Origin of the sequence: Dongia deserti (genome assembly GCF_003574735.1) — a bacterium.
Lineage (GTDB): Bacteria > Pseudomonadota > Alphaproteobacteria > Dongiales > Dongiaceae > Dongia_A > Dongia_A deserti.
Genome location: NZ_QORW01000030.1, coordinates 1 through 51,123 on the forward strand (window position 1 = coordinate 1; position 51,123 = coordinate 51,123).

Annotated in this window: 72 protein-coding genes and 1 tRNA gene; 20 read left to right on the top strand and 53 right to left on the bottom strand. The window is 65.7% G+C overall.

From position 1 onward, the window contains the following. From DTX69_RS28315 to DTX69_RS28360, 11 genes are all read right to left on the bottom strand, one after another. A partial coding sequence (locus DTX69_RS28315) for a phage tail length tape measure family protein (protein ID WP_284736128.1) occupies nt 1-1,497 on the bottom strand: 1,497 nt, incomplete at its 3' end. A gap of 3 nt (nt 1,498-1,500) precedes the next feature. Further along, a complete protein-coding gene (locus DTX69_RS30870; protein ID WP_119304954.1) occupies nt 1,501-1,899 on the bottom strand; it encodes a DUF1799 domain-containing protein in 399 nt (132 codons plus the stop codon). Next, on the bottom strand, nt 1,809-2,186 hold the full coding sequence (locus DTX69_RS28325) for a hypothetical protein (RefSeq protein WP_119304955.1): 378 nt from the start codon (nt 2,184-2,186) through the stop codon (nt 1,809-1,811). Before DTX69_RS28325 ends, DTX69_RS30870 begins: the two co-directional genes overlap by 91 nt. Before the next feature lie 79 nt (nt 2,187-2,265). Then, a complete protein-coding gene (locus tag DTX69_RS28330) occupies nt 2,266-3,195 on the bottom strand; it encodes a hypothetical protein (RefSeq protein ID WP_119304956.1) in 930 nt (309 codons plus the stop codon). Nucleotides 3,196-3,201: 6 nt separating this feature from the next. Next, a complete protein-coding gene (locus tag DTX69_RS30465) occupies nt 3,202-3,354 on the bottom strand; it encodes a hypothetical protein (RefSeq protein ID WP_162917647.1) in 153 nt (50 codons plus the stop codon). A gap of 2 nt (nt 3,355-3,356) precedes the next feature. Next, a complete protein-coding gene (locus DTX69_RS28335; protein WP_119304957.1) occupies nt 3,357-3,824 on the bottom strand; it encodes a hypothetical protein in 468 nt (155 codons plus the stop codon). Beyond that, entirely contained in the window at nt 3,821-4,330 is a 510-nt protein-coding gene (locus tag DTX69_RS28340; protein ID WP_119304958.1) for a hypothetical protein, read from the bottom strand. Before DTX69_RS28340 ends, DTX69_RS28335 begins: the two co-directional genes overlap by 4 nt. Beyond that, on the bottom strand, nt 4,327-4,998 hold the full coding sequence (locus tag DTX69_RS28345) for a hypothetical protein (RefSeq protein ID WP_119304959.1): 672 nt from the start codon (nt 4,996-4,998) through the stop codon (nt 4,327-4,329). The genes DTX69_RS28340 and DTX69_RS28345 overlap by 4 nt, the downstream gene beginning before the upstream one ends. A 91-nt stretch (nt 4,999-5,089) precedes the next feature. Further along, nucleotides 5,090-5,542: a hypothetical protein gene (locus DTX69_RS28350; RefSeq protein ID WP_119304960.1), complete on the bottom strand. Its 453-nt coding sequence runs from the start codon at nt 5,540-5,542 to the stop codon at nt 5,090-5,092. 88 nt (nt 5,543-5,630) lie between these two features. Beyond that, nucleotides 5,631-7,961 carry a phage major capsid protein gene (locus DTX69_RS28355; protein ID WP_284736129.1) on the bottom strand — a complete coding sequence of 777 codons (2,331 nt, stop codon included), beginning with the start codon at nt 7,959-7,961 and terminating at the stop codon, nt 5,631-5,633. Continuing rightward, nucleotides 7,958-8,194: a hypothetical protein gene (locus tag DTX69_RS28360; protein ID WP_119304961.1), complete on the bottom strand. Its 237-nt coding sequence runs from the start codon at nt 8,192-8,194 to the stop codon at nt 7,958-7,960. The genes DTX69_RS28355 and DTX69_RS28360 overlap by 4 nt, the downstream gene beginning before the upstream one ends. Before the next feature lie 370 nt (nt 8,195-8,564). Between DTX69_RS28360 and DTX69_RS28365 the strand changes: the two genes are divergently transcribed. Further along, nucleotides 8,565-9,395, top strand: a complete 831-nt coding sequence (locus DTX69_RS28365; RefSeq protein ID WP_162917648.1) for a DUF4145 domain-containing protein — start codon at nt 8,565-8,567, stop codon at nt 9,393-9,395. Nucleotides 9,396-9,448: 53 nt separating this feature from the next. After that, nucleotides 9,449-10,096, top strand: coding sequence for an MltR family transcriptional regulator (locus DTX69_RS28370; RefSeq protein WP_119304963.1), 648 nt, complete (start codon nt 9,449-9,451; stop codon nt 10,094-10,096). Here the strand turns inward: DTX69_RS28370 and DTX69_RS28375 are convergent. From DTX69_RS28375 to DTX69_RS28545, 35 genes are all read right to left on the bottom strand, one after another. Further along, nucleotides 10,068-10,898, bottom strand: a complete 831-nt coding sequence (locus DTX69_RS28375) for a phage minor head protein (RefSeq protein ID WP_119304964.1) — start codon at nt 10,896-10,898, stop codon at nt 10,068-10,070. The two genes, DTX69_RS28370 and DTX69_RS28375, sit on opposite strands and share 29 nt — an antisense overlap. Next, nucleotides 10,891-11,133 (bottom strand): hypothetical protein, encoded by a 243-nt coding sequence (locus DTX69_RS28380; protein WP_119304965.1) that lies wholly within the window; start codon nt 11,131-11,133, stop codon nt 10,891-10,893. The genes DTX69_RS28375 and DTX69_RS28380 overlap by 8 nt, the downstream gene beginning before the upstream one ends. Further along, entirely contained in the window at nt 11,133-12,656 is a 1,524-nt protein-coding gene (locus DTX69_RS28385) for a hypothetical protein (RefSeq protein ID WP_119304966.1), read from the bottom strand. Before DTX69_RS28385 ends, DTX69_RS28380 begins: the two co-directional genes overlap by 1 nt. Beyond that, nucleotides 12,656-14,065 carry a phage terminase large subunit family protein gene (locus DTX69_RS28390; protein ID WP_119304967.1) on the bottom strand — a complete coding sequence of 470 codons (1,410 nt, stop codon included), beginning with the start codon at nt 14,063-14,065 and terminating at the stop codon, nt 12,656-12,658. The genes DTX69_RS28385 and DTX69_RS28390 overlap by 1 nt, the downstream gene beginning before the upstream one ends. Continuing rightward, on the bottom strand, nt 14,062-14,616 hold the full coding sequence (locus DTX69_RS28395; protein WP_162917649.1) for a DUF3486 family protein: 555 nt from the start codon (nt 14,614-14,616) through the stop codon (nt 14,062-14,064). The genes DTX69_RS28390 and DTX69_RS28395 overlap by 4 nt, the downstream gene beginning before the upstream one ends. Before the next feature lie 10 nt (nt 14,617-14,626). Continuing rightward, complete coding sequence (locus DTX69_RS28400; RefSeq protein WP_119304969.1) at nt 14,627-14,935, bottom strand: VpaChn25_0724 family phage protein; 309 nt, start codon at nt 14,933-14,935, stop codon at nt 14,627-14,629. Continuing rightward, nucleotides 14,932-15,282, bottom strand: coding sequence for a DUF2730 family protein (locus tag DTX69_RS28405; RefSeq protein ID WP_119304970.1), 351 nt, complete (start codon nt 15,280-15,282; stop codon nt 14,932-14,934). The genes DTX69_RS28400 and DTX69_RS28405 overlap by 4 nt, the downstream gene beginning before the upstream one ends. A gap of 17 nt (nt 15,283-15,299) precedes the next feature. Continuing rightward, nucleotides 15,300-16,262 carry a hypothetical protein gene (locus tag DTX69_RS28410; protein WP_119304971.1) on the bottom strand — a complete coding sequence of 321 codons (963 nt, stop codon included), beginning with the start codon at nt 16,260-16,262 and terminating at the stop codon, nt 15,300-15,302. 11 nt (nt 16,263-16,273) lie between these two features. Next, nucleotides 16,274-16,684 (bottom strand): structural protein P5, encoded by a 411-nt coding sequence (locus tag DTX69_RS28415; protein ID WP_119304972.1) that lies wholly within the window; start codon nt 16,682-16,684, stop codon nt 16,274-16,276. 83 nt (nt 16,685-16,767) lie between these two features. After that, nucleotides 16,768-17,031: a hypothetical protein gene (locus DTX69_RS28420; RefSeq protein WP_119304973.1), complete on the bottom strand. Its 264-nt coding sequence runs from the start codon at nt 17,029-17,031 to the stop codon at nt 16,768-16,770. 3 nt (nt 17,032-17,034) lie between these two features. Continuing rightward, entirely contained in the window at nt 17,035-17,433 is a 399-nt protein-coding gene (locus tag DTX69_RS28425; RefSeq protein ID WP_119304974.1) for a helix-turn-helix domain-containing protein, read from the bottom strand. Further along, nucleotides 17,430-18,173, bottom strand: a complete 744-nt coding sequence (locus tag DTX69_RS28430) for a gp16 family protein (protein ID WP_119304975.1) — start codon at nt 18,171-18,173, stop codon at nt 17,430-17,432. The genes DTX69_RS28425 and DTX69_RS28430 overlap by 4 nt, the downstream gene beginning before the upstream one ends. Continuing rightward, nucleotides 18,170-18,370 (bottom strand): hypothetical protein, encoded by a 201-nt coding sequence (locus tag DTX69_RS28435; protein ID WP_119304976.1) that lies wholly within the window; start codon nt 18,368-18,370, stop codon nt 18,170-18,172. The genes DTX69_RS28430 and DTX69_RS28435 overlap by 4 nt, the downstream gene beginning before the upstream one ends. Next, nucleotides 18,367-18,651: a hypothetical protein gene (locus DTX69_RS28440; protein ID WP_162917650.1), complete on the bottom strand. Its 285-nt coding sequence runs from the start codon at nt 18,649-18,651 to the stop codon at nt 18,367-18,369. Before DTX69_RS28440 ends, DTX69_RS28435 begins: the two co-directional genes overlap by 4 nt. Beyond that, on the bottom strand, nt 18,638-19,003 hold the full coding sequence (locus DTX69_RS28445; protein WP_284736130.1) for an HNH endonuclease: 366 nt from the start codon (nt 19,001-19,003) through the stop codon (nt 18,638-18,640). Before DTX69_RS28445 ends, DTX69_RS28440 begins: the two co-directional genes overlap by 14 nt. Further along, nucleotides 19,000-19,242 (bottom strand): hypothetical protein, encoded by a 243-nt coding sequence (locus DTX69_RS28450; RefSeq protein ID WP_119304979.1) that lies wholly within the window; start codon nt 19,240-19,242, stop codon nt 19,000-19,002. The genes DTX69_RS28445 and DTX69_RS28450 overlap by 4 nt, the downstream gene beginning before the upstream one ends. Beyond that, complete coding sequence (locus tag DTX69_RS28455; RefSeq protein WP_119304980.1) at nt 19,239-19,580, bottom strand: hypothetical protein; 342 nt, start codon at nt 19,578-19,580, stop codon at nt 19,239-19,241. Before DTX69_RS28455 ends, DTX69_RS28450 begins: the two co-directional genes overlap by 4 nt. Beyond that, nucleotides 19,577-19,849: a hypothetical protein gene (locus tag DTX69_RS28460; protein ID WP_119304981.1), complete on the bottom strand. Its 273-nt coding sequence runs from the start codon at nt 19,847-19,849 to the stop codon at nt 19,577-19,579. The genes DTX69_RS28455 and DTX69_RS28460 overlap by 4 nt, the downstream gene beginning before the upstream one ends. Next, nucleotides 19,846-20,025 carry a hypothetical protein gene (locus DTX69_RS28465; protein ID WP_119304982.1) on the bottom strand — a complete coding sequence of 60 codons (180 nt, stop codon included), beginning with the start codon at nt 20,023-20,025 and terminating at the stop codon, nt 19,846-19,848. The genes DTX69_RS28460 and DTX69_RS28465 overlap by 4 nt, the downstream gene beginning before the upstream one ends. Next, nucleotides 20,022-21,335, bottom strand: a complete 1,314-nt coding sequence (locus DTX69_RS28470; RefSeq protein WP_119304983.1) for a DUF6551 family protein — start codon at nt 21,333-21,335, stop codon at nt 20,022-20,024. The genes DTX69_RS28465 and DTX69_RS28470 overlap by 4 nt, the downstream gene beginning before the upstream one ends. Continuing rightward, nucleotides 21,323-21,874: a GcrA family cell cycle regulator gene (locus tag DTX69_RS28475; RefSeq protein ID WP_119304984.1), complete on the bottom strand. Its 552-nt coding sequence runs from the start codon at nt 21,872-21,874 to the stop codon at nt 21,323-21,325. The genes DTX69_RS28470 and DTX69_RS28475 overlap by 13 nt, the downstream gene beginning before the upstream one ends. After that, nucleotides 21,871-22,125, bottom strand: a complete 255-nt coding sequence (locus tag DTX69_RS28480) for a hypothetical protein (RefSeq protein WP_119304985.1) — start codon at nt 22,123-22,125, stop codon at nt 21,871-21,873. The genes DTX69_RS28475 and DTX69_RS28480 overlap by 4 nt, the downstream gene beginning before the upstream one ends. Continuing rightward, a complete protein-coding gene (locus DTX69_RS28485; protein ID WP_119304986.1) occupies nt 22,118-22,339 on the bottom strand; it encodes a hypothetical protein in 222 nt (73 codons plus the stop codon). Before DTX69_RS28485 ends, DTX69_RS28480 begins: the two co-directional genes overlap by 8 nt. Before the next feature lie 33 nt (nt 22,340-22,372). Beyond that, nucleotides 22,373-22,750 carry a hypothetical protein gene (locus tag DTX69_RS28490; RefSeq protein WP_119304987.1) on the bottom strand — a complete coding sequence of 126 codons (378 nt, stop codon included), beginning with the start codon at nt 22,748-22,750 and terminating at the stop codon, nt 22,373-22,375. A gap of 19 nt (nt 22,751-22,769) precedes the next feature. Continuing rightward, complete coding sequence (locus DTX69_RS28495; protein ID WP_162917651.1) at nt 22,770-22,994, bottom strand: hypothetical protein; 225 nt, start codon at nt 22,992-22,994, stop codon at nt 22,770-22,772. 61 nt (nt 22,995-23,055) lie between these two features. Then, a complete protein-coding gene (locus tag DTX69_RS28500; RefSeq protein WP_119304989.1) occupies nt 23,056-23,280 on the bottom strand; it encodes a hypothetical protein in 225 nt (74 codons plus the stop codon). Beyond that, a complete protein-coding gene (locus DTX69_RS28505; RefSeq protein WP_162917652.1) occupies nt 23,277-23,810 on the bottom strand; it encodes a host-nuclease inhibitor Gam family protein in 534 nt (177 codons plus the stop codon). Before DTX69_RS28505 ends, DTX69_RS28500 begins: the two co-directional genes overlap by 4 nt. Nucleotides 23,811-23,821: 11 nt before the next feature. Then, nucleotides 23,822-24,544, bottom strand: coding sequence for a trypsin-like serine peptidase (locus DTX69_RS28510; protein WP_119304991.1), 723 nt, complete (start codon nt 24,542-24,544; stop codon nt 23,822-23,824). Beyond that, nucleotides 24,544-24,990: a helix-turn-helix domain-containing protein gene (locus DTX69_RS28515; RefSeq protein WP_162917653.1), complete on the bottom strand. Its 447-nt coding sequence runs from the start codon at nt 24,988-24,990 to the stop codon at nt 24,544-24,546. The genes DTX69_RS28510 and DTX69_RS28515 overlap by 1 nt, the downstream gene beginning before the upstream one ends. Continuing rightward, nucleotides 24,987-25,226 (bottom strand): hypothetical protein, encoded by a 240-nt coding sequence (locus tag DTX69_RS28520; RefSeq protein WP_119304993.1) that lies wholly within the window; start codon nt 25,224-25,226, stop codon nt 24,987-24,989. Before DTX69_RS28520 ends, DTX69_RS28515 begins: the two co-directional genes overlap by 4 nt. Further along, nucleotides 25,223-26,212, bottom strand: a complete 990-nt coding sequence (locus DTX69_RS28525) for an AAA family ATPase (RefSeq protein WP_119304994.1) — start codon at nt 26,210-26,212, stop codon at nt 25,223-25,225. Before DTX69_RS28525 ends, DTX69_RS28520 begins: the two co-directional genes overlap by 4 nt. Before the next feature lie 32 nt (nt 26,213-26,244). Further along, nucleotides 26,245-26,523: a hypothetical protein gene (locus tag DTX69_RS28530; protein ID WP_119304995.1), complete on the bottom strand. Its 279-nt coding sequence runs from the start codon at nt 26,521-26,523 to the stop codon at nt 26,245-26,247. Then, a complete protein-coding gene (locus DTX69_RS28535; protein WP_119304996.1) occupies nt 26,520-28,403 on the bottom strand; it encodes a transposase domain-containing protein in 1,884 nt (627 codons plus the stop codon). Before DTX69_RS28535 ends, DTX69_RS28530 begins: the two co-directional genes overlap by 4 nt. Continuing rightward, nucleotides 28,400-28,861 (bottom strand): hypothetical protein, encoded by a 462-nt coding sequence (locus tag DTX69_RS28540; protein WP_119304997.1) that lies wholly within the window; start codon nt 28,859-28,861, stop codon nt 28,400-28,402. Before DTX69_RS28540 ends, DTX69_RS28535 begins: the two co-directional genes overlap by 4 nt. Nucleotides 28,862-28,863: 2 nt before the next feature. Further along, a complete protein-coding gene (locus tag DTX69_RS28545) occupies nt 28,864-29,187 on the bottom strand; it encodes a helix-turn-helix domain-containing protein (RefSeq protein ID WP_119304998.1) in 324 nt (107 codons plus the stop codon). Nucleotides 29,188-29,298: 111 nt separating this feature from the next. Between DTX69_RS28545 and DTX69_RS28550 the strand changes: the two genes are divergently transcribed. From DTX69_RS28550 to DTX69_RS28565, 4 genes are all read left to right on the top strand, one after another. After that, the gene (locus tag DTX69_RS28550) at nt 29,299-29,808 is read left to right on the top strand and encodes a helix-turn-helix domain-containing protein (RefSeq protein WP_162917654.1); all 510 of its coding nucleotides are present in this window, start codon (nt 29,299-29,301) and stop codon (nt 29,806-29,808) included. 100 nt (nt 29,809-29,908) lie between these two features. After that, nucleotides 29,909-30,175, top strand: a complete 267-nt coding sequence (locus DTX69_RS28555) for a hypothetical protein (RefSeq protein WP_162917655.1) — start codon at nt 29,909-29,911, stop codon at nt 30,173-30,175. 33 nt (nt 30,176-30,208) lie between these two features. Further along, on the top strand, nt 30,209-30,469 hold the full coding sequence (locus tag DTX69_RS28560; protein WP_119305001.1) for a hypothetical protein: 261 nt from the start codon (nt 30,209-30,211) through the stop codon (nt 30,467-30,469). A gap of 338 nt (nt 30,470-30,807) precedes the next feature. After that, nucleotides 30,808-31,212: a GFA family protein gene (locus tag DTX69_RS28565; RefSeq protein WP_119305002.1), complete on the top strand. Its 405-nt coding sequence runs from the start codon at nt 30,808-30,810 to the stop codon at nt 31,210-31,212. A gap of 382 nt (nt 31,213-31,594) precedes the next feature. Here the strand turns inward: DTX69_RS28565 and DTX69_RS28570 are convergent, their stop codons facing one another. Next, nucleotides 31,595-32,050 (bottom strand): ferritin-like domain-containing protein, encoded by a 456-nt coding sequence (locus DTX69_RS28570; RefSeq protein ID WP_119305003.1) that lies wholly within the window; start codon nt 32,048-32,050, stop codon nt 31,595-31,597. Between the two features lie 339 nt (nt 32,051-32,389). Here DTX69_RS28570 and DTX69_RS28575 point away from each other — a divergent pair, with 339 nt between their 5' ends. After that, entirely contained in the window at nt 32,390-32,815 is a 426-nt protein-coding gene (locus tag DTX69_RS28575; protein WP_284736133.1) for an RES family NAD+ phosphorylase, read from the top strand. A 261-nt stretch (nt 32,816-33,076) separates the two neighbouring features. Here the strand turns inward: DTX69_RS28575 and DTX69_RS28580 are convergent, their stop codons facing one another. Together DTX69_RS28580 and DTX69_RS28585 are read right to left on the bottom strand one after the other, a co-directional pair. Next, the gene (locus DTX69_RS28580; RefSeq protein WP_119305005.1) at nt 33,077-33,502 is read right to left on the bottom strand and encodes a cupin domain-containing protein; all 426 of its coding nucleotides are present in this window, start codon (nt 33,500-33,502) and stop codon (nt 33,077-33,079) included. Between the two features lie 146 nt (nt 33,503-33,648). Further along, entirely contained in the window at nt 33,649-33,882 is a 234-nt protein-coding gene (locus DTX69_RS28585; protein WP_119305006.1) for a hypothetical protein, read from the bottom strand. Between the two features lie 185 nt (nt 33,883-34,067). Here DTX69_RS28585 and DTX69_RS28590 point away from each other — a divergent pair, with 185 nt between their 5' ends. Next, a complete protein-coding gene (locus DTX69_RS28590; RefSeq protein WP_119305007.1) occupies nt 34,068-34,697 on the top strand; it encodes a GNAT family N-acetyltransferase in 630 nt (209 codons plus the stop codon). Nucleotides 34,698-34,770: 73 nt separating this feature from the next. Here the strand turns inward: DTX69_RS28590 and DTX69_RS28595 are convergent, their stop codons facing one another. Next, a complete protein-coding gene (locus DTX69_RS28595) occupies nt 34,771-35,634 on the bottom strand; it encodes an alpha/beta fold hydrolase (RefSeq protein ID WP_119305008.1) in 864 nt (287 codons plus the stop codon). Between the two features lie 312 nt (nt 35,635-35,946). On the opposite strand from DTX69_RS28595, the gene DTX69_RS28600 reads away from it, so the two are divergent. Then, entirely contained in the window at nt 35,947-36,852 is a 906-nt protein-coding gene (locus tag DTX69_RS28600) for a DMT family transporter (protein ID WP_119305009.1), read from the top strand. Between the two features lie 79 nt (nt 36,853-36,931). Here the strand turns inward: DTX69_RS28600 and DTX69_RS28605 are convergent, their stop codons facing one another. After that, nucleotides 36,932-37,639 carry a corrinoid protein gene (locus DTX69_RS28605; RefSeq protein ID WP_119305010.1) on the bottom strand — a complete coding sequence of 236 codons (708 nt, stop codon included), beginning with the start codon at nt 37,637-37,639 and terminating at the stop codon, nt 36,932-36,934. 240 nt (nt 37,640-37,879) lie between these two features. Between DTX69_RS28605 and hutH the strand changes: the two genes are divergently transcribed. Both hutH and DTX69_RS28615 read left to right on the top strand, forming a co-directional pair. Beyond that, entirely contained in the window at nt 37,880-39,403 is a 1,524-nt protein-coding gene (hutH, locus tag DTX69_RS28610; protein ID WP_119305011.1) for a histidine ammonia-lyase, read from the top strand. A gap of 44 nt (nt 39,404-39,447) precedes the next feature. Further along, nucleotides 39,448-39,654, top strand: coding sequence for a DUF1737 domain-containing protein (locus tag DTX69_RS28615; RefSeq protein WP_119305012.1), 207 nt, complete (start codon nt 39,448-39,450; stop codon nt 39,652-39,654). A 61-nt stretch (nt 39,655-39,715) separates the two neighbouring features. On the opposite strand, the gene DTX69_RS28620 is transcribed toward DTX69_RS28615, so the two are convergent. Both DTX69_RS28620 and DTX69_RS28625 read right to left on the bottom strand, forming a co-directional pair. Beyond that, nucleotides 39,716-40,225, bottom strand: coding sequence for a PAS domain-containing protein (locus DTX69_RS28620; protein WP_119305013.1), 510 nt, complete (start codon nt 40,223-40,225; stop codon nt 39,716-39,718). Nucleotides 40,226-40,518: 293 nt separating this feature from the next. Next, nucleotides 40,519-40,593: transfer RNA gene (locus DTX69_RS28625), tRNA-Gly, on the bottom strand. A 202-nt stretch (nt 40,594-40,795) separates the two neighbouring features. On the opposite strand from DTX69_RS28625, the gene DTX69_RS28630 reads away from it, so the two are divergent. The 9 genes from DTX69_RS28630 to DTX69_RS28670 form a co-directional block, all read left to right on the top strand. Beyond that, the gene (locus tag DTX69_RS28630; RefSeq protein ID WP_284736131.1) at nt 40,796-42,028 is read left to right on the top strand and encodes an ABC transporter substrate-binding protein; all 1,233 of its coding nucleotides are present in this window, start codon (nt 40,796-40,798) and stop codon (nt 42,026-42,028) included. Nucleotides 42,029-42,251: 223 nt separating this feature from the next. Beyond that, on the top strand, nt 42,252-43,940 hold the full coding sequence (locus DTX69_RS28635) for an ABC transporter permease (RefSeq protein WP_162917657.1): 1,689 nt from the start codon (nt 42,252-42,254) through the stop codon (nt 43,938-43,940). Nucleotides 43,941-43,949: 9 nt separating this feature from the next. Then, nucleotides 43,950-44,597, top strand: a complete 648-nt coding sequence (locus DTX69_RS28640) for an ATP-binding cassette domain-containing protein (protein WP_119305015.1) — start codon at nt 43,950-43,952, stop codon at nt 44,595-44,597. Nucleotides 44,598-44,800: 203 nt separating this feature from the next. Continuing rightward, nucleotides 44,801-45,631 (top strand): OmpA family protein, encoded by an 831-nt coding sequence (locus tag DTX69_RS28645; RefSeq protein WP_119305016.1) that lies wholly within the window; start codon nt 44,801-44,803, stop codon nt 45,629-45,631. 375 nt (nt 45,632-46,006) lie between these two features. Beyond that, nucleotides 46,007-46,399 (top strand): Co2+/Mg2+ efflux protein ApaG, encoded by a 393-nt coding sequence (gene apaG / locus DTX69_RS28650; RefSeq protein WP_119305017.1) that lies wholly within the window; start codon nt 46,007-46,009, stop codon nt 46,397-46,399. Between the two features lie 20 nt (nt 46,400-46,419). Next, nucleotides 46,420-47,070: a GTP cyclohydrolase I FolE gene (gene folE / locus DTX69_RS28655; protein WP_119305018.1), complete on the top strand. Its 651-nt coding sequence runs from the start codon at nt 46,420-46,422 to the stop codon at nt 47,068-47,070. Nucleotides 47,071-47,338: 268 nt separating this feature from the next. Further along, nucleotides 47,339-48,796 (top strand): TrkH family potassium uptake protein, encoded by a 1,458-nt coding sequence (locus DTX69_RS28660; RefSeq protein ID WP_119305019.1) that lies wholly within the window; start codon nt 47,339-47,341, stop codon nt 48,794-48,796. Nucleotides 48,797-48,798: 2 nt separating this feature from the next. Continuing rightward, entirely contained in the window at nt 48,799-49,956 is a 1,158-nt protein-coding gene (argE, locus tag DTX69_RS28665) for an acetylornithine deacetylase (protein WP_119305020.1), read from the top strand. Nucleotides 49,957-50,535: 579 nt separating this feature from the next. Further along, nucleotides 50,536-51,123, top strand: a 588-nt coding sequence (locus DTX69_RS28670) for a VCBS domain-containing protein (protein ID WP_284736132.1), incomplete at its 3' end; no start/stop codon positions are given.

Genomic DNA, 51,123 nt, shown 5'->3' on the forward strand with positions numbered 1-51,123 from the left:
CTCTTCGAGCGTCTTGTCGGCCAGCTCTACCGCGCGGTTGAACGTCTCCTGGTCGATCGCCTTCTGCGCCAGCAGGTTGCCGAGGTGCTCGATCGTGTCGGCATAGACCTCAGCCGGCGTGCGCATGGCCTCCATCAGCTGGCGGCCTTCCTCCATGGTGGCATTGGCCGCTTCCTGCGCCGCGTCGGCGAGCTGCTGCGCGTCGGTCTTCTGCTGGATCGACGCGACCAGCTGCTGGATCGTCTGCCCGGCCGCCGAATTGATGTCGACGCCGGCCGCGTGCAACGCGTTGTAGAGCTGCTGTTCTTCCGATGTGCGCGAGAGCTGCTCGTTCTCGAACTCAAGCGCCTCGACCAACTTGCGGATCTGCTTCTCCGCATCGGTCTCGCCGCGCGGTCCGCCGCCGACCGGCGGTGGCGGCGCCTTGGGTGGCTGGTTGCCCTTATCGAGCATCAGGCGGTCGGCGAGGTCCTGCAGCTCGACCAGGCGCGCCTCGATCTCGCCAAGGCGCTGCGTATCGCGATCGTCGCCGACGCCGAGGAAGTCCGAGATCCCGGCCAGCACGGAATCGTTCTGCCGCTGCTGGATGCGGGTGACGATCTCGTCGCGTTCGTCAATGAGATCGTTGATCTCGTTGGAGACGGCATCGAGCCCGCTGGCGTTGAGCCGGTTGATCCAGTCCGTCAGCGTGCGCAGCCCGGCGATGGCGACGTCGAACGCCTTGCTGTCCGCCAGCGACTTGAGAAAGTCGCCCCAGGCGTCGTCGAGATTGTTGAGCGCCCCGGTGAGGCCAGTCACCTGCTCGGTGGCCACGCCGCCGATCTGGCCGGCGACGGTGTCGAGGATGATCTGCATCGCGTGCGCCTGGTCGCCGGTCTCGACCAGGGATTTGATGAGATCCTGCTGGGCCTCGGTGAAGCTGATGCCCGATCGGCGCAGGGCGGTGAGGCCAGTCACCGGGTCTTCGAGCGCCTTGCCGAGCTGCAGCACCGCGCCCTGCAGGTCGCCGCCCATGAGCGCGGCGAGATCCGTGGCCAGGCCGATCGCCTCTCGGAACGTGTCCCCCTGCACCTGGCGGAAGGTCAGCAGCACCGCTTCGGCCTGCTTGATAGCCGCATCGTCGAACAAGGTCGTGCGTTCGAGCTGGTCCGCCATGTCGGACAGCTCGTCGGCCGTGAAGCCTACGGTGCCGCCCGTCGCGCGCAGCACGGCATTGAGATTCGCGGTCGCCTTCTCGGCCGCCATGATCTCGCGCGTGGCGGCGCCGATGAAGCGCTGCACGGTCTGGAAGCTGGCATAGGCCGTGACGGCGCCGAGCACTGCCGTCTTGAGCCGGCCAAGCGATGCGCTGGCCAGGTCGGTGCCCTTGCTCGCCTGCTCGCCGGCGCGTTTGCCCGTGTCACCGAGCTTCTTCAGCTCGTCGGCGCTGACCTTGACCGCGCCGACGAACCCGGTGCCATCCGCCTTCAGCGTGATGCCAAGCGTGAGATCAGCCATGGATCACCGCCGCTTTTCGAGCATGGCTTTGATCGCGGCGTGCTCCATTTCGCGGAGATCCGCGAACAGCGTCGGCGTCACGGCCAGCGCCATCATGCGCGCCGCGCTTTCGACGCCGGGGTAGTCCAGCCCGATCGCCACGCCGCCCATGCCGGCCGTGCGCCACTGCGTCGAGCTGGCGAGGAACAGCCGCACCGCATCCTGGTTCTCCTCCAGGATCGCGAAGCGTGCCCGCTCTGCGTTGCCCTTTGCGCGTCGCTCCCATTGCGCGATGACCTCCGGTGGTGCGCCCAGCTCCCGCAGCTCACGCGCTACTGAATCGTCGCCGGCTGTCGGGTCATCGCCGCTTGCCCAGTGGCGAGCGGCGTCCCTGAGTTTTTTCTTTTCGCTCCGGTCATGCACTCGATGAAGGCGCGCGCGATGCCGGCGCGCGCATAGGGGATGCGCAGCATGGTGCCGAGCGCGTCCTTGCTAAACGGCAGCTCCTCGGCTTTGCCTGGCTCGACCTCGCGCAGGACGCCGCTCCAGCCGACGATCACGTCCTCGAACTTGCTGAAGCTGGCGAGCTGGTCCGTCGGGATCAGCTTGAACGACATTTCGAACTCGTGCTGTTGCGTGTTACCGCCGTCCACCGGCATCTCGACGATGACCGGCCACTTCACGATGCGCTCGGTGTTGAGCGTGAACATGGATTGCCCTCTTTGCTGTGCGAGCGATCACGGGGTTGGCGGGGCGGCCGTGATCGCGAGCCGGCCGCCGCCGGCGGCACTATTTGACCGTAATTTTCACCTCGTCGTTGCCCACGCTGGGATGGAACTCCAGGTCCATCGTCAGCGTCGTGATGCCCTGCGACTCGCCGTAGCGCGGATTGAGGAGCTGCACCTGCGGCGCATCGACCTGAACGATCTGGCCGGCGCCGACGCCGTGGATCAGCTGCAGCGCGCCGAGCGTCTCGCCGCTGATGGCGCTGAAGAAGTTCTTCTGCGCGATCGTCGGCGCTTCGATGACCACCTGTCCCGCCGGCTCGCGGTCGGTGATCTGCACGTCCTTCGTATTCACCCAGTCCCGGAAAGCGACGACATTCGCCAGGTCGATCGACAATGAGGACAGCGCGGGCGCGAAACCGTGCAGCGTGAAAGTCGGCGTATTGACCTTGTTGACGACACGCGGCTCGCTCCAGCCGGTGAAATCCGGCGTCACGATTGCGGAATCATCAGGCTCAAGGGGCAAGCCCGTCATGGCAACGCGGAGTCGCGGCGGCAGTCCGGACGTAAACTCGAACACCGGGGATCCGCGATAGCCGTTCGCGCGGGTGCGCTGGCCGTCGACGTTCCAGAAGCTGGTCATGGAATCGAAGGCCGCCGACACCGGCGAATACTGCACATCGATGCCGACATTGATCGTCTCGGAGAACCCGCAGCAGCGCAGGTCCAGGCCCCACTTCGGCGCGGTGCCGGCAGCGCCGGCGCCGGCCATCTCCAGGAAGTAGCTCAGCGTCGACTTGGCGTTCGCCATCTTGGTCTTGGTCGTGCGCCCCATCCACGGCTTGATCGCCCTGCGGCCGACGCCGTCGGTAGCATACGGAACGAAGTCGACTTCGTGCGCGAGCGCCGCGTCGGCGGCGGCTGGCACTGGATCTGTGCCGTAGGTGACCTCACGCTTGCGCTGCAGGATCTTCTTCGCCCAATAGAACGGCATGGCTGGTTACTCCTTCGCTGCGGGCGCCGGCTCGCCTGCGACGGCCGGCTTTGTGGGCTCTTCGACGCGCGTTCGAACGCCGTCCTTGATCATGTAGCTGCCGCCCTCGGCCGGTGGCGGCAGTTCGGACTTGCTGGTCTCGGCTGGCTTCTTCGCCATGGTCAGGCTCCCACTCGGAAATGGCGCGTCGCGAGATTGAGGCGCGCGCCGTGACACAGCACATCGGCGAACATGACCGGGCCGTGCTCGATGAGCTGCACGCCGATCGCCGGCGGGGGCACTTGCGTGCCTTCAATCAGGCTGCCCAGCGTCTCGTCGGCGCGGAAAGCGTCGCGGATCGCTTCGATCAGAAGATCGAACGTCAGCTCGCTCTCGGTGGCGTCGTCGATCGCCATGAAGCCGCGGATCTGCCAGCGGTGGTCGATGACGTAGCTGCCGAGCGTTGGGCTGGCTTCATTGGTGGCGATCCGGCGGATGTGCCAACCGCGAAGCTGGCCGCCAGTCACATACAGTGCCTTGAGATCCGCCACACGCGTTGCCAGGCGCTCGTACTTGTGCACCACGCCGATGCCTGGAATCGCGTCCAGCTTCGCTTTGATGGCATCCCGGATCTGGGTGAGCGTCGTCATTGGATCGCCTTTCCAAGACGCTGTAAGCCGCGTTCCGCGGCCCGCGTCAATATGGCCTGCACGGTCGCCTCGCCATCGCTGAAGGCGCGCTGGAACATGAAATGACCCTTAGTGCCTTCGCGCGCGATCTTGCGCGCGACCGCATAGCCGACTTCCTCGGCTTCCTCCGGTGGCAGGCCGAACTTCAGCCGCGCCCACTCGCTGAGGGCCTGCACTGGCGGGAAATGCGGCTTGGTGCCCAGCTCGACGGGGATCGCATAGCCGAGCGACGTGCCGACGACGCCGATCACGTCCTCGCCAATGCGGCGCGGCTCGCGCGCGCCGACAGAGCTGCGCAGGTTGCCGCTCGCGGTCTCGGTATTGTCCTTGACCAGGCGCTCCAGGTAGAGCGAGGCCTCCCACACGCCGTTGACCAGCTCCTCCGCCATCAGGTCCGGCGCATAGCGCCAGGCGTCCGCGACGGCTGCGACCTTGCTGGCGTCGATCTCGATGCGCATGCCGGTCATCGCCGCAACCTGTGTGTCATGCGCGGCCCGCCCAAAGAGTCCCTGACGTCCAGCTCCACCACCGTGCCGGCCGCCACCTCGCGCTTGGGATCGATGCCGAGCTGGTCGAAGTAGAACTTGCGCAGGCGGCTGGCGCGCGATGCGAACTGGTCGCCGCGCGAGCGGTGATCGACGGCGTCGGCCTGGATGGTGGAATCGCTGGCGCCCGAAAAGAACGCCGCCAGCTCGTCGAGCAGGATGGCGGCCGCGTAGGAGGCGATCGGCTCGCGATCGTCGACCGGGATCGTGTCGGTGACGCCGTCGACCTGGTGACGGATCGTGTAGGTGGTGCGCACCGCCTGGCCGGCGCCGATCGCGCTGTCGAGCTGGATGACCGTGCTCGCCGGCTTCTGGTAGAGCCGCCGGAACTCAGGGGCGATGAAGGTTGGCGGGATGTTGCCGACCGGGTGCTCCAGGCTTTTGAGGTCGGAGAAGCCTTCCTGCCAGCCAACCGGCAGCGCCAGCTCGTTGGTGCCTGCACCAACCAGGTCCTCGACCTTGGTGCGCGGACGGTCCTTGCCGTAGCGTGCGAACGCCAAGCCGAGCGCGCGGTCCCGATCGGCGACCGTGATCTTGGTCGTATCGTCGCGCACCAGGTTGTCGGTCAGCGTCTGATAGTCGGAAAGCACTTCTTGCCCTCTGATGGTTGGCGCCGGCCGGGAGAGAAGGCTGACCCCCGCGCCGGCGCCGTTTTCCCCCGCTGCAGAAGGGGATCTGCGTCTACTTCCGGAACAGCGTTACCAGCACGACGATGTCGTTCCAGGTCGGCGAGGTGCCGCCGATCGCCAGGTTCACGGTGATCGCGGCTTCGTCGGCCAGGTTCGTGTCGGTGACGGTAGCCTCAGCCACGGCGCCGGCGGTGACCGCGACCGGCGCCGACAGGATCGTGACGCCGCCTTCCAGCACGTCGACGGTCAAGGTCGGCGAGGTGCCGCCGGACGCGCGCGCCGAGGCGCTGACGCCGAGCACGGCCGCCGGGAACGGCAGCGTGAGCCGCGCGACGGCGGTGGTGTTCGCGGTATACTGGCCGCTGATGTGCAGCGGGATGACGACGACCTGGCCGGCGCCGGGCGTGACGTTGGGGGTCGCGGCCTCTGCAAGTTGCGTGATCGGCGCCAGGATCGTCGCGGCGACGAGCAAGGCGGCGGCGAGAAGATTGCGTGCGAACTTCATAGTGGCTCCTCTGTCTACAACCGCTCCAACGGCGGGCGGCGCATCGGGGTTGGCGGGGCGGCCGATGCGCCGACCGCCCCTGTCGTCGCTACGCGACGACCGATTTATCGAAGGCGCGGAAGTCGAGTGCGTTGCCGCCGTAGATGTGGCGCAGCTTCCAGGTCACTTTGTCGTTGGTGAACATGGAGCCGACGGTCGGCGCGTCCTGCACGAACAGCTCCGGCTCCTCGTTGCCGTTGAGGAAGCCGATCTCGATGCCGGGCACGTCCATCGGGTCGGCGCCCAGCGCCCAGTCGTTGGTGTCGGTCCAATACCAGATCGGCAGGATCTCCAACGTCATCATCTGGACGAACGTCTTGTCGTTGTTGGTGTTGCGGTTGAAGAGGTTGACTGCCGTCTCCTTCAGGTCCTCGGGCACCAGCAGGTATTTCGGTCCGACGCCGATGCGATCGTTCGAGTTCAGCTCGGTCTGCTTCACCATCGCGAGCCGGCGCGCGGCCAGGCTGGTCGCGTCCAGCGCAGCGGAGCCGAGGTTGCCGTGCGAGGCGTGGAAGAACGCCACGCCGTCATAGATGGTCGGGTTCGTGCGGATGAAGTCGAGCACGAACTTGGCGAGCGTGCGCTTGGCCGCCCGGCCGAGCTTGATCGGGATCTGCCGGATGGCGCCGACGTCGTCGTTGGCGATCATCTCCAGTGTCACGTCCTCGGTGCCGCCGCGCTTCTTGACGGCATAGGTTGCCTTCTCGTCAGTGGGCGAGGACTGCGCGATATAGGGGGCGCCTTCCTCGACGATCGGCAGGTCGCCATAGCCGCCGTAACGCGTGCGCTCGTTGGTGCGGAAGTCCTTGATCGGGACCGGCGTGGTGATGATCGGCCGCCACACGTCGTACTGGTTGATGTTGCGGTAATCGGCGATCATGCGGCGCGTGATCGAGTTGCCGAGCACGTTGGTGAAGCTGCCGCTGTCGAGCGACTCGCGCAGCAGCGCCTGATCACAATTGTCGATGCGGCCTGTAATGCCGTGGTCGCCAGTGATTGCCTCGTAGCACTCCCGGAACGAGCGCGCGTGACGGTGCTCCTTGTGACTGGGATCGAAGAAGGCGTCCAGCATAGCGGCCACCTTCTCGGCCCGCGTCTCGCCCATCTCGATGCGCGGGAAGCCGCCGAGCTGCACCTTGCCGCTCTCGGTGAACTTGGCGATGTAGGTGCGTTCGTCGCCGATCAGCTTGTCGATGTCGGCCTCGGTGAACTTCGCCATGAGCGTGACCTGCGCCGTCAGCTTCGTCTTCGCCTCGTCGGGCAGGCCGCAGCCAGCGATCGCCGCGCGGGCGTAGGCGCGCGCCTCGGTCATGCGGATCACCTCGGCGAGCTGATCCTGCGTGACGGCGTTCGCGGGTGCCGCGGCAGGTGTGGCCGCGGGGGCCGGCGCGACGGCTTCGGTCAGCAGCGTCTCTAGCTGCTCGTCGGAGAGCTGGTCGACCTTCTTGCCCTGCAGCAGGTCGGGCCGCTTCGCTTCGATGAGAGCGATGATCTTCGTGCGATCCATGATGACGTCCTTCTTCGCTTCGAGGAGCCCGATGACGCGTCCGCCGGCGCCGGGCTCGACGATGAGGTCGACGGAGTTGACTTCGGTGAACTTGGTGGCGGTGCGCTGCGCGCGGCCATTGCGCGTCTCGTTGCGCGCCATGCCCTTGGCGTCGATCGAGAAGCCGAACAGGTTGGTGAGGCCGCTGTCCCACGCTTCGCGGATCTTCACCGCCTCCGGCCCGCTGGGATTGAGCAGCGTGAAGGTGGCCTGCACCTCACCGCTGTCAGCGCCCCGGCCTTCGACGAACTTCGGTTCCGTCAGTCCGCCGATGAGGTTGCGGAAGTCCTTGCCCTTGCCGGCCAGGTGCTCCGCGTCGCCCTTGACGAAGACGCGGGCGTTGTCGAACAGGGGCACGGCCTCGCGCAGGACAGCGTCCGGATAGTAGTTGCTGTTGCCGCTGAGACCGGCCTTGATGACGCGGATCTTGTAGCGGCCGGGCTTGCCGGCGGACTCGATGAAGGCGCCAGTGCGCAGCGCCTCGCGCATACCGACCGGCTGATAGACTTCGATCACCTCGACCGGATCGCCGAGCGTCACGGCATTGGTGCCTTGGTCGTAGCTGTAGGGATAGGACCAGGTCTTGCCGTCGCGCTCCACGATCACGCGGTCGGAGAACAGCGCCTTCACGTAGGGCCACGGGTCCCAGTCGCTCGACATGGCGAACACGCCGCGCAGCGCCAGGGTGATGAGGCCCATGATGTGCTGGTAGGAGCCGGCGGCAGCTTCCTTGAGCGCGGCCGGCCCGACGATGCCCAGCGTGGGGATCGAAGCGCCGGCGGCTTCGATGAAGCGCGCCGGCAGCTCGTCGCCAATGACGAGGACGCGGCTCACGCAGCGGCCTCGATCTTCTGGCCGTCGATGGTGACGATCGTCACCTTGTCGCCGCGCATGCGGTGATCGAGGATGTCGGCGGCAGTCACCTCGCGCTCGATCACGACCTTCTGCTTGGTCTTGGGATCGATGACGGGATTGCCCTTCTTGTCGACGTCGAACACACGCACCTTCGTGCCCTTCGCCAGCTTGGCGAGCTGCTCGGCCGTGAGGGCGGTCTTGGGTTCAGCCATGGAGCCTCCTGAAGGTTCGGCCGGGTTGCCGCCGGCCGCCGGTTGCCAAATCGGCAAGGCTGGGCGACTGTATCGGCGCACCCCTCTGGTGGGACCCCGAACACCTGTTCGGGGGAACCGGCCCAAACCCCAGGACAGCCCGAAATTGCCGAATCCGCCCTGGCGACCAGGACGGGAAGGCCGATTGCCGGCCTTTTAAACGGGGTTTTAAACGGGTCGGCGGTTCCGGCGCGGCAACCGGAGCGGCCGGAGGCGCGAATCGGCCTCTACGGGCTTCTGTGGGGCGTTAACGGAACAGCCTAGGTTTCCGGGGTAGACAAGCCGGTTTCGACTCGGCGTGGGTGGTATGGTGCAGACCGGAGGGCGAACCATGGACAACACCCGCGCAAGATACGTAGCGCCGACGACCGGTGAGACGGCTTTCAACTGCCCGCACTGCGGTGCTTTGGCCAAGCAGTTCTGGCACTCCGCCTATGTCTGCGAGCTTCCAAAGGACCAGGTCCCAACCATCATGAAGTGGACCGAACAGGAGGAGCAATTCGCTAGTCAGATCGAGGACGAAACGGGCCGCGATTGGTTTCGTGCCTGGGCTACCAAGAAAGCTTCTGGGGTGGCCTTCATCGACATGGAACCACAGTACATCAACTCGAAGCTCCGCCTTGAGAACGTGACCATCTCAAAATGCTTTAACTGCAATAGCGTCGGGCTTTGGCTGTACGACAGACTCATCTGGCCGGAGCCGGGTGATGGTCCGCCCCCGCACCCAGATCTGCCTGAGGATCTACTCCCCGATTACATCGAAGCAAGCGCAATCTTGAAGCGTTCCCCGCGCGGAGCGGCTGCGCTGCTGCGTTTAGTCATCCAAAAACTCTGCGCTCGCATAGCGGGAACGGGCAAGGGGCTCAACGACGACATAGCCGCACTCGCAAAGCGCGATCTGGCGCCCACCATCGTGCAGGCGCTCGATGCCGTTCGGGTCATAGGGAACAATGCTGTTCATCCCTTGGAGATGGACCTTCGCGACGATCGTGCAGCGGCGGAAACGTTGTTCGGACTCGTCAACGTAATAGTTGACAACCTGATTTCCCGGCCGAAGCAGATCGAGAAGATCTACAGAAGGTTGCCACCGGGCGCGCTCGAAGCCATCGAGAAGCGGGACGGCAAGGCTGCAGTTCCCGAGCCTCCGAAGGATCGAAGTTAAGAGCTGAAGCTGCTCGTTGCGCTGTGACAAGCGTCAACTGATCGAGAGATGCCATGCGTCAGGACGATGCGCGTGACCTGGAGAATTTTCTGAACGAGTTTGATCGCGAGACCGATCGCGGCCTTGCTCTCGTCGGAGCAGCTGTGATTGACGAGAAGCTGGAGCAAACGCTCAGAGCGTTCTTTCGCGACGACGAAGACCTCGCCGATCGATTGCTCAAAGCTGAAAAACAGGGGCCGCTCAGTTCCTTTGCCGTTCGTGCTGACGCCGCTCTTGCACTAGGTCTCCTGGTGCCATTTGAGTACGATGAGATCAAGCTCATAGCCAAGATCCGGAATAGGTTCGCCCACCAAAGGCACGGCACAACCTTCAAAAGCCCAGAGATCGTGAAGCTCTGCGCAAAGCTCAGATCTCCACTGCCCCCGATGCAGGCAGAAGACGAGCCATCGTCACGGCTCCGATTCACTACGTCGGTCATCATCACATACCTAAGACTCTACTACCGACCTGAGCTTGCGCTGAGAGAGCGACGCCTCGCCAAAGCGTGGGTGTCAGAAGACGACGTGCGATGGGATACGCTGCCGGCCGATGATCCGCGAGTCGGTCAGCAAAGTAGCTACATTATGGTCTGGCTAAAGCAAAAGGGAGCGCCTGATTTGCCGGGCGTCCCGTTCATACTTCCTGTTCCCAGGTGTCCATGAACGGCACCGATTCGCACCCGCAGTTGATCGTCTCGGCCGCCGGCGCGCGCGGGTCGCGCGGGAACATCAGCGAGATCCCGTTGCCCAGCGTGAAGGGCTCGTCGACCGCGCGCACCTGGCCGTCGATCGCGTCGTGCTGCGGCCGGCTGTGCACCTTGCCTGATCGGTGCCATTGCTTCTTCAGGCCCGGCAGCTTTTTGGCCGCCTGCTCGTAGCGTTCCTGCGAAGCCACCGAGAACGCGCGGCCCAGCTCGGTGCGGATGATGGTGGTGGCGCGGGCGCGGCCGCCGTCGATCAGCGCGCCGATCGCCTCCGCCGCCTGGTGTTGCGTCTTCGCGCCGATCATCACCAGGCCCAGCTCGCTGTTGATGCGGTTCGCGACGCTGGTCGAGATGTCGCCGATGCGGTCGGTCATGAAGCTGCGCATCGCGCGCAGCTGCCGTGTATCGATCTCGCCGAGCACGCCGTCGAGCCGGAAGCGCGCGCCGCCCGCCGCCTCGATCGGCTTGTCGACCAGGTCGATGCCGGCCTGCCAAGCCTGGCCGGCCGCGCTGCCCAGCCGCGATGATGCTCCGCGCTCCATCGTCTCCAGCGCGCGCTTCACGTTCTCCTTGAGGCTGCTGAGATGGAAGGCCTGCCAGGACTTCGGGTCGGGCGCGAGCGCCAGGTCATGGTTGATCTGCTCCAGCGCCTTCTTCAGCAGCCGGCGAATCTCCTTGTCGGTGTCCTTCTGGATCGCCGTCAGCCGGCGCGCCTGCTTGATCGCGGCTTTACGAAGGATCTTGTCGCGTTGGTCAGCCATCGCACAGAACGCTGATCCCGAGCGCGAACAGCTCCGCTTCCTTGGCGAGCAGCAGCAGCTCGCCCTGCGTGAGCCGCGAGTTGACGATGGTCACGCCGCCTTCCTTGAAGCGGCCGACGATCAGCACGTCCTGCAGGTCGAGGCCGGCGGCGTGCGCGAGCGCCTGGTCCGCCTTGTAGAAGTCGCTGGCAGGCAGCGCCACCACGCGCGCGCCGCGCTTCGGTTCGTCGGCCATCACTCGCCTCCGTCATTCGGCGGCTCCGGCAGATCCTCATCCTCCGGGATCTCCTGGAACGAGTCCTCCTCCCGCCGCTTCGCCAGTTCTTTCTTCGCCGCCTGCAGCTCCGCCTCCGCGTCGATCTCGACGCCGAGCCGGCCTGCCACCGCGTTGATGATGCGCACCGCCGTCAGCTCGGTCATGAGGCCGCGGTCGATCGCGCTGGCGCAGCCGGTGACGACTTGGGCGAGCGCAGCCGCATAGGTCGAGATGTCGCGCGTCTGCAGCTCGGGGAAGATGGCTTGCGGCATCACCTCGTCGTCGGTGCGATCGATCCAGCTCTTGCCGCTGGGATCGATGCCGCGCGACACGACGAAGCGGCCGACGTCCTCCAGGATTGTCTTCAGGATCCGCTGCAGCATCGAGAGGACCTTGTAGGTAGGATCGCCCATCTCGCTGGCCGTCGCGCGGTTCACATCCCCGCCGCCGCCGAACCAGTGCTCCGGCAGGGTGCTGCCGGAGAGCATGTGGTTGCGGAACAGCCGCGCGGAGTTGGCCGACTCGTAGGACCCCAGCTCGGGCGATTCCGACTTCCACGTCTCGCTGTCGTTATGGACGCGGACGCTGTTCGGCTTCGGCGGCGTGAACTCGCCGGCGCGGGCCTTCACTTCCTCCGGCGTGGCGCCGTTCAGCGTCACGTCCCAGATGAAGCTGCGCATGATGTGCGAGCGGTCGATCTCGCCGAACAGGAACTGCTCGTAGGCATCGAGCCAGTCGATCTGCGCCAGCAGCGCGCCGTGACCGCGCACCACCGACGTCAGGTCGTTGATCGAATAGTAGAAGCAGTCGCCGTCGGTGAAAGTCTTGCGGATCTCCTGGGTGCGCGCGGTGAAGCAATCCTCCTCCGTTCCCATGACGATGACGCGGTAGCGCCGCGCGCGACCCTTCTTGTCCTTCTTGGTCACGATGCCGATCGGCTGCTCCGGGTTATCGGGATCGGTGACAACCGTCTCGATGAAGCACGGATCGAGGTTGCCGAGGCGCACTCTGCCGTTGAACTGGTTGGTGAAGGCCGGCCAGCACTGCTCGCCGAACAGCTTCAGCTCGCGCACGCGCTTCGGCAGCTTCTGGTCCATGCGGTTGATCGGATCGAACCAGAAGGCGTCGAGATACTGCTGGGCTGTCTTCTCCTTCGCGACCAGCTGCACGCCCTCCGCCAACAGGTAGGCGATCGGCAGCTCGATCATGCGGTTCGCGAGCAGGTTCGACTGCCACAGATAGAGCGACAGATCCCGCATGCGCTGCCGCGTCATGGCGGTGAGGTCGCGATCGGAATCGCCGGTCAGCTTGCGCCATTGATCCTCGTCGGCATCGACATTGATGCCGAACGCCTCGCGCAGCTTGACGGTCGCCGGTGACGACGCGGGCTTCTCCAGCGCGGGCCCTGCCGCCGCCTCTTCCATGTCGTCGCCGGCGACCACCTCGGCCGCCATCCCCTTCCGGCCGAACGCGCCCATCAGTCGGTTGAACCAGCGTGCCATCATCTGCTCCTGAAGATCCCGCGCATCTGCTCGAAAGTGCGGCCGAACATGCGGACGGCCGGCCGCTCCGGCATCGACGCCGGCAGCAGGTCCTCGCGCTTGCCTTCGACGGTGGCGCCGGCCGCCGGCTGCACCAGGTTCGCGCCGGCCAGCAGCGCCAGCATGTGAGCCCAGAAGTGGTCGGCATGGCCGATCAGCTCCGAGCGCTCGGCGTCGAACCGCGGCGCGCCGGCGACGGTGGTCATCTTGCGAACCGCATGGTGGCTTTCGCGGATTGTGCGCGTGGGCGGGATGCGCGTTCGTTTGTCCTCGAACATCTGCTTGCCGCGCGTGGCGAGATCCTGCTTGACCGGCAGGGTGAACATCACGCCCTCGACCTTGTATTCGCCATGCCGCTTCTTCGCGTCCTCGACCACCTTCTCGCCCATGCCGGTCTGGTCGATGCAGGCCCGCCGCACGTCATAGCTTCCCATCAGCCGATCGAACGCGGCGTCCTGCTCGGCGAACGTCTTGCGATGCATCTCGACGACTTCGCGGGTCCACATGACGTCGCCCACCAGCTCGTCGATCCACATCACGCTGAGGTCCCGCTTCCGGCCAATGTCCCAGCCGGCATAGCAAGGGCCGCCGGCATAGTGGTCGGGGTTGCCGGCATCCTTGTGCTCGCACGCGGTGATGAGGTCCCAGGTCAGCCAGGCCGTCGCCTCGTCGACCGGCTGGCACATGTATTCCTGCAACCAGGTCTCTTCGTCGCCGGTCGCGTCGTGCTCGGCCGCCATCCAGGCGGCGCGCTCTTCGTCGGTGAGGACGCGGCCCATGATCTTGTCCGCGAGTCCCTGGCGCACGGCGTCCTCGATCGTGACGGTGTGGAGCGACCAGGCATTCCCCTTTCGCGCCTCGTCGACCATGCGGTAGTAGCGGTTGCCCTTGCCGTTGTAGGTCGAGAGGATTCGCACCGGGAATCCCCAGGTGATGATCGGCCGAGCGGCTTTCCACATCTCCTCCGGCTGCGCATGGAAGGCGAACTCGTCGAGCACGAGCTTTCCGCCCTTGGACCGGAACGCCTTGGGGTTGGAGGACAGGCCATGGACTCGCTTGCCGTTCGCGAACTCGATCGTGCGGGCCTTGATGTCGTCTTCCTTGTCGATGACGATCTCGCCCAGGTCCTTCGCGGCGATGTCATAGAGCCGGGTCCACATCTCGCAATAGCGGATGTATTCGGCGGCCGCGCTGTCGTCGGCCGAGGAAAACCAGACGTCGATCGGACCGTCCGCCTTCGAAGCGTCGATCACGTCCTCATAGCTTTGCGCGTAGGTCGCGCCGATGCGCCGCGACTTTTCCCAGATCTTGAAGCGCGACTGGTCGGTGATCCATTTCGCCTGGTAGGGCAGGAAATAGCCGCCGGTCATCGGGCGATTCCCAGGATCTCCGTCTCGATCTTGCGGATGGTGTCGGCCGAGAGGCCGGCCTTCGTGAGTTCGCCGGCCGTCTGCTTGACCGCCTTCTCGGCCTTCTCCGCGATCTCTGCCTTCACGCGCTCGCGGATCTTCACCTCGCGCTCAACGTCGACCTTGGCGGCCTGCGCCAGGCGCTGCAGCGCGGTTGCTGCAAAGTAGGCTTCCTGCGCATCGAGCTTGACCGGTTCATCGCTGCCGTCGCCGGTCATCAGCTTCATGACCAGGCCGTGCATCAGCTCGATGTTGAGGCGCGCGGTCTTCGATTCCGGCGCGTCGCCCAAGCGCTGGACGATCGCGTCGGCAATCGTGCGCGTGCGCTGGATGTCCGCGACGATCTTGTCCAGGCCTTGAATGTGACGACCGAGCGCCGAGCGCGACACGTCCGCGTCCAGCTCGCGCAGCTTGTCCAGGATCTCGTCAATCGTGTGGCCGTCGCGGCGGAGCTGCCCGATCAGCTCGCGCACTTCCACTGGCAGCCTGTCGACGGAGCTGGGGCGCGGCATCGTTGCCACCTCAGCTCGCGCCAGGGCTTGGCTTCTTCACGCCATCGACCTCGATGCGGCCGGCCACGACGTCCTGACCGCGCTCCGTCAGGTGCGCGACCCTGACCTTGTCCTCGAACCAGTCGATCGTGATGCAGCCGCGCTCTTTGAGGAAATCCAGATCCGCGCGCACGTCGTCGCGCGTGGCGGTCTCGTGCCCCGACATGCGGACGCCTGCGGTGAGGACGCTGTCGTTGGCCGCGCCGCCGGCACCCTTGATCAGCCGCAGGATGACCAGGCGCCGGTCCTGGATCAGATGGTCGACAAAACGCTTCGTCATCGGTTCTTCGCCAGGAACTCTTCCATCCTGTCCACTTGGTGCTTGAAGACCTTCTGCAGATCCTCCATGCCCGACATGCGCTCGTTGGTGACGCCGAGCTGGCCAGTCAGCCGCTCGATCGCGATGTTGAGTTCGTGCAGGTCCTTCGCGGTCGGCCCTTGCTTCATCTGATGACCGATCAGTGCGATGGTTGTCTCCACCGTCTGGACGCGCTTTTCGAGGGCGTCGTGGTCCTTCCTCGCGACGAACACACTGCGCATGTAGAGCATGAGGACGAAGAACAGTCCGACCGCGATCCACTGCAGGATCTGAAGAACTGGTTGCGATGCCTGCAGGAAGTCGGCCATCGGGGCGGTGCTCCGGTTTACCGCGCCACGCCGAGGATCGCCTCGATGCGCGCGCGGTTCTTGTCGATACGCTGCCCGCACCCGTCGCGCGCCGCCTCGGCCGTGAGCCGGCCGGCGGCGATGTCCGCAACCACGCGCTTCACGTCCCGCACAACGCCGTCCGCGAGCACGCCTTGCCGCGCGGCGATGCCGGCGCGGTCCAGCACGCCAGGGACGTTGATGCCGCCGGCCAGGTTCCCGAGGAGGCTGGCCACGCGCGACTTGGTCGCGTCCACGATCACGCTGGCCAGCTCCAGCGTGACGATCTTCACGTCCGTCTCGAACCAGATGTTGCCGTCCGACGTGTCGAGGTTGCCGAGCACGGCCTTGATGCGCGTGATCTGCCCGGCCGCCGTCTCGGCATAGGCGGCGTCGCCGTGCGTCACGCGGTCGGTCATGACCTCGATCACGCCCGACGCGATCATGCACAGGCGCACGCCGCGATGCTCCGGTCCGATGGCCTCGGTGAAGAGCCGATCGGCGACTGCCTGCGACGAACTCTTCTCCGCCGGCGCCTCGTCCGGCGCCAGCTCGTCGAGCGGACTGGTGCCGCCGGCCGCGCAGCCGGACAGCAACGTCGCGGCGACCACGCTGACGGCGAGCCAGAGTGCGATCGATGCGACGTTGCTGCCGGTGCCGCCCCCAGGAGACTTTGCCGCTGGTGTCTTGAGGCGATTGGGAATCGCCCACACCGCGACGAACCCGAACACGCTGGCGCCGAGCGCGAGCCACAGCACGTTGAACGCGGCTTCGAGCAGCGCCGGGCCCACCGGCTCGGCCAGGCCCAGCATGGCGAAGATCGTCTGCAGCAGCACGATGCCGGCCGGCATGGTGTCCGGCTCGATGCCGACGGGCACGGCCATGACCGAGAGGAAGCCGCCGGCGCCGCCCATGCGCGCCTTGTTGGCGTTCAACACCTGCTTTAGGGCTTGAGTGCTCATAGCGTCACCTCCTAGGCGAGTTCCATGGCCGCGCGGATCTCCGCGCCGCTGAAGGGCTGCTGTCCGTTCTCGTGGTGGATGATCGCCGCCACCATCTTCTCGGTGAGGGCCTTGTTCCCGATGACGTCCACCTGGTCATCCACGCCGACGCCGCAGGCTTGCGCGACCGCGCGCGCATACGAGCCCGTGTCGTTCTCGCTGGGCGGCGCCCAGCGCGCGATCATCGCGGCAATGGTCTTGAGGCCATGTTTGAGCTGATAGGTCCGAAGGGTCTTGTAGAGTGCGCGGATGCCGTATTTCGGGGCTTCGAAGTGGACGAAGCTCTTGTCTGGCTGCTCGTCGCTCTGGCCCATCCAGATGATGCTGGAATGCCGGATGTTGCCCGGATTGTTATTGCGCAGGCCGCGCGGCACTTCGCTCATGATCAGGCTCGCCAGTCGAAAGGACTAGCGGCATAGTGCCTCTGCTCATTTGCGATGTCGGTCCGAACAGGAGTTCTACCCTGTTATTGTATGCCTGCCGCGCGCAGGTTTCGGAGTCGCTGCTGCTTGCGCTCTTCAACCTCTTCGTTCCACCGGCATTGCGCAACGACGCGCGGCGCGACCACACGCAGCTTCTCGACTGCCACGGCATAGTCGAGGCCCCGCGCAACTGCGCACGCGTCCTGCGTCTCCGGGTGACCGTCGTTGCAGCCGAGATGCACCAGCTCCGGCAGATGCAAGGCGTGATAGAGCGGGCAGTGGATGATGCTGCGATGGGGACATGCCACGGGCTAATCGCCCTTGCGGAACAGATCGACCTGGCGCGGATCCGCATGGGCGATCTTCAGCCGCTTGCGATGCCGGCGCACCGTCACCTCGTGGCAGTGCAGCGCGCGCGCCACTTCGTTCGCCGACTTGCCCTGCTTGATCTGGGTCGCGACTGCCGCGCGGAATCGCGCCTGGTTGGTGGTCGGACCGAGCGGGACGGTGATCTTGCCGCGCCCGACGACGCGCGCGATCTGCGCCGCCAGCTCCGGGCCGAGGTGCTTGGTGAGCGGACTCTTCGGGCCGGGATTCGCCGGCACGTAGATCAGCTGCCCGCCGAACGCATGCGCGAACTTCAGCATGGCCGCATAGCCCAGCTCAGCCTCGATCGTCTGCAGCAGCTCCGGAAGCGTATCGTCGATCATACCCGTTGCGCTCGCTCCCACGCGGCCTGGCGCACCGCGGCGCCCAGCCTCTCTATCGCCTGATCGGCGAGATCCGGTGACATCAGCCACGCCCGCGTGACGCGGAACTCGCGCAGAAGCCACACGTCCAGCTCGATCGCCGTCTTGAAGAGATCGGTGGCCGGCAGGTTGGGCAGGCCGCCAAGCTGCCGCCAAAGCCTGTCGAGCAGCAGCATCTTCGCGGCGAAGCCGGCGCCGCCGCGCTCCAGCTGATGCTGGCGCCGGATGCCATCGATCGTATTGATGAGCATCACGTCCGGCGCGCGCAGGCCCACGCGATCGGCCCAGGCGCGCAGCGTGTTGATGACCTTGGCCACCTCGTTCTGGTCGCACCACTGCAGCGCGTCGCGGCTCGTGATGCGCTTGACGTAGGCGGACAGGCCAGCCTCGCTCGGATCGCGGACCTCGCCGAGTTGGTACAGCGCCAGCCATAGCGCGCGCGCCTTGGAAGCCTCCGCGCCGGGCGCCAGCGGCCGCGTGCCCGCGCGCTTCGGCGGCTTCGGTCGATCGGAGAAGCCGCTCGCCTTCAGATGATCCAGCACCTTCGTGCGGCCGACCTGGTCGAGATCGCCGGCGCTCTCCTTGCCAGCGACGCGCGACAGCATGGCGCGATAGGTGTCGTCATCCATGCCCAGCGCCTTCTTCGCCAGGTGGATCTTCGCCAGCTCCTTCTTCCGACGGAGGTCGGTCGCCTGCTTCATGGCTGAACCTCCCGGATGATGTCGGAGCCAGCCGCGAACTCAGGCCAACGGAAGATCCCGCACGTCCACAGTTGGCCGCGCCGGCTGAAATAGATGGTTGCCGGCTTCAGCCCCTCGAAAGGCTGCACCGTGATGATCTCGCCGGAAATCCTGAGGCGATCTCCGGGCATCGGGTTGATGCGTGGATCGCGGCTCATGCCCCACCTACCAACGGCAAATCGAGCTGGCGATCGACCAGCCGCCAGACGCTGACGAGGCGCCCCGTCGGCCCCTTGCGCAGTTCCGCGCGCACGACGACACGCAGCTTCTCCAGTTCGCCGCGGCGCGGCGTCACGCAATTGATCGGCCAGCCCAGCTTCATCGAAAGGTCCTGGTCGCTGGCCTGCCCCAGCTCCATCAGCGCGGCGGCCACGGCCGCCTGGCGCTCGTTGAGCGGCACCGTGCTGTAGGCCCACCGCGAGGTCTCAGCGACGGGCATCTGCAGTCCGAGCGGGGCGGCCGTCGCCGCGAGCATTTGCGGCCGCGCTCTCTTGGCTGAGGCGGATGCGATTCTTCGCATCGTTGAGCAGCATCTTGTTCCATCGCAGGCGGATGAACGTTTGGACGTCAAGCGGCCCTTTGAGCACGTTGCATCCGATGCAGGCCGCCACGCGGTTGCCGTCCACGTCGCGCCCGCCGGCGCTCAACGGCGTCACGTGGTCGATGGTGGGCTTCAGGGTGGGATCGGCAGGCCCGATAGCCGCGCGCGGGTCGGGCATCATGCGTCCGCAATAGGCGCAACGATGGCCCTGGAATCGCCACAGCTCGACGAGCACCGGGTTCGCTCTCACGGCTCCACCTCCAGCTTCCGCCCGATGCGATGCGCCACGGCCAGCTGCTTGGGTGTGAAGAGCGTGCGGTCGCGATACCGACCGAGACGCGTCGCCGTGTCGGTCGCGAAGTCGACCTCGAAGTCCGTCAGCCCGTCCGCCTCCTCGATCGCCTTGGCCATCACGCGATCCATCCAGTCGAGCTTGTCGCCGATCGGCGTCCCGGCCGACTCATGCTGCACCACGTTGTTGTGCTTCATGCTGCCCTCCGCTTCCGCCGGCGCCGCCGGCGCGGTTTCGGATTCTCCAGCCGTTCGAGGAACGCTTTCATGCGCTTGGTCCGGTTGGCCATGCGAGCGATGCCGCGCCACCTCTCGACTTCAGTGATCTCTTCCGCGTAATAAGCAGTCCGCCCCTTGTCGTCGGCGCCGTGCAGGAAGAATCCCCGCTGCCCGATGATGCTGGAGAGCGCCAAGGCCAGACACTCCTTCGAGCATTTCATCAGGCGCGCATGGATCACCTCGCGCTCATTCATCAGGTCGCCGTAGGTCAATGGCTTGCGCTCGGGCGCCGGCGTCTCTGCAGCTTGTTCCGTCATGAGATCCCCGCAGCGCGTTCGATCGCCTGCGCCTTGCAGGTTTCCCAGGTTTGATCGAAGGATCGGGCAAGGGCCTCCGCCACGCCCGCGCGGCCGAGGCGATACGCCTTCTTGATCAGCCGTCGGCAGCGCGCCAGACGGCGTCGTAGCGCGCGATCGACCATCGGCCAGTGGATCATGCAGATCCACTCGAAGCCGCTGCCCGCGCGGGTGCGGCCGCAGAACGGGACCACACACGCGATGCGATTCAGCTTCAGCTTGCGGGTCATGGCTGCGGGCTCTGCGCCAGCACGGTGGCTTCAAGCGCGCCGAGGCTCCAGCCCATGAAGAACATCGCCCCCATGGCACATACGAAGGTGACTGCGATGCGTCCGGGCGTTTGCCTGCCCTCGATCGCGATCATGGCGCCGATGAGGAACGCCATAGCGAGTATGATCTGCATCATGACTTGCCCTCCGCCTTCTGCTTGATCGCCTTGAGCCTGGCTTCCTGCTGTGCCTTCGGGCCACGCCAGCCTTCGATGCCGATCGCGGCCTCGCGCTGCTTGCGATAGGTGCGCAGCTTCCTCTGGTCCGTCGCGCCGATCGCGGCGCCTTCCGTCGGCGCGACCGCCGCTGTCGGGCAGCGCGTGACGCGTCCGGCCTTCACCGCGTCGTCGATCATGCGCTGCTCAGCCGCGCGCTGTTGCTCGCGCTGGCGCTGCAGCTCGGCCGCGCTCGGCCCACCGCTGCTGTCGAGGCGTCGGACACCTGGCGTCCTGTGGTGGACCACGGATTTAGTTGGGGTCGACCCCACCTTGGCGCGGGGTTCACCCCCTGCCTGCTTGCGGTGGAATGCCTTCTCTGCCGCCGGCGCCGGCAGCGCGACAGATGATGTCCGCTCGTAGAGGTCACGCAGCAGCCGCGCCATCGCAGCCGGCCTGGTCAGCTCCCAGTCCCTGGCGGCGATCGTCATCTCCGCGACTAGGCGCGTGCTGTCGATGCGCTGCAGCGTCCTGACCAGGTCATCGTGCTTGATCGTCTTGCCGTGCGTTGCGACCAGCTCCGCCACGCCGCGCAGCGCCCATGATCCGAAGGTGTCGGCCTCCGTCGGCTTGGCCTCGGCCAGCGCATGCAGTGTGCGCGCCAGAACATCTTCGCCCGACTGCCGCAGGATCTGGCGCAGCACCGTGACGGCGCTCACCGTGCGCGCGGGTAGGCGGCCGATGGCCACCGGCGAGATCGCAACGCCGGCCTGGTCACAGATCCGTTTGATGGTCACGGCCTCCGGCGCATGCGCCGCCAGCTCGGCCCAAAAGATGTTGACGTTGCTGACGGCGACGCGGTCCCGGTTGAGCGTGACGAAGGCATTCGCCTCCAGGCCGACGTCGCCTGGGCTGATGCCGTAGAACGGCAGGCGCGGGATCTCGCGGATCTTCGCCGCTTCCCAACGATGCTGGCCGTCAATCACCGCAAGCCTGGCCTTGCCGGGCTCGCGGCCCGTGATTGTGACGGGCTGGTACTTGCGCCAGTCCCACTCGGCCGCGATCTTCCGGATGCGCTTCCAGCCCTCGCGCGTGATCGGGCGCTGGTAGGTTGGGTCGACGAACAACAGGCTCGTCGGCACCCAGCCTTGGACCGGCGGCACGCCGAGCTGGTCTTTGCCACCCCTTCCAACATCGTTCTCAACGGCTTCGAACAGGCGTCGAATGTCGGCCGCCGGCAGGCCGAGCCGGTTGCAGCAGAACCTGACCTGCGATGCGGTCAGCTTGCCCATTTCTGATGCTTCGCGTTGAACAGGGGCGTGGCCGCTCCGGCGTGCGGCACGCGCTTCTGGAACGCCTTTGCATGATGCTCGTCGCAGTAGGAGCGGCCCTCTCGCACCGGCGTCGCGCCGCAGAAATGGAAGCCCGGCTCGCGCGGGTCGCCGATCGGCCAGGCGCACGTGCGGCTGGAGATCCGCGGTTCGCGCAGCGGCGGAGGTGCAGGCGGCGGCGCGAGTTGGATGACAGGAGGAATCGGAGTCGGCGCCTTCGCCTGCTCAGCCCGCTGCCGCGCATCGTCGACCTGCTTGCGACCGGCCTTTGCGGACTGTGGCTTTCTCGGCCTGCGCGGCCGACCGTCGCGGATGATCGGGCTCGGGCGGCCGGCCAGGCCCATGCGGTGAGCCTTGCCCACGACGGCGTTGCGGGTGAGCCCACCGCCCAGCGCCGAGGCGATCTGCTTGGCCGAGACGCCTTGCCCCCACAGCCGCCGCAGCGCTTCGAGTCGCCACTCCGGCCATGTGTCGTTCACACCTGCAGGTCCGCGCGTCATGCTGGCATCTCCTCTGGCTTGTCCTGTGTCCGCCCCGCCGCCTTGATGGCGTTGTTGACCGCGAGGATGAAATCGCTGCGCGTGCGCCACTTGAAGCGCGGGTTGTCCTTCCGCCAGGCCAAATAGCGGCGGCGGACTTCCACGCGGTGGTCGGCGGAGAGCGCGTCCCAATGCGCGCCGCACAGGATGTGATGGGGCTCCGCGAGTGTCGTCTCGCATCCGTCGACGGGGCACGTGCGCGGCTCAGCCATTGCCGCCTCCGTCGACCGCGCGCGCGGCTGCCAACGCCGCCGCACTCGTGTCGCTCAACGGCTCAAGGTTCTTCAGCACGCCGAGCGCATGCTGCCTGGCCGCGTCTGGTGTCAGCTCGATCGCCGCCCGATCCATCTTCGTCGTCAGCTCGATGCGCACGCCACCGCGCGGCAGGCGCTTGGACTGGATCACGCCGTCGACCCCATTCCTCATTCGTCTCGCGTCAGTCATCGCAGCACCGTTCGATCACGCCGTTGCACTTGCGGCATTGGGTGTGTCCGTGGACTCGGATTTCTGGATCGCGTTCGCCGCAGAAGGGGCAGTGTTCCCAAACGCCTGCCTGATCGCCCGGCCCTTCTCGAACCAGGCCAGCATCTTGTCGCTGCATGCGAGAGCCTCGATCAGTTTCGCCTCGTCGGCGTCCTTTTCGCCCAGGATCTTCAGGTCGACGATCGCGTCATCGAGCAGCTGGCGGGCCATCTCGAAATGTCCCCAGCGGAGCGCTGACCAGATGCGCACCAGGTGGAAGGCCGTCCGATCACGGCCAAGGAGCGTGAACATCGGCTCTTCGGGATGCGCCTTCGCGTAGCAGTCGTACTCGCCCGGATCGTTCTTCGTGCCCATTGTTGCCCTCGCTCCCCACTCAGCTGCTCCGCTTCAGCGGCACGCCCGCCCAGCCGGAATCCATCAGGTTGTGCAGCTCCGGTTCCATCTCGATGACCAGGTCCCGAAGCAGCCAAGCGACCTGCGTAACGCATTGGCTGTTGATGCCGTGCTCCCGCTGCGCCCGTTGCAGCACCATCAGGACCGACGCCGCCGTGAAACCATCGAGGCGGAGCATCAGCGCCTTCGTTCTGGCGCGCTTCATCGCTTCTATTTCTGGCTCTGTTGGCTCGCGAACGAGCAGCGCACCGATGGCCTGTTGGCTCTCAAGCCCCATCACGCACCTCCGCCGGCGCGGTACCCTCAGCGCGCGCCATGTCGACGATCCAGGACGTCGGCACGATCTGCCCGTCCAGCTCGTGGTGCGTTTCCGCGCCGTTCGCGCGGCGCGCGCAATAGACGCGGTGCCCGTGCCGGCGCAGCTTCAGGACGGCCTGGTAGGCGACCGGCATCAGGCCAGTGTCGTTGTGGTGCAGCTCCTTCCACCTCATTCCGCCGCCCTCTCCAGCTTCATCTCGTTGGGGGTGACGGTGAACTGCTCGCCGGCGCTGCCGACCGTGACGCCCGGGACTTGCGACGCCAGCTCCGGCCAGCGCAGCATCGCTTCCTTGTCGATCTCGTGCTTGATGCGGAGCAGCGGCTTGAACCTGGCGGGCGCCTCAACCAGCCACGCGAGCGCGTTCTTGACGCGCCGGATGGTGACGCTCGCAGGCCGCAGCCGCCACGCGACCTCGCCGTTGCCGAAGCGATACATCTTCACCCGCCCGCCGCCGGTGAGCCGCGCCCGGTGCTCCGTGCAGTAGATCTCGATCGCGCCGTGATAGTCGGCCAGCAGCTGGCGCAGCGGGTCCGCGCGCTCCTCGTATGCGGCTTTGGCGCGCGCCAGCGCGTCGTTCATGTCGGCTTCGAGCTTGGTGAGCTGGCGGTGCAACACGCCGAGCTGCAGGATGTAGGCATCGCACTCCTGGTCATTGACCGGTGAATCGATCTCCGGGAGCTTCGCCTTCTTCGCCTTTGCCATGGTGCCCTCTCTCAGTCGCTCGTCTGGTTGTCTGCTTGCGCCAACGCCCGCGTGTTGAATGGATCGTCCGCGCTGGCCCACGGCGCGAAGCGGCCGGCGTTCACGACCAGCGTCTCGCCGTTGCGGATCGCGCTGTTGAGGCCGATCAGGCGCGCGCCCTCGGCGTCGATCAGCAGAACCGGGCCGCCGGAATCGCCCGCCCTGACGGGACAGCGCGTTGTGAAGAAAGCCTCGCCCCATACGTCCAGCAGCGCGCAGCCTGTGTGTTCGACCAGCGCATCAGGATGGGCGAAGCCGAAACTCGCCAGGCGCGCGCCTTGCGCGATCGCCTTCTGGATCTCGATCTTGGTCATCGGCAAGATCGCGATGGGCGCGATCGGCATGGGTGCCGTGCGGATCAGCGCCCAGTCACGCGCAACTTCAACGGCGTTGACCTCGGCGCCCTCGGTGATACCGCCGGCGGCGAGGATCTCCATTCCGCGCCAGGCGTGGTTGGTGCCGGCCGGAATGAACAGCAGCTCGCGCGCACCGGCGCCCTGCAGGCAATGGCCCGCCGTGGCCACCAGGTTCACCTGCACCAGCACGCCCGTGCAGACCACGTTCGCGTGCCGGTTCTCAACGTGCATGATCGCCGCATGCCAGTCGGCCCCGCTATCACCAGCTGGCACGGCTGCCGGCTGCGCGACTGCGCAACCGGCGAGCAGCAACCCAGCGATGACGGCGGCGAAGCGCATCAGGCGGCCTCACCCTTCTTGCGCAGGAAGGACGCCAGCGCGTGGTGCACGACCTTGGCGGCTTCGACCGGATCCAGCTCGAACGCCCGGGAAGCGAGGGGGCCAATGTCGATCGGCACCGCGGAGGCGGAGGCCTTGATCGCCTGCTCGCTCCGTACCAGGCTCTCGCAGCGCAGGACCTTGGCGCTGAACTCGGGGTCGCGGGCCATGTCCTGCACCACCATCTTGTTTGAGTGGTAGGCTGACGTCGGCGCGCGCTGGAACGCCTTGGCGATCGTCTTCTTCGGGAGGCCGGTGGTGCGCTGTGCCACGTAGATGGCCACCATGCGCGGGCGGGCAAATTCCCGCTCGCGGTTCTCAGAGAGCATGTCGGCGAGCGGCACGCCGAACACCGCTGCGACAATGGACGCGATCCGCCCACAGATGATGCCGCTGGGCGTGCTCATGTGCGTTGCCTCGACGCGATCGACACGACGTTGCTGCCCCATTCCCACGGCGGCTGCTTGCAGATCCGCGCGTCGGCCGGCACCGGCTGCCGTTCGAGCTGAACGACCTGGCGCTTGATCGCGACGAGGATCGAGTACCAGTTGGCGAACCCTTCGCCGCTCAGCTCGACGGTTTCGGCGCCGAGATGCTCCTCCATCACGCGCAGCAGGTTGCCGAGATCCTCGCTGGCGCTCACGACGCGGCCTCCTGCTGATCGATCGCCTCGCCCTGCAGCTCCTCCCACGCCGCCTTGATGTGCTGGACGGTGACGGCCGCGCCGCCAGCGAGCACGGCCGCGAGGCGCAGCACCTTCACCACCATGCGCAAGGCGCCGGGCCGCCGGCTGATCGCCTCCAGCTCGCGCAGCTCCGCCGTGCCCTTGATCTTGAAGGCGCCGGCCATCGCATGCACGTCGCCGGCGACCGGCCGGACCAGGGCGAGCCGCTTGCCGACGCGGCTGAAGAGCTGGGCGAAGCCGTTGTTGCCGCCGCGATAGAGGTTGTTGAACACGGCCGCGTTGCCGCTGAGGACGAGGCCGATGCCGGTGGCGTCGTGCAGCGAGCGCGCCGCCTCCAGTGCCTGCTTGGTCAGGTGCTGGGCCTCATCGATGACGAGCAGCCCGCCCGTATCCTGGATGTGGCGCAGGATGGCGCGCTGCAGTTTCGCGGGATGCAGCGGATAATCCCGGAAGCCGAGAGCGATCGCGATCTCTTCCAGCACAAGGGCCACGCCTGCGGTCGCCGGCGTCGCCGTCACCACCCACACGTTCACGTTCTTCTCGCGGTAGCGCCGGATCGTGGTGGTCTTGGAGAGCCCGGCCCCGCCATAAATCACGGCGATGTCGCCGACGTGCTGGGCGTAGGCGAGCGCGTCGTAGATCCGCTTCGCCGTCGGCGCCTCGACCCAGCTCGGTGCCGAGGGCAGCACCGCGTTGATGCGCGCGTTCTCGTCGCGGCTCTTCAGCCACTTCACGAGCGCGCCGGCGACCTTGTTGCTGTCGCCCCTGTAGGAATCGCTGAGCCACTGGCTGATGACGGAGGTCGATAGCCCGACCTCGCGCGCCAGCTGCGCCTGGCTGATCTCTTCCTTGGTCATCAGCGCGCGCACGCGCTCGCGCAGTTCCGCCTGGTTGAGTGGCACGACGACGCTGTCGGCCGGGGCTTGATCGATTGCTTGCTTCATGACACTTTGCCTTCTGGTTTGGGTTGCTAGGCTCAGACCGGCCGGTTCCCCTCATCAGGAAACTCGGCTTCGACATGGGCCGGGACCTCACTCCCGGCCCTTGTTCTTTCAATCTCATCGAGATCCTCAGCGGCGGTGAGGAGCGCATAGGCAGTGCGGCGAGCTTCCGTGCTCGTGGCATGGACGAACGCCGCGACGCCGGCGTTGTCCGTCCCCGACACGCCGATCACGATCGCGGTGTCCTGCACGGCGATCGACAGGGCTCCATCTCGGCAGCGGCTTTGCGTGACGCTGTGGATCGCCATGGTCATGCCTCCTTGACCAGCCCGAGCTTGCGCATGCCGTCCGCGAACAGGCGGTCGCGCTCTTCGGCGGTGATGCGTGGCTGATCCGGCGCTTGGCTCGCGAAGCCGAGAGGCCGGATGACGTTCGCCGCCGGCGCCGGCGGTTCCGGCGCCTTGGGCAGAAGCGCGGCAACGCGCGCCGCATCCATGGTGCGCTCGGCCTGCAGCAGCTCGCGCTGCGCCTTGGTCCAGCTCTTGCGCGCGCGGGCGTGCTCGCGCGCCGCCTCGATGTCGTTGAAGCCGGCCAGCTCCTGGCACTCGGCAGCGCAGAGGTAACGGCCATCGAGCCCATAGACGTGGATCGGGTCGGCCAGGCGCTGCGGATCGAAGCGCGCGATGACCTTCTTCCCTGCCATGCGCGCGAGCGCCGGCGCCTCGCTCCAGTAGACGTTGCCGAACAGGTGAATCGCGGCGGTGTCCGCGCGCGCCGTCACGCCCTCGGCCGCCAGCAGCAACAGGCGCAGCTGCTCCTCGGTCGCCTTGCGGATCGGCGCGCGAGAATACGATTCCGCGAAGGTCACATCGAAGCTGCGTCCGGCGCACACCGGCGAGCGGCGGCCGTCACGCCGATTGAGCGCGCGCATGCGATCGTCGACTAGCGCGATGAACGCGTCGAACGGCACCGTGCGGCTGTCGTAATTCTCGGGCTTCTTGTCGGCACTGCCGCCGGTGTAGGCGCCCTCGCACAGCGGGTGCTTCGAGATCTCCTCGATGACGTCCTGGAACCCGCGCTCGATCGGCTTGGACTGGCCGCTGTAGGGATTGGTCCAGTGGATCTCGACGCCGAGCTGCTTGAACACGCCGTCCGGCTCTTCCTCGCGGAACTTGAAGCGGTAGCGGTTCGGGATGCCGCCGGTGTTCCACTTGCTCGCGAAGGCGCGGCCGTTGTCGAGATAGGCCTGCGCCGGCAGGCCATAGGTGCGGCACACGTCGCTGAAGCTGAGGCGCACCAGCTCGGCGCACTCGGTTGCGGCGACGCGCCAGCCAACCCACTTGCCGGAGTAGATGTCCTGCCAAGCCAGCAGCGTCGGGCGGAACTTGTTGCCGTCGCGGTCGCGCACGAACACGTCGAAGCGATGGCCGTCGCCGTTGATCGCTTCGAGGGCGTGGAATACCGCATGGTCGCGGCGCTGCGCGGGGAACGCGCGCTTGAGTGCATCCGGTCCGCCGCGTGCCAGGCGCAGCACCGCCGGCGGCAGCTCTCGCGCCAGGCGCCGCTGCAGCGTGCGCAGCGACGGGATCGTCCAGCCATGCACGGCCGCCGCTTCTTCGAGCCGGCGATAGCAAGGCTCCGCACGCGGCTGCGACATGCGGCCGAAGTCGCCCTTGAAGAACTCCCATGCCTCGGGGCTGCAGTCTGCCGTGTCCGTACGGCCGGTCCATTTCGGCGCGAGCGCCGGCAGCCAGTCTGCGCGATCGAGGCCGGCGACGAGCTGCTGCCAGCGGCGCAGCGTCGATGGATGTTCCTGGATGTGACCGGCGACGGCATTCACCGCTTCCAGCTTGCCGCGCCCGCCGGCGATCAGCGTCTCGACCGCGTCGAGCGCTTCGAGCCGGCGCTGCGCGATGTCCTTCAGCTTCTGCGGCTTGCGTTCGAACAGCGCCCACAGGTGCGACCGCCGGGCGTCGCTGTCGTTCGCCGGCACCGCCGGCGTCGCGTGCTTCAGCGCGAGCGCCGCCTGCGTCTCCGCCGGCAGGCATGTGATCGGATAGACCCAGCCGCCACCGCGTCCACTGCGCTTCTCACGCGGCCAGGATTCGCGTTGGGCGGTGCGCGTAACACTGCGCACCGTCTCGGGCATACCGGGCAAACCAGCCAGGTCGACGGCGGCGAACAGCATCGTCATGGCCGGCCGCTCCCGCGATGCCGCGTGCGCCGCTGCCGTTCGAGATCCTTGACCAGAGAATCGATCCGGGACCGCTCGTCACGGAGCTGGGCAATCGTGGCGAGTTCGTCGTCGACGATCGCGCGGCCGCATTTCGATGCGAGTCGGTCGAGCAGCCACATGGCGCCGGTGGCGCGCACGAAGGCCGGCAGGTAGATGAGCGGGAATCGGTAGTCGGTCTTGCTGGCTGCGGTCCACGCATTGAGAAGCGCCACGCTGACCGGATAGTCCGGATCATTGCCGAGCAACCGCTCCATCTCGGTCGCGATGTTGGCGCGCCCGAATCCGCACTCCTCGATCGCTTGATTGAGCGCAGCACGCCACTCGCGATCGAAGTTGAGGCTGCCGCTCGCGACGGTGGAGGAATCGCTGTCGAACAGCGTGGCCTGCCGGGGGTCGTGACGCGCCTGGCCGGCCATGTCTAAGCGGCCCCCGAAACTTGGACATTGCGGCCGCTGGATGCTCTGATACGTTTCGGCGGCTTCGTGACGTGGAGACGCTCACCGTTGGGGCCGAATCGCTCTGGGAAGAGCTGTTTGGCCGTGACCCCAAGGGCCTTCGCGATCTCGCGCTCGATGTGCGACGATGGCAGGGCCAAGGCGTTCTGAACGGCGTTCGGATTGACGCCGATCTTGAAGGCCAGCCGGCGCAGCGTCATGCCGCGAAGCTTGAGCTGATAGATCACCCATGCCCGCCGATGTGCGGGTTCTTTCGGGATGTCGTTGGTGTTGATGGGAGTGGTCATGGTGAATAGACAATACCGCTGATGTGCGGAGTCCGTCAACGCAGATGAGCGGTCCAAGTTCAATAGAACCCGCAGAAGGGCGGTATGAGAGAAAAAGAAAAGGAAAACCCGATGGTTAGGCGCGCAGAAGTGCCGCCTTCAAAACCTGGACAGGAGAGTCCAAGTTACCAACTGGAACTCGGACTCCGAATAAAAGCGGCATCCGAACGGATCGGAACCCGCGTAGATGCGGCACGTGCTGGTGGGATCTCCGACGATCAGCTGGCCCGGATCATCAAAGGGCAGAGCCAGCCGAGCTTTGCGACCGCGGCCGGCATCGCCGAAGCGGCCGGCATCAGCCTTCGTTGGCTGGCGACCGGCCACGGCGAGATGGAAACACCTGACCGGGGCGAGATCGAGCTGGCGAAGCGCGTGCGCCTGCCGATCTCCAGCTACATCAGATCGGGAGATCACGATCATCGCATCCTGCGTGAGGCGCTGATCACGTGGCTGCGCTTCAAGCCGGAGCGGCACGATCCGGCCAAGGCAGAGGACGAAGCGGACACCATCATCGACCTGTATCTCGGCAAGCTGGCGCGCGAGATTAAGGATGTATCAACCACAAAGGACGAAGACTCGTGACATTGAACCTAAGTTATGGGGATAGGGTCATATGTCGGCGTCAGATGATTTTGAGAGGGCAGTGCGGTTCTCGTTGAATGATCTGTATGGGACGCAGCGGATGCGGTCTGAAGCGGTCGAAGCGGTGGAGGCGGGTTTTGCGGCGCTCGGGCTTGAGGCCGTGGTACAAGCCTATCTGCGCACGACGTTCGGAGTCGGCAGTCTCGCCGACCTGTGCGACGAGCAGCTCGGCCGCGCCATGCTCTTCATCGCGCAGCTGGAGCGCCAGGCCGCGCCGCCGGCGGCACCGCAGCTGCCGTGGCAGGGCGGTTCCTTCGAGGGGGAAATGATATGGGTGAGGGGAAAGGTCCACGTCGCCGGCGGGTAGTGGCGGCACGATCATCGATTTGGGGGGCGTAGCATGAACGCGGGATGGGCGGTCTTCGTTGCTACGCTGGTGCTCGCGGCGAGCGACAGCAATCCGGAGATCTTCACCTTATACCGGACATCGCCAGCTGGCCCGATGCGAATTCACGTCGCGACCTTTGATGCAGTGGGCGAACACGCCAACTACAACCACGCCAATTGTGAGATGGTGGTTCGCGCCCTTGAGCAGCAGCCCGGCGTGCCGAAGGGTTACTATTGGTGCGAGCCGGGGCGCTATCGGGCAGGTTCAAATTGAGACTCTGCCCACATTCGAACGCTCTTAAACGGCCCGGTGAAGCCGGGTAGAATGTGCGCAAATCATGTGTCGGGAGAGCCGCCGTTCGGGGCAAAGTGCGCAATCCAAGTGTCAGGCGTCCGCGCGCGAGCGGCGCGCCGATTTTTCCGCAACCCCTTGATAGAGCGGACTCCATCCCGCCATGTCCCGCGTCATCCCGCAGAATCCCGGATTGCGCAGATCATGTGTCCGCCCTCAGCGAGCGAAGACTCTTGCCGGCGCAGCTGTGGCTTCCCCCTCCCTAGCCCTCCCCCAGTTTGGGGGAAGGGATTCAGTGCGCGTTGGGAGCTGCGAAACAAATGCTGACCGGTGGCTGCCAGTGCGGCGCGGTCCGCTACGAATGCGATGGCGAGCCCAAGGCGCTCTATGCCTGCCATTGCCTGGAATGCCGCCACCAATCCGCCTCGGCCTTCGGCATGTCGCTGGAGATGCCCGCCGGCACGATGCGCGTCACGCAGGGCACGCCGAGATTCTGGACCCGGCTCGCAAACAGTGGTCGCCGTATGCGTTGCGCCTTTTGCCCCGATTGCGGCTCCCGCCTGTGGCATGAGCCGGAGAGCGGCGCCTATCTCACCATCAAGGCGGGCTCCTTGGACGAGCCCGTGGACGTCGCGCAAGCCATTCACATCTGGACCTCGCGCAAGCTCCCCGGTACCGTGATCCCGCCGGACGCCGCGCAATATCCGGAAGAGCCGCCGGAATGAAAGGCGCGCTCCACACGGTAAGATGCTGCGCGTCGCAGGAGATCAGGGGGGAACCCGCTTACCGGGGCTTGTTCGACTGGGTGCTGTTCGGCTCCAGGGTTCGCTCGTGTTTGGTGCCGAGCTTGAGCTTGATCTTCGCGTCGTTCTTACGCGTTCCGGAACGTCCCCTCGGCCGCGCGGCTGAAGCCCCGCCCGGCCGCTTGCGTCCGTTTCCATCTGCCATTGCGTTCCTCCCGGTCTGCCGGCGGGCGAAAGTTCAAGACACGGCGAGAGCTCCAGGGGTGGGGCAGACCCGGAGCTCCCCGCCGCAGCGCGACCGCGACCTTATTGGGGAGAGGGCAGGCGTGGCCGTCGGCCGCATCGTCTTTGGGACCGAGCCCGGTCACGCCGCCTTCGACGAAAGCACCTGCTCGAGCCAGGCCTTGTGTCGGCGTTCGTCGCTGAGGTTTCCATCGATCAGCTCGCGCGCATTCTCCGGCAGGTTGTCATGCTCGGAGGCACGCTCGTAGGCGGTGTTCGTGTCGCCTTCGTTTGACAGCATGGCGCGCAGGATCGCGCCGTCGCCGGCGATGTCCGCCATCGCGACCTTGCCCGTTGTCATCAGTGATTTCGCGCCCGGCCCTTCGGGCGGCGTCCCGCCCAGCCCCCGCACCACGGCGGACAGTTCCGTCGTGTGCCGGATGTGATCCGAGAGGAACTCGCTTAAGGTTTGCTTGTAGCTTGCCTCGTCCAGGCGATCGATGGCGGAGCGGTAAGCTTCCACTGCGTCATAATCGAGCGTGATGAGAGCGTTCAACAGCGCGATGGGATCGTCTTGCAGGCCGACGGTGGTGACCATTTGCTTTCTCCGGAGTGAACAACTCAACTTGAACAAGGGCCTGGCGGAGTCTGTTGCGCTGTTCTTGCTGCGCAGATCGGAAAATCGAAAAGCCAGGCGTGCAAATGCCATTTGATGCGGGTAACAGGGCCGCCGCGCTTCAAAGGATCGATGGCCCCCGCAAACGCGCGAAATCAGGCTGCGCCGCGCGAATCATCCGGGCTGTTCCGTAACGGAGCGGCATCTCTCATGTTCTTTCCTGCGCGGCACGCTCCTGTCGCATGTGTCGCAGAGAAAGCGAAGGTGGCGGAGTTTCTCCTAACTCCGCCGCCCCTTCGCTTGGTAAGCCCTCGCGTGGCGATGCGCGGGGGCGGGGCAGTTAACGGCCCCGACCGCGGCGCCTGGTACGCAGCGTTCGAGCTACCGACCGCCCAGGCGAGATCGCCTTCCACAAAAGCATCGAGCTCGCCGAGATGGGCTGGGCGGAGGAGAGCATCACCTTACGAGGACTACCGCGTCGATTTCAGCGCCGAGCTGCACGACATCCGCGGCAGCCGCAACTTCAACCGCTGCCTCGATCCCGCGAGCTACGTCGCCTCTCAAGAGCTGGCCCAGCAATTGTTGGCAGAGGGCGCGCTCGGCATCGTCTATCCTAGCGTCCGTCGCCCAAAGGGCACCTGCCTCGCCTGCTTCCGCCCGGCGCTGGTCATGAACGTGCGCAAGGATAAGACCTACCGATTCAGCTGGAACAAGGCGGGCAAGCTGAAGATCGCGATCGTGGGCTGATATCTCACAGGATGGCTTGTGCCACCGCCACGATGACGGCGAATGCCAGGGCAAGGATCAAGGGGCAGCCCAGGCGAATTGGTCGCCTGACATCTCGACAAGGTTCACATCGTGCCAAGAAATCACGCGACGCCTCTTCGATCGCGCGGTCGACATATTCCGACAACAGCGCCCCCTCGCGGAGGGCGGCTGCCTTGGCCAGGGGCGGCGAGGCCGGCGGCGGAGCCGGTGAAATGCCCGATCCGCCGCCAGGATCGAAAGCTATTGCGATGCAACCGTTGTGGGCTTGCCTTCCTCGCCGATGAATACCACGAGGATCTTGGTGACGGAGGAGCCCTTATTGAAGGCCTGGTGCCAGCGGTCGACGCTCTCCAGGAAGGCATCTCCTGTCTTGTAATGCCGCGGCTCGTCGCCTTCCGTGACGACCTCGAGCTCGCCCTCCATCACGTAGACGTAGACCGGCACCGGATGCTGGTGGCGGGCCGTTCGTCCCCCAGCCTGAATGGTGCCGATCACGGAGATGATCTGCGCCTTTTCGGTTGGCAGACGGATCGGATCTCCGTCCGCCGTCACGCTGGACTTCAGCACGGGCTGGGTCTCGAACCCGGATGGAAGCGCGTCATCCTGAGCAACGGCGACCGAGATCGGCAGTGCGAGAAATAGAGATGCAGCAAGCAAGCGCCTCATGACTCTCCTCCCTCTCTGACAAAGACGAACTGGATCATCAGGGGTCAGGGACGCCACGCGCCCTCATGTTCCCGGCCCTGCTCCGGGTCTAGCCTGAAGAGTGCTTGCAGCGTCGAGCAAATCGGTCGGGATCGGTTCCCCGCATCTCACGCGACGTTTTTCTTCGCCCGTGCGTCGACATGCTCCGATAGCAGCGCGCCTTCATGCAACGCAGCGGCTTTCGCTAGGGGCGGGGAGGGCTGCGGCTCGTCCGGCGGAAAGTAGGTGGCGAGGGCCGCAAGGAATCGCTGCCACGCCGCGCGCAGACCCTGGACCAGCCGGTGGACTGACCAGCGCCCCGACCCACGAAAATCACTGCGCAATCGGACGATCGAGCTCATGACCCAAATTCTCTGCCCGGCGCGCCAACGCGTCAAGTACCGCACAGATGCCAGAGACGCTGGTCTCAAGAACATCGGTCCGGCCACTTGTCGACGTGCATGGCCCTGCACCACAGCGATTGTTGACGCACGCGCATCGCGCGGGCACCCTCATCGCGCCAAGGGCACGGCGAGGAGCTGAGACGATGGCGGCACGCACGAGCCGGAAGACGGATGCCGCGATTACTATCGTGCCGGCCAATGAGGCCAGCTGGGATGACCTGAAGGCCATATTCGGGACGCGCGGCGGAGCATCTAAGTGCCAGTGCCAGCGCTACAAGCTGCAGCCACGCGAGGCCTTTGCCTCGTTTCCCGCCGCTGTGCGTGCCGAGCGGTTGCGCCAACAGACCCGGTGCGGGCATCGGAACGCGCGCGCGACCAGCGGCCTCGTCGCCTATCTCGGGGGCGAGCCCGCGGGCTGGTGCGCCGTCGAACCGCGCACGGCCTACGCCGGTCTGCTCCGCGTCTACCGCGTTCCTTGGGAGGGTCGCGCGGAGGACAAGACCGACGAGAGCGTGTGGGCCGTCACCTGCGTGCTCACGCGCGCGGGTTACCGCCGCCGCGGCATCAGCCGCGCGCTCGCCCGTGCCGCTGTCGAGTTTGCGCGGGGGCGCGGGGCGCGCGCCCTCGAGGCATACCCGATGATCATGCAGTCTGGACAGGACATTCCATGGGGCGAGCTGCACGTCGGCAGCCGCAGCATCTTTGCTGATGCCGGCTTCGCCGAGGTCCACCGGCCGACACCCAGGCGGGTCGTCATGCGTATCGATTTATAGATCACAGGGGCGCGGCCCAAGACGCCCCGCCCCCAGAGCGGGACGCCAGATCTTGGCGCGACCTCCGTCGGCTCTACTCGAAGAACCCCTTCGGCGTCTTGCCCTTCAGGAACGGCTCGATGAAGGCCAGCAGCAGGTCGGGCTGGGTGATGACGGCGGTGTGCGAGGTCGCTGGCAGGATTGCGAGGCGCGAGGCCGGCAGCGGCTTGCCCATGTCGCCCATCACGCCGCCGCCCAGCAGGCGGAACATCGCGACCGAATGCTCGAGCGTCGCCACATCGGCATCGCCGGTGATGATCAGCACTGGAGTCTTCATCGCCTTCACGTCCGCTTCCCACGCCATCGGCTCCTTCTCGAGCGCGATCAGCTTCTCCACCAGCGCCGGAAAGCCGTCGGGGTTGGCGGCGAGCTTGCGGTACTCCTCGGCGAACGGCATGCCAACGAACATCTCGACGTTCATCTGCGGGATGAACTCCTTGAACGCGGGCTGCCATCCTTCGAAGTCGTAGGCGACGGACGCCGCGACGAGCTTGTTCACCTTGCCCGGATGGCGGATGGCGAGTTGCAGCCCAGCGACCGCGCCCATCGAATAGCCGAACACGTCGGCCTTCCGCAGCCCCACCGCATCCATGAAGGCCGCCACATCGTCCGCCAGGTTGGGATAGGTGATCGGCCGGTCGATGTCGGTGGTGCGGCCGTGGCCCTGGAACTCGAGCGCATAGACCTTATGCGTCTCGGCGAGCTTGGGGATGATCGCCCCCATGGACGGGATGTTCATGTAGGCCCCGTGCAGCACGACCAGCGGATCGCCCCGGCCGGAAACCTCGTAATACATCTGCATGCCGTTGACCTCGACCCGATCGCCTCCCGGCTGAGCTGTGGCAAGGGTGGGGGCGGTGACAAGCAGGGCGCCGGCAACAAGAACGGTGCGTAACATGAGCTTCCTCGCTATCTCTTGAGTTTTCATCAACGCTGACATACGACGAACGGCGATTTCGCAATCCGACATGGTCGCGTACGAAGTTCTTCGACGCCATCCAGATGCCCGCTGCAGTGGACGGCTTGAGGGCCGCTTTTCCTCAGTGCTATGATTTGATCTGCAATCCTTCTGCGCGATGGCCATGACAATTCGGCCCCTTCGGAAACCCGGTTACGACAGCTGCGATGGTGACGGCTGCGGCGCGTAGGCGACGTGCCGAACGTCTCATTCGCCAATGTCAAACCCTGTCTTCCGAAACGGAGAGCCACCATGGCCCGTCATTCCCTTGGCCTCGCGCCAAGCGCATCGCTCGTTCTCGCCGCTGCCTTCTGGGCGTTCGGAACGGTCATTGCCAAGCACCTGCTTGCGTCCCTCCCGCCTGTCGCGTTCCTGGTGCTTCAACTTGCACCCAGCGTCGTTGTCCTGTGGATTCTTGTCCTGGCAAACGGAACGCCGCGCGTCGCGTGGCGCCAGATGCTGCCGATAGCCGCCCTCGGCTGGCTCAATCCGGGCTTGGCTTACACGTTCAGCATGCTCGGCCTCGTGCAGACCAGCGCCAGCGTCGCCACGCTGCTCTGGGCGGCGGAGCCCGCGCTGATCGTGACAATGGCCTGGCTGGTATTGAGAGAGCGGGTCACGGTCCGGCTCATCGGCCTGACGGCGACGGCAGCCGGCGGAGTGCTGCTGGTCAGCGAGATTCTCGACCTTGAGGCTTCGGCTGAGACTGGCGGCGCCGTGCTGATCCTTGGCGGCGTGTTGTGCTGCGCCCTCTACACCGTGTTGTCGCGGCGGATCGTGACCGTCGTGGACCCGCTCTTCATCGTGGCGTTGCAGCAGACGGTCGGGCTGATTTGGGTCACGGGACTCTGGCTGATGGAGGGCAGTTCCGTGGTTGAACTTCGCGCCCTTCCGCTGCGAGACCTCTTGGCCGGCGCAGTGTCCGGCCTGATGTATTACGTTGTCGCTTTCTCGTTCTATCTCAGGGGGCTGCGCTCGGTGCCCGCCGGCACCGCCGGTATGTTCCTCAATCTCATACCGGTTTTCGGGGTATCCACCGCCTACCTGTTCCTCGGTGAGCGGCTGGTGGCGGCACAGTGGATCGGCGCAGCCGTGATCCTCATCTCCGTTTGTGCGCTCCTTGGCGCGCCTTCGCGCCGCCCAGAAGCCGCCAGCTGAGAGGCGCCACCAGCCAAAAAGCAAAACGGCCCCGCCCATCGGGCGGGGCCGCTGCGAACTGTGAACCAGCGAGCGAGGCTTAAGCCCGCGCCGCCATCGCCGAGCCCTGGCGCTTCGCCATGTATTGCTTGGCGGTCTCCACCGCCACCGCGGCGTCGCGGCAGTAGCTGTCGGCGCCGATCGAGTTGGCGAAGGCTTCGTTGAGCGGCGCGCCGCCGACCAGCACCACGTAGTCCTGGCGCACGCCTTTCTCCACCAGCGCGTCGATCACCACCTTCATGTAGGGCATGGTGGTGGTGAGCAGCGCCGACATGCCGAGGATGTCCGGGTTGTGCTCCTCGATCGCGGCCATGTATTTCTCGACCGGGTTGTTGATGCCGAGATCCACTACCTCGAAGCCGGCGCCCTCCATCATCATGGAGACCAGGTTCTTGCCGATGTCGTGGATGTCGCCCTTGACAGTGCCGATCACCATCTTGCCGACCTTGGGCGCGCCGGTCTCCGCCAAGAGCGGGCGCAGGATGAACATGCCCGCCTTCATGGCGTTGGCGGCTAGCAGCACCTCCGGCACGAACAGGATGCCGTCGCGGAAGTCGATGCCGACGATGCGCATGCCTTCGACCAGCGCCTTGGTCAGCACATCGTAGGGCGCCCAGCCGCGCTTCAGCAGGATGCGGACGGACTCCTCGATTTCCTCCTTCAAGCCGTCATAGAGATCGTCATGCATCTGCTGCACGAGATCGTCATCATTGAGGCTGTTCAGGTCCAATTCGCCGTCGTTCGCCATGTGCCAACCCTCGGGGTTTGATGTCGCGTCCTTGTAAAACAAGGCAGGCGGCCAAAGCCGCCTTTGTTGCGACGTGTTATAAGTTAGCAGCGACGCCGCGTTAATGGGATAAATCGCGAGTTTTGCATGACTTTTCCGCACCTGAGGCATGTCGCATCTGCGACACGCCTGCTTGTTGCGGGCCGGAGAACCGGCTTGTATATACAAGTTAATACAACCGACATCTGAGGGAGATCGCCGATGGCCGGCGCCTTCATGCTCAATCCCGGAACCCTGACGCTCAAGGACCTGCGCGCGCTGCTGGAGGCGCCGCGCCCGATCGCGCTGGAACCCGCCAGCCATCACGCCATCGACCGGTCGGCGGCTTTGGTCCAGGCGGTGATCGACCGGGGCGAGACGGCCTACGGCATCAATACCGGCTTCGGCGCCCTGGCGCGCACGCATATCAAGGACGACCAGCTGACGGAACTGCAGCGCCGCCTGGTGCTGAGCCACGCCGCCGGCACCGGCGACCCGCTGTCCGACTCCACTGTGCGCGCCATCCTGATCCTCAAGATCAACGGCCTCGCCCGCGGCTTCTCGGGCATAAGGCGCAGCGTGATCGAGGCGCTGATGGCCCTCGTGAATGCGGAGGTCTATCCGCGCATCCCGGCCAAGGGCTCGGTCGGCGCCTCGGGCGATCTGGCACCGCTCGCGCATATGTCGGCGACCTTGCTCGGCATCGGCGAGGTCAGCCACAAGGGCAAGGTGCTGCCCGCGACCCAAGGCTTGGAGATCGCCGGCCTGAAGCCGATCGATCTCGCCGCGAAGGAGGGGCTGGCCCTCCTCAATGGCACACAGGTCTCCACCGCCTTGGCGGCAACTGGCCTGTTCGCGGCCGACGATCTGCTGCGCGCGGGCCTCGTCGCTGGCGCCATGTCGACCGACGCGGCGCTTGGCAGCGACGCACCGTTCGATCCGCGCATCCACGCCGTGCGCGGGCAACTAGGCCAGATCGACGCCGCCCGCGCCCTGAAAGGCCTGATGGAAGGCAGCGCCTTGCGCGCCAGCCACATCCACTGCGACCGGGTGCAGGATCCCTACTCGTTGCGCTGCCAGCCGCAGGTGATGGGTGCCGCGCTCGACCAGCTGCGCCACGCCGCGAACGTCATCCAGCGCGAATGCAACGCGGTCAGCGACAATCCTTTGGTCTTCGCCGACCAGGGAGACATCATCTCCGGCGGCAACTTCCATGCCGAGCCGGTGGCACTCGCCGCCGACGCGATCGCGCTTGCCATCGCCGAGATCGGCGCGATCTCCGAGCGCCGCGTCGCGCTGCTCACCGATGCGCGCATGAGCAATCTGCCGGCCTTCCTCGCGCCCGATCCGGGCTTGAACTCCGGTTTCATGATCGCGCATGTGACCGCCGCCGCGCTTGCCAGCGAGAACAAGCTGCTGGCTCATCCGGCCAGCGTCGATTCGCTGCCGACCTCCGCCAACCAGGAGGATCACGTCTCGATGGCGACCCACGGCGCGCGGCGCCTGCACGACATGGCGGACAACACCGCCGCCATTCTCGGCATCGAGTTGTTGGCCGCGGCGCAGGGCATCGAGCTGAGGAAGCCGATCACCACCAGCCCGAGGCTGCAGCAGGTGCTGAAGCTGCTGCGGAAAGAGGCACAGTTCTGGGATCAGGACCGTCTGATGGCCCCCGACATCGCCGCCGCCAAGCGCCTGGTGCGCAACCCGGCCTTGCAGCAGATCGTGGACCTGTCGGCGATCTGACGCTGCTATAGTGCGCGGGTCATATCAACGCGCGGACTTGACCCATGAATCTCTATCGCTATCTCACCGGCCCGGACGATGCCTCGTTCTGTCATCGCATCAGCGAGCTCATCAATCGCGGCTGGCAACTCTACGGCTCGCCCACGCTCACCTATGACCCGGAGACCAAGCAGGTCGTCTGCGGCCAGGCGGTGATCAAGGAAGTCGAAGGCGGGCACTATTCGCCGGACCTCGATCTCAGCAAGCAATGACGCCCTTCTCCCAATCCTTCTCCCGCAAGGGGAGAAGGGAATGGCGTTGGAAAAGGAAAACTTAAGCGATCTGCTTGAGCGCGAGCCGCGCCGGCATCAGATCCTCGACGTCGTGCAGGCCGAGGCGCGCATCTTCGATTCCGATGCAATGGGTGATCGTCTCGCCGTCGTCCGACAGCGGCAGCAGCACTTCCGCCAGCTCGCAGGTGCGCGTGTCCTTGAGGAAGGTCTTCACGATGCCGAAGATCGGCCGCCGCTCGCGATGCAAGGTGCGATAGACCTCGTGCCAGTCGGTGTCGTGGTCGCAGCTGAAGTCCAGCTCGTCGAGATAGTGGTTGGTGTAGTCCATCGCCGCGTGGGCCACGCAGCGCGTGCCGACCAAGGTGAATCGCACGCGCCCGTCGCGCTCGATCTTGGCCAGGATGATGTTGGGCAGGATGCGCTTCAAGTCGGCGGGGTCGATGTCCGCACGCGCGGGCATTCGCCGCGCGCCCCGCTTGCGCTCCCAATATGCGTAGAGTTCTGTGCCGATCGAGGAAGCGAGCTCCTCGACGCTTGCAATCTCACGCACGCGCCGTCCCCTGTAGCCGGTTTTGAAAGTCTTTTTGAAGTGCCGCGGATGATGCCCCCCGGCCCCGGGAATGACAACTGAAAAGAGTCGCGTCACTGCCGAATTGATCAAATAAAAACGGCAGTAAACACGGCCACTATTCAGCACCTGTGCGGAACTTTGATCCTAAATCCGTGACGCCACAAAGCGTTGTGTAGTTAATGCGCAAGTGGCCGCGATCGCACCATCGCAGGCGCCTGTGGAAGATGTGGATAACGGGGATAATTGGGCCGCCCGATTCGCCGATTTCGGACTGGAGCGGGCGACGGGGTTCGAACCCGCGACCCTCGGCTTGGGAAGCCGATGCTCTACCGCTGAGCTACACCCGCGCTCCGCCAAAAATATAGGCGAGGGGGCAGGGTCGAAGCAAGGACCTCACCCAACAAGAACATCGGCCCTCGCCGGCATGCGCCCATCGATCACATGCCTGGGAGTTCCGGAACGCGGATAGGGTCCATCGCTTGGCAAGCACGATGGTGCAGCCTAGTTTCGCGGATGCCGCACCATGAATTCGGATTGCAAGGAAACGTGATGATGCGAAGGACCTGCTGGCCGCGCCGGCGATTTTTGACGGCGGCCGGCGCATTGGCGGCACTGCCGGTTCTGGCGCGCGGGTCCTGGGCAAGGACGCCGAAAGGCGATTGGCGCGGCATCCGGGCGATGGCACGCGGCCAAGTGGTGCATTTCAACGGCTGGGGCGGCGATCAACGCATCAACGACTACATCGCCTGGGCGGCCGCGGAGATCAAGGCGGGCGCCGAAGTCGAGGTGCGCCACGTGAAGCTCGCCGACACCGCCGAAGCGGTCTCGCGCATCATCGCAGAAAAAGCCGCCGGGCGCGTGACCGGCGGCAGCGTCGACCTCATCTGGATCAACGGCGAGAACTTCGCCGCGCTGAAATCAAAGGACCTGCTGTTCGGTCCGTTCGTGGAGTTGCTGCCCAACTTCCGGAAGGTCGATCCGGAAGAGAAGCCGACCACCGTCCTCGATTTCACGGTTCCCACAGAAGGCTACGAATCGCCCTGGGGCATGGCCCAGCTCGTCTTTTTTTATGACAGCGCGCGCGTGAAGGAGCCGCCACGCAGCATGGCGGCGCTCAAGAGCTGGGCGGAAGCCAATCCCGGCCGCTTCACCTATCCGGCGCCGCCCGACTTTCTCGGCACCACGTTCCTGAAGCAGGCGCTCTACGAAACCACCGCCGATCCGACGCGGCTGCTGCATCCGACCGGCCAGAACGCCGCAATGGCAACCGCGCCGCTCTGGACCTATCTCGATTCCCTGCACCCGCATCTGTGGCGCAAGGGCGCCGCCTTTCCGAGATCCAGCAGCGAGATGCGGCAGCTGGTGGCCGACGGCGAGACCGACATCTATTTCGCCTTCAATCCGGGCGATGCATCCTCGGCCATCGCGCAGGATCTGCTGCCGGACACCGTGCGTGCCTTCGTCCCGAGCGCGGGCAGCATCGGCAATACCCATTTCCTCGCGATCCCCTTCAACAGCAGCGCGCCGGAAGGCGCGATGGTGTTCGCCGACTTCCTGCTTTCGCCGGAAGCCCAGGCGCGCAAGGAGCATGCGGACGTGTGGGGCGATCCCACAGTGCTGTCGATGGCGCGCCTCGAGCCTGAGGAGCGCAAATTGTTCGAGGACCTGCCGCGCGGCATCGCCACTCCGACTCCGGAGGAGCTCGGCAAGCCGCTCCCCGAACCGCACAGCAGCTGGGTCCCCACCCTGGAACAAGAATGGCTGAACCGCTACAGCGCTTAGAGGCAGGGAGACCGAACGCGTGACGCGGAGAGCGCGCTATCGACGCTATCGAGTGGCGGAGCTCCGAGAAGGGCACCCCTTCCCTCCTTGCGGGGGAAGGGGTGTATTTTCGCGGCGGATTCGTCAGGTGCAATGGCCCTCCCTGAGGGGACGTTTTCGTGGTGCCTAGTTGGCAAATGCGATCTCCCAATTAGACGCAGTGCGCCCGATCGGCGGCAAAGCGATGCGTGCGCGAATCGCCTGGCTGGCACTGGTCGCGGTGCCGGGCGTCGCGATCCTGGCTGGGCTCGTGTTCGTATTGCTGCCGGCTTTCGGCTATTTCCCTGCGCTCGGCGGAACATCTCTCTCGTTGCAGCCCTGGCGCGATCTGCTCGCTTATCCCGGCCTGGGATCGGCCGCGCGCGCCACGCTGATCTCGGCCTTGGTCGCGATGCCGATCGCGCTCGGCCTCGCGCTGCTCGCGCTGGCCTGGATCGCGCCACTCGGTCGAGCGCGCACCGGCCTTCCACTGCTGGCGGCGAAGTTCCTGTCCTGGCTGCTGGCGACACCGCATGCCGCCTTTGCGCTCGGGCTTGCGTTCCTGATCGCGCCGTCGGGTTGGCTGGTGCGCATCGCGGCACGCGTGCTCCCGATCGAGACGCCGCCCGATCTGCTGGTGCCGCACGATCCGTACGGCCTGAGCCTCGCGGCCGGCCTGGTGCTGAAGGAGATGCCGTTCCTGTTCTTCGCCGCCCTGACTGCCCTCAACCAGCTCGATGCACCGCGCATGATGGCGATCGGCGCTTCGCTCGGCTATCAGCCCGGCCTCGCCTGGTTCAAGCTGATCGCGCCGCGGCTCTACGCGCTGATCCGCCTGCCGGTCTATGCCGCGCTGGCATATTCGCTGTCCGCCGTCGATATGGCTTTGGTGCTCGGGCCCGCGGCACCGCCGACCCTTGCTTTGCTCGCGGTCGATCTGACGCACGATCCCGATCTCGCGCGGCGCTTTCCCGCTGCGGCGCTGGCATTGGCGCATCTGGCGCTGACCTTGATGGCACTCGGCATCTGGCGCGCGTGCGAACTCTTCGTTGCCCGCGCGCTGCGTACGCTATTGGCCGACGGTGTGCGGTCACCCACGCTCATCTGGCGATGGAGCGCGCAGGCCGGCCGCGCGCTGGCGGGCCTCGGCATCGTGTTCGGCGCGCTGGCGATTCTTGCTTTGCCGCTCTGGTCCCTTGCGGCGACGTGGCGGTTTCCCAAGGCGCTGCCGGATTGCTGCGCGCTCGCCGCGTGGCAGCGCGCCTTGCCGGACCTGTGGCTGCCGTTCCGGCATAGCCTCTCCATCGCGTTGTTCGTCACGCTGCTGGCCTTGATCGGCGCCATCGCATGGCTGCAGCTGGAGCGCTTTGTCACGCATCGCACGCGCCTCAAAGGGCGCACGATCGCCGCCCTGCCGCTTATCGTCTCCGACGTCGCGTTCCTGATGGGCGTGCAGATCCTGCTGCTCGGCCTCGGCCTGGTCGGCGGCTGGTTGCCGACGGCGCTCAGCCACACTTTGTTCGTCTTCCCTTATGTGCTCCTGGCGCTGGCCGATCCCTGGGCACGGCTCGACCCGCGCTACGAACGATCCGCTCTGTGCCTCGGCGCCAGTCCGCTGCGGGTCCTCGTCAGCGTGCGCCTGCCGCTGCTGCTGCCGGCCCTGGTGTTCGCCGCCGCGCTTGGCTGTGCCGTCAGCCTCTCGCTCTATCTGCCGACGATCCTGATGGGCGGCGGTCGCATCACGACCCTGGCGACCGAGGCGATCGCACTGTCATCCGGCGGCGACCGGCGCATCGTCGGCGTCTATGGTACCACGTTGGCCCTGGTGATCTGGGCCGGCTTCTTCGCCGCCTATTGGATCGCGCGCCGTGCCGCGCGTCCGGCCCTGACATGACGGTGCCGCATGCTGGAACTGCGTGATGCCGCGATTAGCCATCAGGGACAGCGCCTGTTCGCACCCGTGAGTTGCCGTATACAGCCCGGCCGCCCGGTCACGATCATGGGTCCCTCCGGCGCCGGCAAGTCCAGCCTTCTGGCTTGGCTGACCGGTGTGTTGCCGCCGGGTCTCCTCGGCGAAGGCGACGTGCTGCTGGACGGACACTCGATCCTCGCTCTGCCGGCGCACCGGCGCCGGCTCGGCATCCTGTTCCAGGACGACCTGTTGTTTCCGCACATGAGCGTGGGGGAGAATCTGGCGTTCGGTCTGCCTGCCGGGGCGGACCGGGCGACCCGGCAGCGCAAGGTGGAAGAGGCGCTCGCGCGGGTTGAACTGGCGGGTTTCGCGCATCGCGACCCACTGACCCTGTCCGGCGGGGAACGCGCGCGTGTGGCGCTGCTGCGGGTGCTGTTGTCCGAGCCCAAGGCCCTCTTGTTGGACGAGCCGTTTTCGAAGCTGGATCTGACGCTGCGCGACCGGTTCCGGTCGCTCGTCTTCCAATCCGCGACGCATTTGCCAGTGTTGCTAGTAAGCCACGACCCCCAAGATTCGATCGCAGCGGGTGGCGAAGTCGTACAGTTACGCGCTATTCATCAGCCTGGAAGAATTAGTTAATTCTGGTTCTTCTGCTTTTGACAGGAACCAAACGCCTTTCTATAGTTTATACGGTGTCGGCGCAAAGTCGACGTCACTGGGGATGGCATCTGAGCAACACCAATACCTGTCATCTTTTGGCATTCCGTTGATCGTCACACCAGACGACCGCGGCGGGTTCTCCGTCAGTCGCTGGGCAACAAGGGACAAAAGCGAGGAGAGAAATGAAACTATTAAAGATCCTGGGGGTTGTCGGCGCGCTGGGCGTTCTCGCCGCCTGCACTTCCGACCTTCAACGTATCCGCACGACTGAACCGAGTGGCGGCACGCCGTTCACTCAAGCGCTGACCAAGGAATATCGCGACCTCGCGGTCTTCGAAGCCGACGAGATGAGGGACTGGCGCGATGCCGGCTACTTCGCACGCCGCGGCTTGCAGTCCGCGGCCGGCGAAGTGGTGTTGCCGGAAGATCCGGTGAATCGCGACCTGCCGGAAGACACGCTGCCTGAGATCAATGACGTCCGCACCCGCTTGCTGGCGGCGCTGGATGGCGGCGCCCGCGACAACAAGCCGGACATCGCCGCGCGTGCGCAGAGCCGTTTCGATTGCTGGCTCGAGCAACAGGAAGAGAACTTCCAGGAAGACCACATCGCCGCCTGCCGCGACGAGCTGCTGGCTGCTTTGGCCGAGCTTGAAGCTGCACCGGCACCGGTCGCGCCGACTCCGCCGGCCGTCTACCTGGTGTTGTTCGACTTCGACAGGTTCAACATCAACGCCGCGGCGCAGGCCGTGATCAACCAGGTCATTGCGGACTTCAACGCGAACCGTTCGACCGCGATCTCGGTCACCGGTCACACCGACCGCGCTGGCTCGGCCGCCTACAACGAACGGCTGTCCGAGCGTCGCGCCGATGCGGTCCGCGAAGCGCTGATCGCGGGCGGCGTCCCGGCCGAAGCGATCACGACCGCCTGGAAGGGTGAGTCGGAGAACGCGGTCCCGACCGAGGATGGCGTGAGAGAGCAAGCCAACCGCCGCGCCGAGATCATCATCCAGTAATCGGCCAGGTTGGTTGAAATTGGCGGCGCCGGAGCAAATCCGGCGCCGCTTCTGTTTCCGCAACCACAAAACAAGTCGATCCTCTCCCCCGAAACAGGGGAGGGCTAGGGACGGGGAGCTACAGCCGTGCTGGCAGGAGTCTTCGCTCGCGTTCCCTACCCCGACCCGCCCCCAGCTTGGGGAGGGGGAACGCGCGGGTTGCGTTGGCCCCCACAGGCGATAAAATTCATGCCAGCGGCTGCGGCCGATCACGCCATCCAGCAAGGCCGATGTCGGCGCACCCGCGCCGGGCTTGGCCCCCGAGAACATAGGGCGAGAACGACGGCCCAGAACCAAGGCCAAGCACCGAAGTCCGACAACCTTAAAAGTCCGCCGATGTACAAAGAGACCACGCGATCGATCACCATCACGGTCGTACCGACCTACCTGGACGACCAGTCCTCGCCCGAGGACTCGCACTATGTCTGGAAGTATCGCGTCCGGATCGAGAACAACGGCGCCGATACGGTGCAGCTGCGCAACCGCTATTGGCGCATCACCGACTCCATGGGCCGGGTGCAGGAAGTGCGCGGCCCCGGCGTGGTCGGAGAGCAGCCGATTCTGAAACCGGGCAAGTACTACGAATACACCAGCGGAACGCCGCTGCCGACGCCCTCCGGCATCATGGTCGGCACCTACCAGATGGAAACCGAGCATGGCGAGAAGTTCGACGTGCGGGTTCCCGCTTTCTCGCTCGACAGCCCCTATCAGCCAGTGAAACTGCACTGAGCGGGACGAGGACGACGATCTTGGCGAAATCCAGCAAGCCCCGCGCCGGCGCAGCGCGCGCTTCCAAGCAGCGAATCCAGCGGCCGAGCCGCGATGAGGCGGAAGAGGCCGTCCGCACCCTGATTCGCTGGGCGGGCGATGATCCCGGCCGCGAAGGCCTGCGCGGTACGCCCGACCGCGTGGTGCGCGCCTATCGCGAGTTCTTCCGCGGCTACGAGCAGGATCCGCACGCCCTCCTCGCGCGCACCTTCCAGGAGACCGACGGCTACGACGAGATGATCGTGCTGCGCGACATGCGCTTCGAAAGCCATTGCGAGCATCACATCGCGCCCATCATCGGGCGCGCGCACATCGCCTATCTGCCCCATCATCGCGTGGTCGGCATCAGCAAGCTGGCGCGGCTGCTCGATTGCTATGCCAAGCGCCTGCAGATCCAGGAGACGATGACGGCGCAGATCGCCAACACGCTGCAGGAGGTGCTGCAGCCGCGCGGCGTCGCCGTGGTGATCGATGCCAGCCACCAATGCATGACCACGCGCGGCGTGCACAAGCCCAACACCTCCATGGTCACCAGCCGCATGCTCGGCGCCTTCCGCACCGACCCGTCGACCCGGCGCGAGTTCCTCGCCATCATCGGCCTGCCACCCTCCACGGTCGCGTCGAGTTCGTGAGGCTCGACTGTTGACCGTTTGTCGCCTATGAACGCCCTCAAGAAGTTGCCTTTCCCCCTTGCGGGGAGAGGATGCGAAGCCTTAGCGAGCGCGAGCGACCCCCGGGTCGCAAGAGCCCGGGGGCGAAACTGGATGAGGGGTAGCGCGGCGATGGCCGCGCGCGCTTGCAGGAGCGCCAAACGAGCGTCGCCAAGCCGAATTGTCGTAGCGCCTACGCACGACACGCCTTCGGCACGGCCGGGAATCTAAGAAGGGGGAAGCCTAGCCGATGTCGTGGCCGGATCATCGTTCCGTGTTCTACACGCTCGGCATGTTCCTCAGCGGCATCGCCGCGTTGATGCTGCTGCCGGCGCTGGCGGACTATGCGGCCGACCATCGCAACTGGACGGGATTCATCGCCGGCGCGGCGGTTAGCGGCGGCGCAGGCGGCGCCATGATCCTGGCCTTCCGCACCAACCAGAAGCCCGTGATCGGCCGGCGTGAAGGTTTTCTGCTGACCTCGCTGACCTGGGTGGTGATGTGCGCCTTTGCGGCACTTCCCCTCGCACTGTCCGACGCCGGCCTCGGCTACACGGATGCTTTCTTCGAAACGATGTCCGGCCTGACGACGACCGGCTCTACGGTGATGGTCGGGCTCGACACCCAGTCGCGCGGCATCCTGCTGTGGCGCTCCATCCTGCAGTGGCTCGGCGGCATCGGCATCATCGTGCTGGCGGTGATGATGCTGCCGTATCTCGGGGTTGGCGGCATGCAGCTGTTCCGCACCGAGTTCTCCGAGAAGGTCGACAAGATCCGGGCGCGCGCCGTCGACGTGACGTGGGAGATCTTCAGCATCTACGCGGTCCTCACAGTCATCTGCGCGGTCCTGCTCACGGTCGCCGGCATGCCGCTGTTCGATGCGGTGTGCCATGCCATGACATCGGTCGCGACGGCGGGCTTCAGCACCAAGGACGCCTCGATCGGCTATTATGGTCCCCTGGTCCAGTGGATCATCATCGTCTTTATGTTCATCGGCGCGCTCGCTTTCATGCTGATGGCGCGGCTGGTGTGGCATGGCGATTGGCGCTCGCTCCTGCGCGACGAACAGGTCCGTTGGTACGCCTTCACCATGGTCTGCGTCATCATCCTGGTGACGCTCTGGCAGTTCGGCGTCAACGGCCGGGATTTGGAGAGCGCCTTCCGTTCCTCCGCTTTCAACGTCGTCTCGATCCTGACGACGACCGGCTTCTCCTCGGAGGACTATTCGGCCTGGGGCACCTTCCCGCTGACGCTCTTCATGATCCTGTTGTTCGTCGGCGGCTGCACCGGCTCCACCGCGGGCGGCATGAAGATCTTCCGTTTCTGCATTCTCGGCTCGTTCGCGAAGTGGCAAATCCGCTCGCTGGTGCACCGCAATCGTGTCCTGCTGCCGACCTACAACGGCGTCGCCGTGACGGAGGACGTCATCCGCTCCGTCATCGGCTTTATCGTGCTCTACATCTTCACCTTCGTGATCCTGGGGCTGGCCATCGCCGCGTTTCAGATCGATATTCTGACCGCCTATTCCGCCGCGGCGCAGGCCCTGGGCAACGTGGGACCGGGGCTCGGCCCGATCATCGGTCCGTCCGGGAACTATGCGAGCCTGCCGGACGGCGTGAAATGGCTGCTGGCTTTCGGCATGTTGATCGGGCGGCTTGAGCTGTTGACGGTCATGGTCCTGTTCACGCCGACCTTCTGGCGGGGCTGAAGATGCAAAGCGCCATCGACATCCTGGAACGGCTGGTCGCCTTCGCGTCGGTCTCGGCGCGCAGCAATCTCGACCTCATCCAGTGGATCCGCGACTGTCTCGGGGAGCACAACGTCAAGAGCGACCTGGTGCCCGCGCCCGACGGCCAGCCGAAGGCCAATCTGTGGGCCAGCATCGGCCCCGATGCGCCGGGCGGCCTCGTGCTCTCGGGCCACACCGATGTCGTGCCGGTGGAGGGACAGCCTTGGACCAGCGATCCCTTCACCCTGACCCGGCGCGACGGCCGGCTCTATGGCCGCGGCACCTCCGACATGAAGGGCTTCATCGCGCTGTGCCTCGCCCTGGTGCCGGAGATGCTGGCGCGTCCTCTGAAAGTGCCGATCCATTTCGCCTTCTCCTATGACGAGGAGGTCGGCTGCCTCGGCGCGCCGCATCTGATCGCGGAGCTGGGCCGGCGCTTTCCCAAGCCCGCGCTTGCCATCATCGGCGAGCCGACGGAGCTGCAGCTCGGCACGCGCCACAAGGGCTGCTATTCCTTCGAGACCGAAGTGACCGGCCGCGATGCCCATTCCAGCCAGACACACAAGGGCGCCAACGCCATCGTCGCCGCGGCGGAGATCGTGGCCGAGCTCGACCGCATCGCGGAGGAGCTGAAGCACTCCACCTTCAACGATGCGAATTTCGAGCCGCCTTATCCTACGATCAATGTCGGCCGCATCGAAGGCGGCACTGCAGTCAACATCATCGCGCGCCACTGCACATTGCACTGGGACTTCCGCGCGACACCTGGTGCCGATCCATCCGTCGTCCTGCCGAAGCTTGAGTCATTCGTTGCCGCCACGGTCCTGCCGCGCCTCCAGCGCGTCGCACCCGAAGCCGCGATCGTCACGCGTCCGCGCGCACACGTGCCGCCGCTGGCGGACGAGCCCGGCGGCGCCGCGGAAACCCTCGTGAAGTTCCTGACCGGCGCCAACCAGACGGTCGGCTTGGCATTCGCGACCGAAGCGGGCCAGTTCCAGCAAGCCGGCCTCTCCGCCATCGTCTGCGGCCCCGGCTCCATCCTGCAGGCCCACCAGCCCGACGAGTTCATCGAGCTGTCCCAAATGGCGGCAGGAGAGGCGTTTCTGAGGAAGCTGATCGCCTGGGCGCAGGGCGCCTGACCGGTGCGTCACGGCTCTATTTTGTCAATCGGAATTTTCCAAAGAAGACACACCCCGATAAGTAGCAATAACCCGCGTTTACCATACTGCTACCTTGTCGTGTGTAGCACGCAGGGTCTAGCATCCCTTCAATTATAAGAAAATTCGATCGAACGAGGCTTGGGGTTTCCTCTCTCATTTCGCCGCCCGCCGCAGCTCAAGGCAGGCGCCGCACGGGAAATCTCTGTCGCATCTCCAGCTCGAGGGGAGACGCGCCGCGGGGCTGAATGAGCGCTCCGCATGCACGTCTCCGGAGGAACGGCCGGCCGATTCGGCCGGCGCACGAACACGCGCGCAACCGCGCCCCGATGATGCATCGGGCCGAGCTGGAGGGAGCTATGGTCGTTTTGCCGTGTCAGGAACGCATGCGTCTGCGGATACGCCGCTGGCCGCCACCGACGGAGCAACGGTGCCTTCCAGCCTCTGATGCGCGGCATCAACCCGAACAATCTCGATTGAAGCGAAGGAGCCGGTAGGCAGCCGCGCATTCCCGCGCGCCGACGTCCCTTTATTTGACTGGCTTACTTAGGAGCGAAAGCGATGACCACCAGCGATCTCAGCAGCCCAACCGCACCGGTCGGTCTTTCCACAGTCAGCTATTCACTGACGCCGCAGGCTAAGGATGACTACTACACGGTGACGGAGGATGGCTTCGTCTACTTGATCGACGTCATGGCGAACGATCTGGGTGGAAAGGCGAAGACGCTCTACTCGATCGATGGCATCGAGGATGGCGTTGGAGTGGTTGACCTCCTGGTAAAGGATGCATCCTTCACTGCGCCGAATGAGTCGACGGCGACGCTTGAGAGCATTACGTGCTCCGAACAAAGCGCAATGGGCGCCGACATCGCGATCGTGAACGGCAAGATCCTGTACAAGACAAATACGACACAGTTTCAAGACGCGTTCAATCATCTTGCGGCAGGACAAGTGGACTATGACACTGTCACCTACGCCATAAGGTTGTCCAACGGCACCCTTAGCACGGGAACGCTCACCATTGCGGTGATCGGCACCAACGACGACCCGACGGTGACGGCTGGGCCGCAGAGCCCGCTGAAGCTGGTGGAAGCGGGCGAGGACGAGGCCGGGGTTGCCTCGGCGAGCATCGCGCTGACCCTGGCCGAT

Bases quoted from the DNA above. Each gene is read 5' to 3' on its own strand.
- DTX69_RS28425 (WP_119304974.1), bottom strand. From the start codon at position 17,433: ATGATCGACGATACGCTTCCGGAGCTGCTGCAGACGATCGAGGCTGAG.
- DTX69_RS28545 (WP_119304998.1), bottom strand. From the start codon at position 29,187: ATGACCACTCCCATCAACACCAACGACATCCCGAAAGAACCCGCACAT.
- DTX69_RS28370 (WP_119304963.1), top strand. From the start codon at position 9,449: ATGCGTCAGGACGATGCGCGTGACCTGGAGAATTTTCTGAACGAGTTT.
- DTX69_RS28450 (WP_119304979.1), bottom strand. From the start codon at position 19,242: ATGAAGCACAACAACGTGGTGCAGCATGAGTCGGCCGGGACGCCGATC.
- DTX69_RS28465 (WP_119304982.1), bottom strand. From the start codon at position 20,025: ATGATGCAGATCATACTCGCTATGGCGTTCCTCATCGGCGCCATGATC.
- DTX69_RS28565 (WP_119305002.1), top strand. From the start codon at position 30,808: ATGCTGACCGGTGGCTGCCAGTGCGGCGCGGTCCGCTACGAATGCGAT.
- DTX69_RS28555 (WP_162917655.1), top strand. From the start codon at position 29,909: ATGCGGTCTGAAGCGGTCGAAGCGGTGGAGGCGGGTTTTGCGGCGCTC.
- DTX69_RS28365 (WP_162917648.1), top strand. From the start codon at position 8,565: ATGGACAACACCCGCGCAAGATACGTAGCGCCGACGACCGGTGAGACG.
- DTX69_RS28395 (WP_162917649.1), bottom strand. From the start codon at position 14,616: ATGCCGCGCCCCAGCTCCGTCGACAGGCTGCCAGTGGAAGTGCGCGAG.
- DTX69_RS28605 (WP_119305010.1), bottom strand. From the start codon at position 37,639: ATGGCGAACGACGGCGAATTGGACCTGAACAGCCTCAATGATGACGAT.
- DTX69_RS28635 (WP_162917657.1), top strand. From the start codon at position 42,252: ATGCGTGCGCGAATCGCCTGGCTGGCACTGGTCGCGGTGCCGGGCGTC.
- DTX69_RS28490 (WP_119304987.1), bottom strand. From the start codon at position 22,750: ATGGGCACGAAGAACGATCCGGGCGAGTACGACTGCTACGCGAAGGCG.
- DTX69_RS28430 (WP_119304975.1), bottom strand. From the start codon at position 18,173: ATGAAGCAGGCGACCGACCTCCGTCGGAAGAAGGAGCTGGCGAAGATC.
- DTX69_RS28515 (WP_162917653.1), bottom strand. From the start codon at position 24,990: ATGAGCACGCCCAGCGGCATCATCTGTGGGCGGATCGCGTCCATTGTC.
- DTX69_RS28460 (WP_119304981.1), bottom strand. From the start codon at position 19,849: ATGACCCGCAAGCTGAAGCTGAATCGCATCGCGTGTGTGGTCCCGTTC.
- DTX69_RS28570 (WP_119305003.1), bottom strand. From the start codon at position 32,050: ATGGTCACCACCGTCGGCCTGCAAGACGATCCCATCGCGCTGTTGAAC.
- DTX69_RS28575 (WP_284736133.1), top strand. From the start codon at position 32,390: ATGCGCGGGGGCGGGGCAGTTAACGGCCCCGACCGCGGCGCCTGGTAC.
- DTX69_RS28405 (WP_119304970.1), bottom strand. From the start codon at position 15,282: ATGGCCGACTTCCTGCAGGCATCGCAACCAGTTCTTCAGATCCTGCAG.
- DTX69_RS28590 (WP_119305007.1), top strand. From the start codon at position 34,068: ATGGCGGCACGCACGAGCCGGAAGACGGATGCCGCGATTACTATCGTG.
- DTX69_RS28330 (WP_119304956.1), bottom strand. From the start codon at position 3,195: ATGCCGTTCTATTGGGCGAAGAAGATCCTGCAGCGCAAGCGTGAGGTC.
- DTX69_RS28440 (WP_162917650.1), bottom strand. From the start codon at position 18,651: ATGCCCGTCGCTGAGACCTCGCGGTGGGCCTACAGCACGGTGCCGCTC.
- DTX69_RS28475 (WP_119304984.1), bottom strand. From the start codon at position 21,874: ATGACGCGCGGACCTGCAGGTGTGAACGACACATGGCCGGAGTGGCGA.
- DTX69_RS28470 (WP_119304983.1), bottom strand. From the start codon at position 21,335: ATGGGCAAGCTGACCGCATCGCAGGTCAGGTTCTGCTGCAACCGGCTC.
- DTX69_RS28580 (WP_119305005.1), bottom strand. From the start codon at position 33,502: ATGAGGCGCTTGCTTGCTGCATCTCTATTTCTCGCACTGCCGATCTCG.
- DTX69_RS28640 (WP_119305015.1), top strand. From the start codon at position 43,950: ATGCTGGAACTGCGTGATGCCGCGATTAGCCATCAGGGACAGCGCCTG.
- DTX69_RS28500 (WP_119304989.1), bottom strand. From the start codon at position 23,280: ATGAGGTGGAAGGAGCTGCACCACAACGACACTGGCCTGATGCCGGTC.
- DTX69_RS28600 (WP_119305009.1), top strand. From the start codon at position 35,947: ATGGCCCGTCATTCCCTTGGCCTCGCGCCAAGCGCATCGCTCGTTCTC.
- DTX69_RS28595 (WP_119305008.1), bottom strand. From the start codon at position 35,634: ATGTTACGCACCGTTCTTGTTGCCGGCGCCCTGCTTGTCACCGCCCCC.
- DTX69_RS30465 (WP_162917647.1), bottom strand. From the start codon at position 3,354: ATGGCGAAGAAGCCAGCCGAGACCAGCAAGTCCGAACTGCCGCCACCG.
- DTX69_RS28530 (WP_119304995.1), bottom strand. From the start codon at position 26,523: ATGACCATGGCGATCCACAGCGTCACGCAAAGCCGCTGCCGAGATGGA.
- DTX69_RS28325 (WP_119304955.1), bottom strand. From the start codon at position 2,186: ATGTTCACGCTCAACACCGAGCGCATCGTGAAGTGGCCGGTCATCGTC.
- DTX69_RS28615 (WP_119305012.1), top strand. From the start codon at position 39,448: ATGAATCTCTATCGCTATCTCACCGGCCCGGACGATGCCTCGTTCTGT.
- apaG (WP_119305017.1), top strand. From the start codon at position 46,007: ATGTACAAAGAGACCACGCGATCGATCACCATCACGGTCGTACCGACC.
- DTX69_RS28435 (WP_119304976.1), bottom strand. From the start codon at position 18,370: ATGAGCCGCGATCCACGCATCAACCCGATGCCCGGAGATCGCCTCAGG.
- DTX69_RS28540 (WP_119304997.1), bottom strand. From the start codon at position 28,861: ATGGCCGGCCAGGCGCGTCACGACCCCCGGCAGGCCACGCTGTTCGAC.
- DTX69_RS28400 (WP_119304969.1), bottom strand. From the start codon at position 14,935: ATGACGAAGCGTTTTGTCGACCATCTGATCCAGGACCGGCGCCTGGTC.
- DTX69_RS28480 (WP_119304985.1), bottom strand. From the start codon at position 22,125: ATGGCTGAGCCGCGCACGTGCCCCGTCGACGGATGCGAGACGACACTC.
- DTX69_RS28630 (WP_284736131.1), top strand. From the start codon at position 40,796: ATGATGCGAAGGACCTGCTGGCCGCGCCGGCGATTTTTGACGGCGGCC.
- DTX69_RS28375 (WP_119304964.1), bottom strand. From the start codon at position 10,898: ATGGCTGACCAACGCGACAAGATCCTTCGTAAAGCCGCGATCAAGCAG.
- DTX69_RS28535 (WP_119304996.1), bottom strand. From the start codon at position 28,403: ATGACGATGCTGTTCGCCGCCGTCGACCTGGCTGGTTTGCCCGGTATG.
- hutH (WP_119305011.1), top strand. From the start codon at position 37,880: ATGGCCGGCGCCTTCATGCTCAATCCCGGAACCCTGACGCTCAAGGAC.
- DTX69_RS28455 (WP_119304980.1), bottom strand. From the start codon at position 19,580: ATGACGGAACAAGCTGCAGAGACGCCGGCGCCCGAGCGCAAGCCATTG.
- DTX69_RS28390 (WP_119304967.1), bottom strand. From the start codon at position 14,065: ATGACCGGCGGCTATTTCCTGCCCTACCAGGCGAAATGGATCACCGAC.
- DTX69_RS28525 (WP_119304994.1), bottom strand. From the start codon at position 26,212: ATGAAGCAAGCAATCGATCAAGCCCCGGCCGACAGCGTCGTCGTGCCA.
- DTX69_RS28410 (WP_119304971.1), bottom strand. From the start codon at position 16,262: ATGAGCACTCAAGCCCTAAAGCAGGTGTTGAACGCCAACAAGGCGCGC.
- DTX69_RS28385 (WP_119304966.1), bottom strand. From the start codon at position 12,656: ATGGCACGCTGGTTCAACCGACTGATGGGCGCGTTCGGCCGGAAGGGG.
- DTX69_RS28350 (WP_119304960.1), bottom strand. From the start codon at position 5,542: ATGAAGTTCGCACGCAATCTTCTCGCCGCCGCCTTGCTCGTCGCCGCG.
- DTX69_RS28550 (WP_162917654.1), top strand. From the start codon at position 29,299: ATGGTTAGGCGCGCAGAAGTGCCGCCTTCAAAACCTGGACAGGAGAGT.
- DTX69_RS28660 (WP_119305019.1), top strand. From the start codon at position 47,339: ATGTCGTGGCCGGATCATCGTTCCGTGTTCTACACGCTCGGCATGTTC.
- DTX69_RS28585 (WP_119305006.1), bottom strand. From the start codon at position 33,882: ATGAGCTCGATCGTCCGATTGCGCAGTGATTTTCGTGGGTCGGGGCGC.
- DTX69_RS28340 (WP_119304958.1), bottom strand. From the start codon at position 4,330: ATGACCGGCATGCGCATCGAGATCGACGCCAGCAAGGTCGCAGCCGTC.
- DTX69_RS28510 (WP_119304991.1), bottom strand. From the start codon at position 24,544: ATGCGCTTCGCCGCCGTCATCGCTGGGTTGCTGCTCGCCGGTTGCGCA.
- DTX69_RS28505 (WP_162917652.1), bottom strand. From the start codon at position 23,810: ATGGCAAAGGCGAAGAAGGCGAAGCTCCCGGAGATCGATTCACCGGTC.
- DTX69_RS28380 (WP_119304965.1), bottom strand. From the start codon at position 11,133: ATGGCCGACGAACCGAAGCGCGGCGCGCGCGTGGTGGCGCTGCCTGCC.
- DTX69_RS28485 (WP_119304986.1), bottom strand. From the start codon at position 22,339: ATGAGGAATGGGGTCGACGGCGTGATCCAGTCCAAGCGCCTGCCGCGC.
- DTX69_RS28415 (WP_119304972.1), bottom strand. From the start codon at position 16,684: ATGAGCGAAGTGCCGCGCGGCCTGCGCAATAACAATCCGGGCAACATC.
- argE (WP_119305020.1), top strand. From the start codon at position 48,799: ATGCAAAGCGCCATCGACATCCTGGAACGGCTGGTCGCCTTCGCGTCG.
- DTX69_RS28495 (WP_162917651.1), bottom strand. From the start codon at position 22,994: ATGAAGCGCGCCAGAACGAAGGCGCTGATGCTCCGCCTCGATGGTTTC.
- DTX69_RS28360 (WP_119304961.1), bottom strand. From the start codon at position 8,194: ATGGCTGAACCCAAGACCGCCCTCACGGCCGAGCAGCTCGCCAAGCTG.
- DTX69_RS28560 (WP_119305001.1), top strand. From the start codon at position 30,209: ATGAACGCGGGATGGGCGGTCTTCGTTGCTACGCTGGTGCTCGCGGCG.
- DTX69_RS28645 (WP_119305016.1), top strand. From the start codon at position 44,801: ATGAAACTATTAAAGATCCTGGGGGTTGTCGGCGCGCTGGGCGTTCTC.
- DTX69_RS28335 (WP_119304957.1), bottom strand. From the start codon at position 3,824: ATGACGACGCTCACCCAGATCCGGGATGCCATCAAAGCGAAGCTGGAC.